Below are 57,671 nucleotides of genomic sequence, written 5' to 3' on the forward strand. Positions count from 1 at the left end.
AGGGTTCAAATCCCTGCTCCTCCGCCATATTCAAAACAAAAGGCTCGCATTATGCGGGCCTTTTGTTTGTCCAGCGTTCGACTTCCCAATCCCCGCGTGCTCGAGACAAATTACATATTCTGCAACGACAATTAAGCGATCTGTTTTTCATCCGATGCAGGGTTTTGCTTCGCTGACATAGTTTGTTATAACCCTGTTACATTAAAAGAAAAATAAAAACAGAGGTTGTAGTGTTTCAGCAGGACGCATGGTCGTTAATGCCTATTTTGGTTACCTTATTGGTATCGCTTTGGACCCGTAAAGTGGTGCTAGGTCTGTTTTCTGGTGTTGTTGTTGGCGTATTGATGCTGCAGCAATCAATTAATCCGTTATCCGTTTTCGGTCAAATGGTGCAGCACTATTTGGTGCCACAAGTTACCGATAGCTATAACGCTGGCGTACTCGTGTTGTTGGTATTCATCGGCGGTTTTGTGGCGCTGATGGAACAATCAGGTGGCGGCCACGCATTTGCAGAACGCGTTACCTCGTGGGTTAAGTCCAAATGGCAAGTACAAATTGCGGCATGGTTTGGCGGCATCGTCATCTTCTTTTCCGATCTAGGGACACCACTGATCATTGGTCCGGTATTTCGGCCGCTGTTCGACAAGCTCAACGTCTCACGACAAAAGCTCGCGTTTATTGTTGATTCAACCGCATCTCCCGTGGCGATTTTAGTGCCATTTATCGGTTGGGGCGTTTATATCATGGGGCTTATTCGCAAAGAGCTGGTCGTGGCAGCGCCTGATATCAGTGAGTGGGATGCGTTTGTTGGCGCAATTCCGTTTCAGTTTTACGCAATATTAGCGGTTGTTATTGTGCCAGTGTTGGCAATGCACAAGATGGACTTCGGGCCAATGGCGCGTGCGGAAAGGGCGGTCAACGAAGGGCTGACACACGGTTATACCGATGTCAGCGTAAAAAGTTTCTCTCATCCTAACGCTAAAGCGGCGTTTGTCTGGGCGCCACTATTGGTTATGGTCAGCGTCATCTTGGTGATGTTAGTTCCGCTAGGTTTTCCTTTTAAACAGATTTCCGGTGCGGTATTCAGAGCGGCATTATCTAGTGGCTATTTCTTTGCTGCCACGACCTTGATCCTTCTAATGGCCGCCAGCCGTGTGCGGAAAATCGGTGAGGGCATTAGTCTCTATCTGCAAGGGATGAACAATATGATGCAGATAGCGATTGTGTTGGTCTTAGCTTGGACATTGAGTGCGCTAGGTAAAGAGTTAGGTACTGCCGCTTATATTGCCCGCATTGCTCAGGCCGGCTTTCCGTCTTGGTTGTTGCCTGCGGCAACCTTCGTTATTGCGGCGGTTATTTCGTTCGCCACCGGTTCGTCTTGGGGCACTTTCGCTATCATGATGCCGTTGGTTTTGCCAACGGCAATCGCCATAGATTCGCCGATGCTGGTCTGTATTGGTGCGGTGTTATCTGGCGGACTGTTTGGCGATCACTGTTCACCGATTTCGGAAACTACAGTATTTGCCTCCACTGGCTCCGGCTGTGATCAGTTTGAACACTTTCGAACCCAACTGCCTTATGCGCTAACCAATGGTGCCTTAGCGCTAACTAGTTTTGTGGTTAGTGGACTTTATCCGTCTCACTATGTGGTATTTGCTGCCTTGGCTATACAGATACTCTTGCTTTGGATCCACTCATTGTTAGGCAAATCCGTTAAACAGTCGCTCGCGAGTAATGATGGCTAACGTTGTTCGTGATCCGATAAAAGAAAAGGCGCCGTAAGTATTGCTGGCGCCTTTTTACTAACGAGTGATCATTGGTGGCGTAATACAGGCCTAATGGTAAAGCTGAATTGATAGTGTTTCGGCGGCAACAGATATTGAGGATGCGCTTTGGCGCCCCAGCTATCATCGCCACCCACACCACTTTGGCGGTAATCAATATTTACCTGCGTTAGATGACGTTCGGGAATATCGATGCTGTGTCGTTGCGCTTTGCTCATACCGGCATCGAAGTCACTATTGAGTTGATGACGTGCGCTAAAATCGAACGTTGCAACGTCGCCATAACCTTTTACGGCCGTAACGCGCACGCCGAGCCCCTCAGCATTATAAAATTCACTCCAACGCACATCACTGCGATTACCATTTTCCTGCGGACGGATATAGGCAAAACCTAGGTCTTTAACTGTGCTGTTATAGATTCCGATAAAGGCGGCAGATTTGCGATCTTGGTAGTTTTCAAAGGGGCCACGGCCATAATAATTAACCCGATTGAGTGAATAGGGCAGTTGCAGTTGCATACCAATGCGCGGTAACTCGCTAAGCGAATCATCACTGTTGAAAGGCAAATCAACTTTGACCAATACCTCGGCAGCACTGTTGATCTGATAGGTTACTGTCGCGATGGCGTTAACCGATTCAAGCGCTATTTGCTGTTGCAGTGTGATGAAATTCGCTTGCTGCTCAATCAGTTTTATCCCGAGGCCTTGTTGTCGCTCGGTTGCCAGTTTCCAAGCTTGTGCGCGTTGTTGAAAACGGCTGCCAAAGTCGTTGTCAGTGGGCGCGCGCCAAAAGTTAAGTTTAAGCGGTTGCAATAGTAGTTGGCTATCAGCTAGTTGTAACTCGGCTAAATAGCCTTCTGCATTAAAACGCAGTGTGGCGCTATCCGTACTTAATTTTGAACCTTCAGGTGTTTGCTTAAAGGTCAGTGGCGCCGCCTTTTCGACAACATGCTCGGCATTAACAGCGTGTTCTAGCGGAATTTGTGCTGTTGCCAGCACGGTTCCTTTCGGTACAAGTTCATCGCCGAATTTTGCTTTAGCATAAAACTCGATAAAACGTTCATGGCCGTTAGCAGGCATTGACGCCAATGCTGGTACATTAAATTCCACGGTTTGCTGCGGTGCAGCGTGTAACTGCAAAGTGCCTTTATTGACCTGCTTACCATTGTCGATGACGCGCCATTCAAATTGGTAGCGACTCAGATCGGTAAAAAAGTTTTCGTTAAACAAAGTGAATTGGTTACCAGAGATATGAGCAAAGTGCAGATCCTGATACACCTTTTTCACTTCAAAGAGTGCCGGATGCGGCGTACGGTCTGGATTTACTAAACCATTGAGACAGAAGTTATCGTCGTTACGTACGCCTTTGGGTTCAAAGTCACCACCATAGCCCCAAAATGTTTTGCCATTTTGCTGCTTGACTAACCCTTGGTCGACCCAATCCCAAATAAAACCTCCTTGAAACTGCGGCTCTCGGCGCACCATTTGCCAATCCTCAACGAGATTGCCGCTACTGTTGCCCATGGCGTGCGCGTATTCAATCCAAATGAAAGGTCTCGGTGGTTTGCTGTCCAGATAAGTTTGTATGGACGGCAAACTGGCGTACATCCAACTGTAGATATCGGTATGCCATTGATGAAAGTCTGTGGCATGACGTTCTGCGCGTTCATATTGTACTAAGCGTGAATCATCGCGCTGCTTAGCCCATTGATAACCTTTGATAAATGCGGGGCCGTCGCCAGCTTCATTGCCGAGAGACCAAAAGATAATTGAGGGATGGTTCTTATCGCGCTCCACCATGCGTTGAATACGATCTAGGTGCATTGCCTCAAATTCAGGTTTATTCGCCAGGGTTTTATCCGAGTCGTAACCAAAGCCATGAGATTCTATGTTGGCCTCATCAATCACGTAGATGCCGTACTTATCGGCCAATTGATATAGATAAGGGTCATTGGGATAATGCGAGGTACGTACAGCATTAATATTGTTTTGTTTAAACATTTTAATGTCGCGCAACATCGACTCATGGCTTACCACATGTGCTTCAAATTGATCATGTTCGTGACGATTTACGCCTTTAAATAATACCGGCTGACCATTGACCAGCACCTGACCGTTTTTAAGCTCTACCTGACGGAAGCCTATCTTACTGCCTACAAATTGCGGGGCGGCATCAGCTTGTTTGATACTCAATACCAAAGAGTAGAGGTGTGGTGTCTCGGCCGACCAGGCCGCGACCTTGTCTATCTTGGTGTTAATTTTTAATTCAGCGGAACTATTAGATGCGACATTAGTGTTTAGTGTCACTTGTTTAACAAGCTGTTGTTTTTCATCAAGCAGTTGTGCCAAAACTGTCACATTCTGTTGCGCTTGATTACTGCTGTTAGCAAGGTTCACATCCAGCGACAGTACGCCATTCTGATAGTTATCGCTTAGCGATGTTTTGGCAAAATAATCACGAATATGTAAGGCATTTTGTTGATACAAATAGACATCGCGCTCGATACCGCTAACGCGCCAAAAGTCCTGATCTTCGAGGTAATTCCCATCGGCAAAGCGTAGTACTTTTAGCGCCAGAGTATTCTGTCCGCGCTTTAGCAGTTTGGTTACATCAAATTCGGCTGGCGTTTTACTGCCTTCGCTATATCCAACAAACTCACCGTTAAGCCAGCAAAAGAAAGCAGATTTAACCGCACCAAAATGCAGTATTTGGCGCATGTTAGGTGGTAATTTCTCAACACTAAATTGATGAACATAGGCACCAGTGGGGTTGTGCGTTGCGGGGACTTTCGGCGGGTCGACTATAAACGCATAACCGTTGTTGACGTAATTTGGATAATCTTCACCATGCATCTGCCAATCAGCAGGTACAGGCATAGTTCGCCACTGGCTAATCTTGTTGTCACTTTGCCAGAAACGTGCTGGTACTGCGGCTGGATTTGGATATAACTTAAACTGCCAATTACCATTAAGTAATTGATAATATGGCGAACTTACGTGGTCATCGACCAACACCTTCGCTAACGAATCATAAGGTATAAACGTCGCCTTAGGTGTTAGGGTGTTGATATGGAAAACGCTGAGATCTTCGTACGGAGGCATTGCAGATTGCTGAGGTTCAGCAAGGCAGGCACAACTGATACTTAGCGCTGCCAATATGGAGAAGAATTTAAACATCTGAAATCATTCCATCTCAAAAAAATGCCTCGGCAATAATGCCGAGACTGGATAACTGATCATTTGGAAAAATCAGGTGTACAGCTTGGGCTGTTCAGTTTTTTCATCAAAGTAGGTGAAGCCCAAGTTTTCCAATCCGGCTTTAACAAACCATAGGTTTCAACTTCGCCTTCTTTGCGGCTATAGCCCATCATTTGCGTAGCGTTCAAAGGCCAGTAAGCCCAACTTGCAGGAGCGTCGCCCGTTAAATTGCATAGATAATCTGCAAATGCGGTGACAAATTGATAGCGGTCTTCGCTGCAGCGTTCACCATTTTTACCTGTTTGAGTGCAACCACCCCATTCACTCAAATAGAGTGGGGCGGTGTAAGGTTTATTTGGCTCTAACACAAACCCCCAGCGCTCAAAGGCATTTTTCGCAAAGGCTTTGGCATCGGTAAGATCACCAGCAGGGTGATTCCATACATAATCGTGGGCTACGTAAACCAGTTTGTTTGGCGTTTTTAAGGTCACTGGACTGGCTTTGATATCGGCTAAATCCGTTTGCCAACGCAATCCGCCAATCATTATCAACAAATTTGGGTTTTGTTGATGGATGCTATTTGCAGCTTTGGTTGCAGCGGCTTTCCAATCAGTCGTTTCATTACCGTCGCCCCAACTCGGTGTTAAATCGAGCTGTTTATCTGGGCGCACTTCATTGCGAAGTTCTGCCGCCACTACAAACGGTCGGCTTTTATAGCGTTTAGCCATAAAGCGCCAATGGTCAAAGTAGCTTGCAGGTGTGTAATCTTTGGAGTACCACAAGCCATCACCGTGCTCAGCATCGCAACACCAGTCGCCTCGACTACGATGATTGTCGAGGATAACCATTAGGCCAGCAGCACCTAGGCTATCAATAATCTCATCGAATATCGTTAATGCCTTCTTACCTTGCAACTGTGGATTGGCCGCCAACAAACGTTGGTCAACCAGCGGATTTTTAGCCACCATTTCATTTGCCCAAGGCAAACGTACTGAATTGAAACCACCTTGTTTAATGCGTGCGATAATGTCGGCCAGCGGTTGCTTATCCAATCCACCAGGGGTTAAAGCGGCAGATTCACCACCGAACCAATTGACACTTTTCAGTATCAACTTACAGCCATTGGCATCCGCAATAAATTGCTGCTGCGTCGATAACGGATAACTGACGGCCTCGCATGAGGCGGCGCTGAAAAAAGGGCACAGTAACGTCGCGAAACCTATCCAAAGTGAATGATATAAACGCCTTAACATCTGATCTCCTTAACTTGTGTTATCAGCAATGATCGCTATCTGCAACGCTGTACTACCGTCGCTTTTTACGCACAACATCGATTAATGACCAATAATTACATAGATTTAACGCTTTGTGGGATCATTTGTATGACTATTTGTTGGAGTTCAAAAAAATACCTTTGCAACATGTGGTGGCGCCAGCAAATATGTGGTGAGGCAAAGCTAAAGTGCTGCAAACGCATGGCAATACTTTTGAATGCTTGACGGGGGCAAAGCTGCTGTTGGTGGACAAAGCTCTAGAAAAAAATTCGGCAATCCTGACGTTTTTTTACGTCCACGTTACTTCAATTGTATGGAGTTTACAGCGCTTAGAGCCCTTAATACTTGGATCCAAATGTCTCTTATATTCTCGTACCAATTAAGAAAGAACAGCCTTCGGGTAAACTACTCGTGTTAAGAGAAACTAATTCCATGTAGTCTATCTCACTTACCTTATCTGCACCTTTAAAGCGTTTTATTTCAAAGTAATAGTCCGCATATGGTGAACCTTTTCTTTGCAATTCCAAATATGGGTATTGCCTGTACTTCCAAATGCCATCTATTGATTCAATTACATTGTCGCCGCTTTTTGATAATGATTCGAGGTTGAATGAACCATTCTTATTAAGCTTCAGCGAAGTCGCTGTACCACAATTTTGTGCTTTATAATCGTTAATTAAATCTTCCTTAAAAAAAGTAATGCCGTTATCTATAATTTTAGGGAACAAAAATAACGCTATTGAGTCCTTTGTATACCAGTGGTTTCCTACAGTAAAAATTTGTTTTTGCTGAATTGAAAATCCAGCAGCGTCAGATAAGCTAGACGCGATATCGATAGATTCAGGCTTCTGTATAAACAATGAGTAGAGGAGAGTGTTTTCTGTTATATCGGTTGGAAAATCAAAATTGTTTACCTCCACGCGATATTTATCCGATTTCGCGAAGGTGTTTATTATAGTCTCTTTTTGGTTGTTATTTAGATACTTTACATAAATATATATAGTGGGCTGACTTGTGCAACCGGATAGCAGTAATGCTATAAAAATCAGTAGGTAGTTTATCTTTCTCATACGTTAGTCATGGCTGCCCGAGTTTCTTTTCGAGTCTAATCAGTGCTCCTTTGTTTAACAACCACAATATTATGTGGATCACAGCCGATAGAGCGGCGGTAGCTAAGTCTGAAATTTCTCCGTCAGCTATGGTAGCGGTCCAAATGATGGCGTAGTGCTTCATGTTGATCACAAGAAAGCCTTGTTCGAAATATCCAAAACTCCAGGAAGACATAAGCAATTTTCAGATTCTTTGTGAAGAACACAACAAGATGAAATCCAATACATCTGAGCTCGATTGGAATTCGTGGTGCTAAGCAAAATCAGTTAGCGCCACAAAATAGTCCAGGGAAAGATATTGTGAAGCACGGGCACGTGTCGATGTGTACCGAGACTTAGCAACTGATGAACAAAGTATCAGGGACTCCTATAAGCCATGTTTATTTGTCATCAACACTCAGACACAAAATTCTCATGCATTTCAGAGTAGAGCATCTAAATCAGAATAGTGAGAACATTCTGATTCTCAGTGAGAATTATCAAACAGAGAATCAATTAGGATGCTACACATACATTTAATTTAACATAATATACATTGTGCGCATTTAGATGTGACGCTGTGTGGCTGCTTGGGGTTTGGGCTGTGTGATGCTAAGTAGTTGATAGTAAAAATCTCTATATAGAGATAATCAGCTTAACGTACACATTATTTTAGCGACTTACTACTACAACAGATATCAGTGAGTTGCTATTCAGTACTTGTGTAGCTACTGCTGATTGAGTTTGTTTGTGTATGGTTGATGATTGCAGCTTCTATCAACCTCAATATTTTTCTGAGCCCAATTTGTTTTGTGTTTAAGCGTCTAGCCGCTTTGTGCCTAGTGAATCACTATAAATGTCAGCTCAAGACACTTGAGTTATGGCGACGTACGACGCTTGGATTCAATCAATGGTCTTCAAGCCATGAATCGTCATAACCTAGAGTCTTGCACATTTGTTTGTATCGATTAGCCAACAACTGTCGCTTCGAGATTAAAATCTGCCGTACCTAGTATTGTCGAATTCAATTTCATGCAATGTAAAGCGCGTGCGTGACCGATGGTTTGTTAGCTTGAGCGCTTTAACGCCCGTTAGTGCTTAATTGAACTAAAAGTGCTATTGCGCAGCAATCTATCAGACGGAATGCCGCGATCTAACTTCGCGAGAACGATATATCAAAATCGGTTCCTAGTTCGAATTAGTCGGTGATTAGCTCAAAGAATTAACTAAATGATGCTGATGCCTCCTGAGCGATCATTCGCTGTAATATTGATCGCCAAGTATGACCATAGGCGACGTTAAACAAGGTTCGCGACAGCTCAAATTGTTCTTGAGAATATCGCAGAAGTTAGTTGGACATTCAGCCTAGTGCTGATATCTAAAAAAAACAATGTGTTAGATGTTTTTGTGACCATCATTTAATGGCGTAAAAACCGACATTTCGCCAACAAAACCCCTTCTACAATCTTTTGCCGATAATCGAGGTTATCAGCAAAAATGTGTTATGCTGTAGCGCACTAATAATGTTTAATATTTCTCTATGACTTTGCTATTGCAACCGCTTTTTGCTGGTGACCACAATACCGATATAGAACTAGCGTTGACGGAATATCATCAGAATGACAATGTGTTTAAGGTGATAGATTCCAGCTTGTTAGAATACCAAGAAGCCTGTCGTTTTTTACGTGGTGTACAAAGTCGCCCCAATACATTTCGCAGCTATCGGCGTGATATTGAGAAGTTGCTGCTATGGTCGTGGATGATAAAACAAGTGTCCGTTACCACGCTTAGGCCAAGTGATCTTCTGGATATGGTGCGCTTTTATAGTCATCCGCCTAAAGATTGGTGCAGCGCCTATCAAGTTAAACGCTTTACTAATGATGAAGCATTCAATCCACAATGGCGCCCCTGTGTAGCTAACCGCCCTGCTCCAACACAAAGCTCGATTAAGGCAATGCTGGCATCCGTCAGTGCGTTTTATCAGTTTTTGGTGGATGACGCTGAAATTGCCATGGGTAATCCGGCCTTATCAGCACGTAAACGCAGTATCGCTAGTGCGGCGCCTACGCAAGAGATCACCACTAAGCTATTTACCGCAACTCAGGTGCAATATCTCACTTTAGCCTCGCGAAAAATGGCGCAGACAAATCCGAGTAAATGGGCCAAGGCGCGTTTTGCCGTCGCCCTACTATTCCATCGCTATTTAAGAATTTCTGAGATATCTCGCCACACGGTACGAGGCTGGCAGACTTACACTCCGACAATGGGTTGTTTTCAACGTGTTGCCGGCGACTGGTTTTTCTATATTCCTGCTGGCACCAGCAAAAACAACAAAAGTGATTTAGTTACCGTGCCACCTGAATTACTTGAAGAACTAAAGCTGTACCGTCGGCAGATAGCAGCCCAAACCGGACTTGAATTACCCGATTTGCCGGCGCCAGAGGAATCTATTCCGCTGCTGCCGAAGATTCTGGTAAGTGGCCAGATCCGTGATGGCTTATCGGTTCGAGCTGTGCGTTATTTAATGCAGGACGTTTTCGAGTTTGCTGCAGAATTACTCCTTAAGGACGCTGAGGAATCACCCGATAAAGAGGAACTGATTGCTGAAGCTCACGGTATGAAAGCTGCGACAGTTCATTGGTTACGCCACAGCGGCATTTCCACTGATTTGGCTGAAGGCCGAAATACGGTACATGTACGCGATGATGCACGCCATGTGGATCTATCGACCACCAATATCTATACCCATACTGATTTACATGACCGTGCCGCATCGGCGAAACAGAAACAGCGAATGGATAAATAAACGTTAGTAAGGGAAAATAGCCAATGAAATTCAATCACTCGTGAAAAATACAAGACAGGAAACGGTACTTAATCATCGTTTCTTAGTTTATTGAAATCTATTAATTTATATGAAATGTCACTCTTGCAAAGGGAATCCCAAGCTTTATACCATATTTTTTTGTCATGCTCATTCATAAACCGCTTTGGTGGTTGTTCCACAGCCGCTAACTTCTTTGCTTCTATATCAGTATGAGTTGTTTCCACTCTGTCTAAAATTCGAATCACGCTTTCTATGGAAGAGGTTTTTATAAGAATTGGTTGAATTTCTTCATTTACAAACGCCGTAAATTCACCAATTTTACCAACAGGATAAACACATATTAAATCATTTTTTGCGCCATATCTTACATTGACGGGGCGATACAGACGCTTTTTGACATTGTTTTTTATGAGGTTATCGGTCAAATTTGTGGTTAAATAACCAACAGAAATGGGTGTTGCTAATATTAATACTAATGGGATAAGTAGTTTACTGTTTTTGAAATTGTTATATTCCTTTATTACTAAGGATTTCATTAGAAAAATAAGTTTTTCGCCTTCCTGTGTTCTTTGCTTAGTTAAGTTTAAAATATCTTCTTTATTGCCTTCAATCTTTGAAATAAAAGTTATAAACATTTTATTTGCACTATAGCCTATCATTAATACTGTTGCGGTAAATATGAAAAATATTAAGGCGGAGTCTAAGTTTTGCAGGAGAAAAAGATATCCCGTTTGAAAATCGGCATATTTAAAGTAATCTATTCCAAATCTTCCATAATATATTGATGCGCATAGATTTCCCAAGCAAAAAGATACAGATGACAATATAACTATCGCTACCGGATAATAGGTTAAATATTTTAAGTATTCTTTACTGTCAGTATTCATCTTTTTTCCATTAATGATGGGTAATCAAACAAAAAAATTGCTAATTTTCCAAATATTGAAATTATCGAAACAGTGTCGCGTGTAACTTGGCAAGCCGTTCCACCGCCTGCTGCAAATTATCTAAGGAATTCGAGGTCGAGAAACGAACAAACCGGTCGGTGTCGGCACTACCAAAATCACGTCCAGGTGTAATTGCTACATGGCTGCGCTGCATAATTTCAAAGGCAAATTCCCAGCTTGAAGGTAACTCCATTGCTTCACTCCAGCTACTGCAATCTGCCCAAGCATAGAAAGCGCCATCTGGCATAACCGGCACCGTTAATCCCAATTCGTTGAATGCAGGAATGACCCAGTCGCGTCGACGTCGATATTCAGCGCGGCGCTGTTCATATTCCGCTAAGCTGTCGGGCGCAAAGCAAGCAATACCTGCATGCTGAGAAATCGTACTCGGACAGATGAAAAAGTTTTGCGCCAGCTTTTCTACTGTCGCGACCAAGCGTTCCGGTACCACCATCCAGCCAAGACGCCAACCTGTCATTGAGAAATACTTCGAAAAACTATTGATGCTGATGATGTCGTCATCCAACGCTAATGCCGATTGTGCGTAGGCTTCATCGTAACTGAGCCCCAAATACAGTTCGTCGACGATGGTAAAGCCTTGCTTGCTTTTCACGTATTGATGAATGGCGTTCAGTTCACTGGCGCTAATGGACGTGCCAGTAGGATTTGATGGAGAAGCAATCAATACGCCTTTGGTGCGAGGCTGCCAATGGTCGGCGACTTTTTGCTTGGACAGTTGAAACCGCTCGGCAGCGGTCGTCGGAATCAACGCCGCCGTCCCGCCCACGCTGGTAACAAAATGGCGATTACACGGGTAACAAGGATCCGGCATCATCACTTCATCGCCGGGTTCAACCAGCGCCATACATATCAGCTGTAACGCGGCAGATGCGCCTGCAGTCACGACGATTCGCTCTACCGGAATTGTTAAGCCAAACCGTGTTTCATACCATTGACTGATCTGTTCTCTTAGCTCAGTTAAGCCAAGCGCAGGCGTATATTGCGTTAAACCCTGTGATATTGCGTTAATTGCCGCCGTTTGCACCAATGGTGGTGCTGTAAAGTCCGGTTCACCTAAGGTGAGATGTATCATCGACGGATCGTTTGGCGTTAATGAACGTTCAATTTCTGCCGCACGTTTAGCGACTTCCATGACATAGAAAGGTTCGATTTGCTGCGTTCGTTGCGCCGGTTTCATTCAACTTCCATCTTCACTGCGTTAGTTGAAGTCATGGTACAACGGACTGTCACTAAGCGTAAGGTTGATACAATGTTATTTATCATACGGTAAAGCATCTGTAATCGTATGCTACAAACTAAGCATTTACTGCAATTGGTTCATCGTATTGTCCGCTTTATATGGATTGCGTTCGCTGACGATTAGTAGCTTTTTGTCACTGGTATTGTGTTCCGGCGCGCAGTAGTATTCGATTGAACTAAAAGTTGGTGTGGTGTAATAAAGGGCGATTTTGCTGATGAGCATGATGTACGTGCTATTGCCGCTGGCAATGTTAGGGATTTTATTAGCGCTTGGCGCCCTATTTTGGCTGTCGCGCGTTAAGGTGGGTAGCAAAAGTAGCACCACGCCGAAGGCAGCAGAATCATTGAAAAAGACGACTGAAGCGACAGCGTCAGACCACCAAGATTAGTCAATTGTTATCCCGGCTTTTTCGCCGTGCAAACAATCTTTCAGCTTCTTCCCTTGCTTATTTAGCAAATTCAACAACAAGTTTCTGACAGAAAATCAAGTGCGATGATACGTTTTGCGGCAACCGACATGTTTTTTTGATCTGGCTCAAGTCTTGGGTAGCGGAGCTGCTGAAACGACGTTAAGATGGCATGAGTAGTTTTAATCAGGAAAAACTATGGCTATCGAAACCAGCAAGCTCCGCCGTCCAGCAACTACAGGTTGTGCAATCCATTGCCACGATTGCAGTATGGGCACCTTATGTATTCCCTTCACGCTAAATAATAACGAGCTAGATCAGCTAGATAATATTATTGAACGAAAAAAACCGATTCAAAAAGGTGAACAACTTTTTAAGTCGGGGGATGCGTTAAAATCGCTGTTTGCCATACGTTCAGGCACGATTAAAAGCTACACCATTACCGAACAAGGCGATGAGCAGATCACTGGTTTTCATTTGGCCGGTGATGTGATTGGCTTTGATGGTATCCATTCATTAAAACACCAGAGTTTTGCGCAAGCGCTCGAAACGTCAATGGTGTGCGAAATCCCCTATAACACGCTCGATGAACTATCAGGTTCAATGCCAAAATTGCGTCAGCAAATCATGCGTATGATGAGCAGCGAAATCATGACCGACCAAGGCATGATCCTGTTGCTGAGTAAAAAGAATGCTGAAGAGCGTCTGGCCGCATTTATTAATAATCTGGCTACCCGCTATGGCGAACGCGGTTTCTCCTCGAAAGAGTTTCGCTTAAGCATGACTCGCGGTGATATCGGCAATTATCTTGGACTTACGGTAGAGACCATTAGTCGTTTACTTGGACGTTTCCAAAAAATGGATCTGATTGAGGTCAAAGGTAAGTACATCACTGTGCTGGATAACGAGGCGCTGCAGACTCTTGCGGGCTCACAGGTTAAAGATTGATTTTTAGCTGAATTTTTTTAGATTTATTTGATCTTTGACGAGACAAATTAGTCCATATGGCACATGATATAAGTACGTCATCCAGCAAACGGAGAACGTCATTATGGACTATAAAAAGATTTTAGTGGTTGTCGATCCTACCTCTGATGTCCAGCCTGCACTGGCACGAGCCGCTGAACTTGCTCACCGCAGTCAGGCATCTATCACCGCCTTCCTGTCTATATTCGATCTCTCCTATGAGATGACATCTATTTTGTCGTCTCAAGAGCGAGAGGCAATGCGTTTAGGTGTTATTAATCAGCGTCAGGCTTGGTTAGCCGATTTGCTTAAGCCCTACCTCGATAAGGGGCTGCCAATCGAACACCAAGTGTTGTGGCATAACCGCCCTTACGAAAGCATTATCAAGTTTACCCAGGAAGGTGGCTTCGACCTTATCGTCAAAAGTACCCATCAGCACGATAAGTTGAAAGCCGTTATTTTTACACCTACAGATTGGCATTTACTGCGTAAATCACCGGTACCGGTACTGTTAGTGAAAGAGAAAGAGTGGCCTGTACAAGGTAATATGCTCTGTGCCGTGAACGTCGCCTGTGAAGATGAGGCGCACCTTACGCTCAATAGCAAGATTATCGAGCATGCGAATGCCCTCGCCCAACGCTTTGACGCCAAAGTGCATCTGGTCAACGGCTATCCAGGTACTCCAGTAAATCTTGCAATTGAACTGCCTGATTTCGATGCGCGTTCCTACAATGAAGCAATTCAGTCGCAACATGTACATCGAGTAAACGAACTGGCGAGTCAGTATCAAATCGAAAGCCAACACTGTCACGTACAGCAAGGCTTGCCTGAAGATGTTATTCCCGAAGTCGCCGAGCAGCTCAACGCCGAATTAGTGGTGTTAGGCACGGTTGGACGCACCGGACTTTCTGCTGCTTTGATTGGTAATACTGCTGAACATGTTATCGATTCGATAAATTGCGATCTGTTGGCGATAAAACCGGACGGTTATAAGTCACCTATCGGCTAACGGTCTTTACCCAAGCTATATTAGCTGGAATAATACGCGCCCTGAACTTATAGGTTATTTCACAGGGCGCTATTTTTATGTCTGACGTTAGTGAACTGGACAGAAAGCAAGTTACCAGACTCAATAAATTGCAAAAGCGGCTGCGCCGCGAAGTTGGCAGTGCAATCGCGGATTACAACATGATTGAAGCTGGCGATCGGGTCATGGTATGTCTGTCTGGTGGTAAAGACAGCTACACTATGCTGGATATATTGGTGAATCTGCAACAACGCGCGCCAGTGGACTTTGAGATCGTTGCGGTCAACCTTGACCAGAAGCAGCCAGGATTTCCTGAAGATATTCTGCCTGCTTATCTCGATAGCCTGAATGTGCCTTATCATATTTTGGAGAAAGACACTTACTCCATCGTGAAGGATAAAATTCCAGAAGGTAAAACGACTTGCTCGCTTTGTTCGCGACTACGTCGCGGTACCTTGTACGGATTTGCTCATCGTATTGGCGCCACCAAAATTGCGCTGGGCCATCATCGTGATGACATCATTGAAACACTGTTCTTAAATATGTTTTACGGTGGCAAGATGAAAGCCATGCCGCCTAAGCTATTGTCTGATGACGGCGCTAACGTGGTCATTCGTCCGCTGGCTTATTGTCGTGAAAAAGATATCGAAGAATACGCAACGTTAAAGGATTTCCCCATTATTCCGTGCAACCTGTGCGGTTCTCAGGAAAACTTAAAACGTGCCGAAGTAAAAGCATTGCTTAAAAGCTGGGATAAGCAGTTCCCAGGTCGTATTGAAACCATCTTTACCGCGATGCAAAATACCGCGCCGTCTCAAGGTGTTGACCGCAATGCATTTGACTTTGTTTCCTTGAAGCAAGATCCGAATGCCACCATGTCGGGTGATGTAGCGGAAGCCGATTTACCCGCGTTTGATTTTATGGATGTGAGTAATAGTGGTCATATCGATCTCGATTCAGCAGCAAAACGCATCGAGGTGGTGGAAGTCTTTCAGCCCTAGTCTGTATCTACCAGCCTGAGGCCGCCACTCAACGAATTAAGATAATAAAAAGCCGCACCATTATGTGCGGCTTTTTAATTGGTTCACTCAGACTTATTTCACTTGGCGATCTTGTGTTACCGCTGAGGAAATCGTGTCATATACAGTTTTCAGCGCTTCTGCATCAATCTTCTGATCTTCAGCATTGTGGAATCGCAGTTCTGTCTTGCTGGTATCGTCAGCTGCGGCTTTAAGGATCAGACGGTAGTTACCATCTTTAATATCCATTTTCTTGCCACCGAAGAATGAATCCCAGAAACCAGTATCATCTTTGAATGACAGATAATACAGGCCTTTAGAAGAATCCATATCGACCACTTCTAAACCTACGTCAGGCAACGCAAGCGCCAAACGATCCCAGGTGCGTTTCAGCGGTGCATCAGCAATCCAATAACCTTCGCCATCTTCGCTGGTTGCTGCGACATAGCTCATTGGAATACCTTTGCTTTCGGCCACTTTGGTCGCTCTGATAATGTTTTCACGCTCAACACTCATAAATGAGATGGTGCGGTTTAACATTTCAGTGGCATAACGGTTTTGTTCGTCAGATTTGAGGAACAAATCTTTCTCTTCGCCGTTATAGTTTTGGTGGCTTTCCAGCACTTTGATTTTTAGGTAACCGGTGCGGCCATGTGGACGAACTTCCACATCAAACTGATAACGCTGGCGGATATCAAAGACTTGGTTTTCAGAGAACCAGTGGCTATCAATCACTTCTGAGCTATCAATCCAATCAGTCTGGATAATGCCTGTATCTTTGTCTTCAGACGCAATCTTGTAGTTGTATTTCGCTAGGAAGCCTTCAACAACAGAAATCATTTCCTGTTTAAGATTGGTTGAGCCTTTAATGCTCTCAACCACAATCTTAATGTCGTCACTGCCTTCTTCTACGTGAGTGCCATCGGCCAGAGGTAAAATCTGCAGCGGTGGACGAATGTCGAGCTGCGGACCATAAATACTCTTATCGACTTTATCGCCAACCTTAGGAATTTCATATTCCTTGCTGTAAGGCGGTGTTTTTAAACCTTCCGGAATGACCAGCTCAGCCTGTTTTTCAGCTTTTACATAGTCAAAGGTGCCGTTAGGCTGTCTTCTTTCAATTGGCGTACTGCAAGCGGTAACAGACAGAACAGCAATAACGACGCTGAGATGTTTTAGTTTTAACATTAAGTTATTGGACCTCTATTCGGGCTTTTTTCATTGCTTGAAGCAACAGACCATGAAACTCACCAGAAAGTTCAGTCAAAGGCAAACGGATTGTGCCATGGTTGATGAGTCCCATTCTGTGAACAGCCCATTTCACAGGGATAGGATTAGACTCACAGAACAAGGTGGTATATAAGTCGCGAATGTCGGCCTCAGCCGCTTGTGCTGCGGCTTTGTCGCCTGCTAACGCTGCAACGCACATCGCTTTAAATTGACGTGGCACTATGTTGTTAGCAACCGAAATAACACCATTACCACCTTGCAATAAAAATTCACAAGATGTGGCGTCATCACCGCTATAAAGTTTGAAATCAGCACCACATAACTCACGCAGTTTCGCAACACGGCTTAAATCACCAGTCGCTTCTTTTACTGCAACGATGTTACTGACGTGACTTAGTTCAGCCACGGTTTCAGGTTTCATATCAACGGCAGTGCGACCTGGCACGTTGTAAAGAATTTGAGGAATATCAGTTGCTGCTGCAATCGCTTTATAGTGAGCGATTAAACCCTTTTGCGTAGGTTTATTGTAATAAGGTGTAACACCGAGCATTCCGACAACATCCAGTCGATTTAATGCTTGCGTGAGCTCAATAGCTTCGTCTGTTGCATTGGCACCATTACCACCGATGACAGGAATGCGGCCAGCTGCAAAGCGCAGTGTTTCAGTGACAACATTGATGTGTTCTTTCATCGGTAGCGTCGCAGACTCGCCAGTAGTACCTACAGATACAATGGCGTCAGTGCCTTCGGTGATATGAAATTCAACCAAACGTTCAAGACTGGCATAGTCAATTGAACCATCTGGATTCATTGGTGTTACTAAGGCAACGATGCTTCCGTCGATCATGAGAGTTCCCCAAAAATAAAGGCTTCGCTATGGTACTTAGGCTGCATTTAGATGACAAGGGCTTGCGAAGCTAACATTTCGAATAAGTTGTGGTAGCATTACCGAAAGCACAAAAATTGTTGCATTACAGCATAGTTATCCCCCTTTGATTGCTTCAAACACATAAGGAATTTTCATGACCAACTATCTGGTCGTCACCGCGATGGGTACAGACCGTCCGGGACTGGTCGCCAGACTTGCCAAGTTGGCAACTGACTGCGACTGCGACATTGTTGATAGCAGAATGGCGGGCTTCGGTAACGAATTCACCATGATTATGATGATGTCAGGCTCTTGGCCCGCAATTACTCAGCTTGAAAGCCAATTACCGCAACTAAGTGTTGAGCTTGAATTGCTTACGGTAATGAAGCGCACTTCAAAACATACGCCACTCAATTACGCGTCTCGATTAGAGGTCACCTTGCACGGACAGGACCAACGCGGTACGTTGCGCAAAATTACCGAGTTCATTGCTGACCGTTCACTCGATTTAGGTGCAGTGCGTTCCTTCGCGACAGACGAAGATGAAAATATTCAGCACTTGTTCCTGGCGATCAATATTCCAGAAAATGTTGATCTAGAAGAACTAGAACAGAGTATTGCTACCGTGGCGGGCAATTTAAATCTCACTTGCAGCATTAAACGTATGCAAGGCGTACAGGTGCCCGACATCGGTTAAGTAACACCACCATAAGGAATTTGATATGACTCCGTTGACTGAGGGACAAGTAGCGCCCGCTTTTGTATTAAAAAATCAGAACGGTGAAGACGTTTCATTAGCTGAGACACTGAAAACCCATCGTGTATTGGTATATTTCTATCCTAAAGCGATGACACCGGGTTGCACGGTACAAGCGTGTGGCTTACGTGATACAGATGCAGAATTAACCGCTCGCGGCGTTAAAGTGTTTGGTATCAGCCCTGATCCTGTTGCCAAACTGAAAAAATTTGAAGAGAAGTATGAGCTTAACTTTGAGTTACTTAGCGACGAAGACCATCAAATCGCAGACGGTTTTGGTGTGTGGGGCGAGAAGAAATTCATGGGAAAAGTGTACGATGGTATTCATCGCTTGAGTTTTCTTATTGGCCAAGATGGCAAGGTGGAGAAATTCTTCGATAAGTTCAAAACCAAAGATCATCACGACGTTGTGCTGGCCTATCTCGACGGCAAGTAAATAGTTATTGAGACATCAACCGGAATAAGAAAAAGCCCGCATTAAGCGGGCTTTTTGCTAGGCCTTGGACGTTACCATTGCTGCTGCCAATCTTTAAACACAGGTTGCATTCCCCGAGCTTTGATCGCTGCAGTTACTTGTGCCACTGTGCGTTCATCATTGATGGCAAACTGATCCAACGCTGTTTGTGGATTTGCATAGCCACCGGGTTCGGTAGAACTCTCTGCACTCATATGCGTAATCCCAAGTCCCATCAAGTTATCGCGCAGTTGAGCAGATTCTCGCGTAGACAGACTCAGTTCGACATTGGGTGAAAATAGTCGAAAAGCACAAAGCATCTGTACCAATTGACTATCGCTCATCATCTCTAGGTCAATGTTGCTTCCCACACAGGGCCGCAATCTCGGCACTGAGATACTAAAGCGACTACGCCAATAGCGCTGTTCCAGATATTGTAGATGATGGCCGAGCAACAAACTTTCAATACGCCAATCCGCGAGTCCGAGTAAGGCGCCGATGCCAATCTTATCTACACCAGCGCTGGCCGCTCTATCTGGACAATCTAAGCGCCAAGCAAAATCACGCTTCTTGCCATGATGATGATGTTGAGCGTAAACAGCAGGTTGATAGCTTTCTTGATAGACCATCACCGCATCTAGGCCGTGAGCAACTAATGTTTGATATTCTTGTATTTCCAGTGGCTGAATTTCTAGCGCCAAATAACTGAATTGTGACGCGCATTGATTGAGTGCTTCGATAAAGTAATCGAGCCCGACTTTGCGCGAATGTTCGCCCGCAACCAGTAAAACTGAATCAAAGCCCCGCCGCTGCAAAATCGCTATTTCAGCCGCCCGCTCCTGCTCAGTTAACACCTTACGCTTTATTTGATTGTGACTACTGAAGCCGCAGTAATCACAATCATTGGCGCAGAGATTTGACACATACAATGGCGCATATAGCTGAATGTTGCCGCCGAAACGCTGACGAGTTAGCTGCGCAGATAACTGCGCCATTGGCTCTATATACGCGGCAGCCGCTGGTGACAATAACGCGGATAACGCTTCAGTATTGCCGATAATCCGCTGTGGATGCTTAAGCCAATCCTCGACGCTGGTTGGTGTATGACTATTGAGCGCCAGTCGGAGTCTATCAACGTTAAGATCCGCGAGTTCCTCTGAAAATCCCGTTGCCATCATGCAGCTCCTTGTGCCCTTAGAAAGCCTGTCAGAGGGCTGGAAGCACTCGCTGAGGTTTGCACTTGCCCTAATCCAGCTTCGAACGCCTGTCGTCCCACGGTTACTGCATCACGGAAACAGGCCGCCATCGCAACGGGGTCTCTTGCTGAGGCAATTGCAGTATTTACCAGTACTGCATCTGCGCCCAACTCTATTGCTTGCATCGCCTGCGCTGGTGAGCCGATGCCCGCATCGATAATCACCGGCACTTGTGCCTGCTCAATAATAATTTTTAGAAAAGGCGCGCTGGCTAAGCCCTGATTAGAGCCGATTGGACTGCCAAGCGGCATTACTGCGGCGCAGCCAATCTCCTGCAATCGGCAACATAGCACCGGGTCAGCGTGTACATATGGCAGCACCTTAAAACCCTGTTTAACTAACTCGGCGCACGCATCGAAGGTTTCCATGGGATCCGGTAGCAGATAACGCGGATCCGGATGGATCTCAACTTTGACCCATTCTGTGGCTAACATTTCCCGTCCCAACTCGGCGGCGAATATCGCCTCTTTGGCCGTACGCGCTCCTGAGGTGTTGGGCAGTAGCTTGCAGCCAGCCTTCACCAGCGGTTTCAAAATGTCATCATTACCCCGGGTAAAATCGATTCGCTTCATGGCGACCGTGACCATTGACGCGTCACTGGCGCTTATGGCATCTAGCATGGTGTCAGCATCGGAAAACTTGCCGGTGCCAGTGAATAACCGGCTGGAAAATTGGGTATCGGCGATGGTAAGCATTATTAACCTCCTGCAACCGCGGAAAATATTTCAATTTCATCATTGGCCTGGCAGATGGTCGTTGACCAACTGCTGCGCGGTGTAATGACGCCGTTCACGACAACAGCCACGCTATTAGCAGCAATATCGCGTTGCTCTAGCAAAGTAGTGATACTGATGTTGAGCAGAACCTCTTCTGCAACGGCATTAATGATGAGTTTCATGAGCACTTCCTTAACGCTGTCGCGCAGTTGTTGCATACCGGGTCGCGGCTACGACGTAGCTTGTTAAATCGCCAATGGGTAAAGTCTATGTGTAGTAGTTGCCCAAAAAGATGATTGGGTTGCCCGCTAAGATGGCGTAGCGCCAACTCCGCCTGCAGCGATGCAACAGTTGCCACAGCAGAGCCCATCACGCCTTGTGATGCACAGCTTTGAGCTGTTTTGGTACCTGTTGGAAATACACAGTGTAAGCAGCCAGCTTCGGCTACATCTTCGGCGACAAACAGCGCCAACCACGCTTGCTCTGCGGAAATCGCGGCACTTAACAGCGCTGTAGTTTGTGCGAATGTCACCCGGCTCAATGCATGACGGCAGGCAAAGTTATCCGAACAATCCAGCACTAAGTCTGCGTCGCGGAGACAGTGGGCCTTGCTCTCATCAAATGCACCAACAATGGTGTTGATAGCAACTTCGTTATAGCGCTGGCGTAATTTGCGGGCAGCAACCAGCACTTTTGCTTGGGCGATGTGGCTATCCCGGTAAAGGGTTTGCCGTGGCAGGTTATCGAGCGCAACTTTATCTGGGTCTATTAGGGTTAACTGACCAACGCCGGCAGCCGCGAGCAACTGGGCGGCTTGCTGTCCCAGTCCGCCTAAACCGACGATAACGACATGGGAGTTGAGCAAATTAAGTTGTCCGCGCTCGCCATAAGCGGGCAACATGATCTGTTTGGAATAGCGTATAAACTGGCGGTCGCTAAGTGCATTTTGCTTAGTTCTCATCACACAATGCCCTCCACATCAGTTTCAGACTGCCATTGTCGCGCCAAGGTTAAATACGCAAGCGCAGGATCGTTGGCATGGATAACAGCGCTCACAATGGCGGCGGCTTGAACTCCACAGTCTTGTATGTCGTTAAGGTTTTGCGCATTGATTCCGCCAATGGCAACGGTGGCAAGTGCGGGAGCAAAGGTGGCACCATAGTGCATTAGCCGCGAAAGTCCTTGTGGCTGCGAAGGCATCACTTTGGTCGTGGTTGGGAAAATATGCCCCAATGCCAAATAATCTGGTTGCTGTTCAAGTGCAATTAACGCTTCGAAATAGCTATGGCTAGAAAGCCCCAGCACGATTCCCGCCGTTTTCAGTGCATCGAGATCGGCACGCAGGAAATCCTCTTGCCCAAGATGCACACCGTACGCCTGATACTTCAAGGCTAGCTGCCAATGGTCATTGATAAATAGCTGTGTCTGATAGCGCTTTGCCAATGCAACGGCCTGCTTGATAGTGGTATCGAGCAATCCTTCATCCGTTGCTTTCATCCGCAGTTGCAAGGTGCGACAACCACATTGAAGGAGCAGCGCGAGTTGCTCCAAGTTGCTAACAATTGGATAGACTTTGCTGGCAAATTGAAATGCAGATAATGAGTTGCGGCAGATAGCTTTCGCTTCTTGCAACGGTAACACGTGCGGAAAATGGGCGACATTTTTAGGAAAGCCTGATTTGGCAATTACACCAGCGCCGTAGCCAATTGGATACCCATTCTGCAGCCCGCTATGTACGTAGGCTTTTGCTATGACGATGGCGTCAGGTATCACCCATTGTTGGGCGATTAACGCCGCGATAGCGCTCGACAGGGTGCAACCGCTGCCATGATTATGCTTGGTCGCAATGCGTAAGCTGCGCAATTTAAAGCCACGATTCAGATGCTGCTCAGCACAAAATGGCGGTTGGCGGAGAAATAGCAGGTCGTCGGCCCATTCAGGCTCGGCAAGATCTCCACCTTTTAACAGCAGGTGCGCTGGTGTCATTTGCTGCAGTGCGGGCAGCGCATCTATAAATTGCGAAAACGTTGAGCAGGCTGTTCCACATAGTTGCCCAACTTCAAAAGCATTTGGGGTAAACACTTGGATAAGTGTTAGTAATGGGCCGAAGTCGAGTTCTGTCCGGTTAAAATCATGCCCTGTGGTGGCGCACAGCACAGGATCTAACACGATCGGCACGCCGGATAGATGTTGCGTCAACCAGCCCGCTAAGCAGTTAAGTTGCGCTTGGTCGGCAATTAATCCAATTTTAATCGCCACGGGCCTCATGTCACTTAACAAGGTGTCAAGTTGAGCAAGGAGTATTGCATTGCTTACCGCTTCAACACTCGTGACCCCTAGCGAATTTTGTGCCGTAACGGCGGTGACAACTGAACATGCGTGGCAGCCTAAATCCTCCACCGTATGAACGTCGGCTTGCATGCCTGCCCCCCCGCCACTGTCACTGGCAGAGATGCACCACACAATTGGGTGTTTTCGCAAATTACATTCTTGTGTCATTGCTCAACCTCCTCAGCGATAAGAGGTTGATATAACTGTGCGCCCTGTTGATTAAAGCTTTGCGCCATTTGTTGCATACCTTGCTGCTGTTGATTAGCGGCATACTCGCGAACTTCTTGGCTAATCTTCATCGAGCAAAACTTAGGACCACACATTGAACAAAAATGCGCCACTTTAGCTGAGGCTTGAGGTAGTGACTCATCGTGGAATTCACGCGCGGTTTCAGGATCGAGGCCTAAATTGAATTGGTCTTGCCAGCGAAAATCGAAGCGTGCTTTAGACATCGCATTATCGCGTAGCTGCGCCGCAGGATGTCCTTTTGCTACGTCAGCGGCATGAGCTGCGATTTTGTAGGCAATCAGCCCCTGCTTAACGTCTTCTTTGTTGGGTAATCCTAAATGTTCTTTGGGCGTGACATAGCACAGCATGGCGCAGCCATACCAAGCGATCATTGCCGCACCTATGCCGGACGTGAAATGATCATAGCCGGGCGCAATATCGGTGATTTGCGGCCCTAAAGTGTAAAACGGTGCGCCATGGCAACAGGCGAGCTGCTTATCCATGTTTTCCTTCACCAACTGCATCGGGACATGTCCGGGGCCTTCGATAATGGTTTGAACATCATATTCCCACGCGATCTTGACCAGTTCACCCAGCGTTTCGAGTTCCGCAAACTGCGCCTCATCATTCGCGTCGCTGATACACCCTGGACGCATCCCATCTCCGAGTGATAGCGATACATCATAAGCCGCGCAAATTTCGCAGATTTCGCGGAAATGTTGATAAAGAAAATTCTCCTGATGATGGCTCAAACACCACTTAGCCATAATCGACCCTCCACGGGAGACAATACCCGTGATGCGATTGGCTGTAAGGGGAACAAAGCGCAGAAGTACGCCAGCATGGATGGTAAAGTAATCTACCCCCTGCTCTGCCTGCTCAATCAAGGTGTCCTTAAACACCTGCCAATTGAGATCTTCTGCGATGCTATTCACTTTCTCTAGCGCTTGATAGATAGGCACAGTCCCAATAGGGACTGGTGAATTACGGATAATCCATTCGCGGATTTCATGGATATTCCGTCCAGTGGACAAATCCATTACAGTGTCAGCGCCCCAACGTGTCGCCCACACCAGCTTTTCAACCTCCTCTTCGACGCCTGACGACACGGAAGAATTGCCGATATTGGCATTCACCTTCACCAAAAAATTACGCCCAATAATCATTGGTTCGGCCTCAGGATGATTGATATTGAGCGGAATAATGGCGCGACCAGCCGCAACCTCCTGTCTGACGAACTCAGGGGTTATGTGAGAAGGAATATTGGCGCCAAATGCCTGTCCAAGCTGGCGTCGATTTAGCTGCTCGTCCCGCATTGAATCGAGCGCCATATTTTCGCGAATCGCGATATATTCCATCTCAGGCGTAATGACACCTTGGCGGGCGTAATGCAGCTGCGTAACTCGTTTACCACTGAGTGCACGACGAATGATCGGCAGTTGGGTGAATAGTCTTTGGGTTAACGGTGGTTGCTCACGACGTTGTTTAGTGTAAGTGGCGGTTACGTCTGCTAGTTGTTCGCTGTCTTGTCGCTCAATAATCCAATGCTCACGGCTTCTCGGCAATCCACGCTGCAAATCTATATGAGCGTTGGCATCACTGTAAGCCCCGGCGGTGTCGTACACCGGAATATCAGGGTTGGGAAGAGTGACAGAATTACCGTCGGTAGTTGCTACAAGGCTTGATGTTTGCTCGATGACACGCATTCCTACCTGCAGGTCATCACGACTACCTTGCAAGTAAATTTTGCGTGAACCAACGGGCTTTTGCGCTGCTAACTCAGCAATAAATGTTTGCGCCTGCTGGCGCTGTTGACGACGTGTTGACATAAGCAATCTCATTTTGTTGAAAGATGAAGTTGCTTGTCAGGAGAGTTGATAAGAAAAGCTCGGTGAAATGAGTAACTCAAGACTCACCAACGTTATTGCTGCTAACACAAAGGTGCCCGCAGCAATAACGTTCAGCTTGTTTCCTTCGCAGGTGCTAACCTGATCAGGTTCAACGGATCCCGAATTAACGGTCTCAGCCCAGTTGGGCACTCCGACAAGTGGTAAAAGTATAATCATATAAATTTTAATCATGCAACAATTTATATGACAATTGCTATTGAATAAAAGACAGATATTTACATCCATTAATATTATGAAAATTATGACTTTTCAATAAGAATTAATTGGAATTTGATTTTTTTGGTGAATTTAATTGATTGGAAAAGTGGTTGATAGATCACGATGATTGGGCAATTGCGAATGCGATTTATCGAGGCGTTAGACGCGGTCAGCCGGATGATGAATGCCATCAACCGTTTTTATCTCACCTAGCTCGTAGGGATTGACGCCTTCAAGGCAACCTACATTGACGCCATATTGATTGGGATTTGAGCGCCGTTGGTGATGGGTGTAGATGCCGCAATTACTGCAAAAGTAGTGCTTAGCGGTGTGAGTATTGAATTGATAACATTTCAGCACGTCAGCACCTTTGACAATTTCAATACCATCAAGCGCTACGGAAGCAACAATCGCCCCTTTACGCTGGCAAATTGAGCAATTACAACGCCGCGGGTTTTCGATGCCGTTAGGTAATGTGAGTCGCAGTTCTACTGCGCCGCAATGGCAGCTTGCCTTATGTTTAGGCTGAATGAGGGTATTACCGACTTGCTTTATGGTCATTTGCCTTCCTAATACGTATAACGCTATTTAACGTGAAAAGCTCAACAAGCGAATGTTGCGGTGAGCTGTTGATACTTGGCAATTTTTACAGTAATAGCTGCTCATCAATTGCCATGAACTTGTCCGCGGCGTTCATCAACGATGCAGCGGTTAATGGCGGCACACCGTACACTTCCACACATTTTTGATGATTCTGCCGTAGGGTTTGTACTAAAGGTTCAAAATCACCATCGCCTGATACCAACACGACAACATCAGCATCAGCCGTTTGCTCGAGCGCGTCAATGGTAATGCCGACATCCCAGTCGCCTTTTGCTGAGCCATCGGCTCGCTGAATAAACGGTTTCAGTTTTACCTCGAATCCAATTGCGCGAAGAATATTTTGAAACTCTCGCTGTTTAATATCACCACGGTCAATTGCATAGGCGAACGCCGCCACAACTCGCCGCCCTTGACTGACGTGTGCCCAGAAGCGGTTATAATCGAAATTACGCCCATATGTCTGCCGGACCGTGTAATAGACATTTTGCACATCAACCAAAATCGCGACATTTTCCATAAATTAGTTATACTCTTGTGCGTAGGACTTCTACGTTAGCAAACTGCCAGTTTGCGCCATAAAAAAGCCGCTAATACAGCGGCTTTTTTATTGTCTGTTAGCAGTAAATGCTTAACCTTTGAGCGCGTTTTTAATCAACGCCTGTGCTTCGGTTAACATCACTTCTAAATGATCTTCACTAATGAAGCTTTCAGCATAAACTTTATATAACGCCTCTGTGCCCGATGGGCGCGCTGCAAACCAACCATTTGCGGTGTTAACCTTAAGGCCGCCAATAGCCGCGCCATTACCTGGTGCATGTGTTAGCACACTTTCAATTGGTTCTCCCGCCAGTTCAGTGGCACCCAATGTTTCTGCATTGAGCTCACCGAACTTAGCTTTCTGTTTAGCACTAATCGGGCTGTCTACACGGCGATAGTAGCTGGTACCATATTCCGAAATCAGCTCTTGATAACGTTGTGCTGGCGTTTTGCCCGTAACCGCGAGAATTTCTGCGGCTAGTAAGCCGAGAATGATGCCATCCTTGTCTGTACACCAAGTAGAACCATCAAAGCGCAGGAAGGCTGCACCCGCGCTTTCTTCACCGCCAAAGGCGAAACTGCCGTCGGCCAAACCATCAACAAACCATTTAAAACCTACCGGTACTTCACATAGGTTGCGCTTGTGGCCAGCAACAATGCGGTCAATTAACGCGCTGGAAACAAGTGTCTTACCGATTTTGAGGTCGTTCGACCACAGTGGACGATGGGTCAGCAGATAATCAATCGCAACCGCCAAATAATGGTTTGGATTCATTAAACCAAAGCCTGGGCAGACAATACCATGACGGTCATAATCAGGGTCATTGCCCAAACACAGATCAAATTCGTCCTGATGCTTTAGCAATCCCGCCATTGCGTAAGGCGATGAGCAGTCCATACGGATCTTGCCGTCTTTGTCGAGCGGCATAAAGCCAAAAGTTGGATCGACTCTATCATTGACAAGCGTGACATCAATACCGAATTCTTCGGCAATAACTTCCCAATAATAAATGCCTGAGCCACCCAGAGGGTCTGCGCCAATTTTAACGCCAGCGTTAGCTATCGCTTTAACGTCGACAACGTTTTTCAGGTCTTTAACATAGGGACGGATAAGGTCGCGTTCAGCGACTAGGCCGACATTTTTCGCCAAGCCGTAATTAAGCTTTTTCACCCCTTCCAGACGGTTCTTCAGGTATTCGTTAGCCCGATCTTCAATCCAGGAGGTAACTTGACCTTCGGCAGGACCGCCATGTGGTGGGTTATATTTAATACCACCGTCCTGTGGCGGATTATGTGACGGCGTGATGATCAAACCATCCGCTAAATCATTAGCGTCGGCCGCTTTGCCTTTGTTCGCGCAAACAATAGCGTGCGACACTACTGGGGTTGGCGTGAAACTCTCATGCAGTTGCACGACGACCTTTACGTCATTAGCAACCAGTACTTCTAACGCTGAAATATAGGCAGCTTGGGACAACGCGTGAGTGTCCATTCCCAGAAACAATTCACCTTTGATGCCAGCTTGATTGCGATAATCTACCGTTGCTTGTGCAATCGCCCAGATGTGATTTTGGTTAAAGCTGGTGGACAACGCCGAACCCCGATGCCCAGAAGTACCGAAGCTGACTTTTTCACCCGCATTTTCGACATTAGGCACCAGACGGTAATAGAGACTCATCAGTTTAGGAATATTAATGAGATCTCGCTGTTCGGCAACTTTGCCTGCTCGTTCATGAATGGCCAAAATAAACCCTCTTTCCTTGAATTGAATCCTATTTAGCTAATCTTACTGAGGTAATGCTTGAGCCGCCAATGCCTGCGCTTGTATATCACTACAGCCCAACGCTTTTACTGCTTCAGTGAGAATCGCCTGTTTTTTGCCAGTATTATTGTTGGTGGTCACCCAAAAGCCGCTGTCGCCAATCTCCTTGGGATTACTGGATTTACTCGCTTCCAGCAACGCCTCTTTAGAGCGAGCAAAATACAAACGATCGCGACCTTGCACCTGCAGCACGGCTTCGAACTTAGACGGCGACTGCTGATAAAGCGCATACAAGGCAAACAGAAATCGTCCGACTGCGCCTTTCTGTTCACTCAACTGCGCATCACTCAGCTGGTAATCGCTTGCTGCACTTATGCTGTCTTCTGCTGGCGGTAAATTGTTAGGTTGATAATCGGCATTGGCACTCGCCGCCGTTTCAACCTCAACACTGTTTTCCAATCCAGGATGGCTGAGCGTCACTGCCTCTTGCTGAGTTTCGGCCGATTCAATTACAGGAAGCGCCAATAAGCGGCGTAAAATATCAGAGGCACTCTCACCAATTTTTTCAGTTTTACTGGCAATGTAACCGTATAGTTCTTCGTCTATTTCAATATATTTCATGCTATTCCCTGACATGCTGAGCGATAAAAGTTCGCAGCAAATAGATTTATTAGTTTGCTTGCAGTATGCCACAAAGCGGTTAAATGGACATGGATCGCCACAGGAAAATATCCGCTTTTCATTCGCGAACTGGGTGATCGTAGAAAATAGCAACAGCATGCACCAAGTGACGTCGCTTGTAATGCAGTGATGCTTGTCACACAATATTCGCCCTTCCTACATTCGATTTAGTTATACAGGCAGTAGTAGTCATGGTGAATTTTGTTGATTCAGGTAGCGGTTTTCCTATCGTGCTGATTCATGGCCTTTTTGGCGATTGTGATAATCTCAAGGGATTGGGGCGTGAGCTAGAAGCGCAGTTTCGCGTCATTCGAATCGACTGTCCTAACCATGGTAAAAGTGCGCCAATTCAGCCAATGAGTTATCCGGCAATGGCGCAAGAAATTAAAGCAACGCTTGAATCTATCGGTGTCAGCCGCTTTATGGTGGTGGGACATTCGATGGGCGGCAAAATCGCCATGACCTTAGCGCTCAACTATCCTGACAGTGTTGCTGCCGTTGTTGCTGCTGATATCGCACCTGTTGCTTACCAACCCCATCATCAAAAAGTATTTGCCGGGCTGAGCTCAATGCCAGCCGATATCAAAGACCGTCGCAGCGCATTAGCCCACCTACTGGCGCATGATATCGACGAAGCAACGGCGCAATTTCTGTTGAAAAGTCTGGTACGCGGTGATGACCATATTAGTTGGAAATTTAATCTTCCCGAACTGATCGAGAGCTACCACTACATTGTTGGCTGGTTTAATACTGATGAGACGCAATTGAAACGTTACCAAGGCCCCATTCTGTTTTTACGCGGTGGTGATTCCAATTACGTTATCGCGGACTATCAGCCACAGATTACGGCCCAGTTTCCCCAAGCATCTGCCAAAACCATTGAAGGCACAGGACACTGGCTGCATGCGCAGAAGCCTGCTGTATTTAATCGCATTGTCAGCGAATTTATCACCAAGTGTGCGGTAAATGCGTAACTGCTTATGGCCGATATGAGGAGGCTGTGATATATTCCCGCTTCTTTTTACACATTGGATTTTGCGCCAAGGCGCTTCCAGAGTGAGCCGGCTTCGGTAACGCGCATTTATAATAAGAAACATGGCAAAAGAATCTGCTGACAGAACCACGATCGATCTGTTTTCTTCAGAAAAACGACGTGGTCGACCAAGAAGTAACCCGCTGTCTCGAGAGCAACAGTTGCGTATCAATAAACGTAACCAGATAAAGCGAGATCGAGAGAAGGGATTAAAACGAATAGAGTTAAAGGTGTCACAAGATTTGTTTGACGCCTTGAATGAGAAAGCTGACGCCAGTAACATCAGCCGCAGCCAGCTAATTGAGATCATTCTTCAGGAAAATCTGGCGCGGTAGTATCGAGCGATCTCAGACTTTTTAAGCATTAAACAGTTAACTAAAGGAAAGACGATGGCAACGGTAGGTCTTTTTTTCGGTAGCGACACAGGTAACACTGAAGCAGTCGCCCAAATGATCCAAAAGAAATTGGGCGAGAAGATGGTCGCGGTGAAAGATATTGCCAAGAGCACCAAAGAGGATATCGCCTCATATGATCTGCTGCTCCTAGGTATCCCAACTTGGTACTATGGTGAAGCACAGTGCGATTGGGATGACTTTTTCCCTGAGCTGGAAAAAATCGATTTCAATGACAAGTTAGTCGCCATTTTTGGTTGTGGTGATCAGGAAGATTACGCTGAGTACTTCCTTGATGCGATGGGCACTATTCGTGACATCGTCGAACCACGTGGTGCCATTATTATCGGTCACTGGCCAACTGCGGGTTACGATTTTGAAGCGTCTAAAGCGTTAGTCGATGACAAGCATTTTGTTGGCTTAGGTATCGACGAAGATCGTCAGCCTGAACTGACCGAAGAACGCGTTGATGGCTGGGTTAAGCAGATTTACGAAGAAATGTGCTTAGCTGAACTGGAAGACTAAAATCGAGTTAGTATCAAAAGGCGGCCTATAGCCGCCTTTTTTGTGAATAAATGATGATGACAAACCATTCCGCTAACGCCCATTGGGATATCTTTTGCACCGTCGTCGACAATTATGGCGATATCGGTGTTACTTGGCGGTTGGCAAAACAACTCGCCGATGAATATCAGTTAGCAATCAACTTGTGGGTGGATGATCTCAACAGCTTTCAATTTATCTTACCGCAGTTGGATATCAACCAACTGCAGCAATGTCACCAAGGCGTTAATATCATCAAGTGGGATAAACCTCTTTCGACCCCGTGGGTGCCCGGCGCCGTGCTGATAGAAGCGTTCGCTTGTGAACTGCCTAACGAAATTATGGCCGCGACCGCTAACATCAAGCCATTCCCGCAATGGGTTAACCTTGAATATCTCAGTGCTGAAGCTTGGATTGATGATTGCCACGGATTACAGTCGCCTGTGAAGAATGGGGTCAAAAAGCACTTTTTCTTCCCAGGCTTTAGCAAAAAAAGCGGCGGCTTAATTTGTGAACATTCGCTGTTTGAGCAGCGACAGCAGTGGCAGTCAGAACCTTGCAACCGTCAGGCCTATTTTGACTCACTCGGCATTAACGACATTGGTCGCGACGATGTTGTTGTCAGCTTATTTAGCTATGAGAGCAACGCCATTAAGGCGCTGTGTCAGCAACTAGCTGAAGGAACAACGTTGACCAATCTGCTCGTCCCGAAAGGCCGTGCCCTATCGTCTGTGGCTGCAGGCTTAGGGATAGAACTTCCCCAGTTTGAGCAGACTCAACAGGTTATCCGTGGCAACTTGCAGGTGCATTTACTGCCAATGCAAAATCAGGAACAGTATGACCGCTTACTGTGGTCTTGTGATTTCAATATTGTGCGCGGCGAGGATTCTTTCCTGCGTGCGCAATGGGCGGCCCGGCCTTTCATTTGGCATATCTATCAGCAAGAAGAAGACGCCCATATTGAAAAATTGGGTGCCTTTATGCAGCGATATTGCCAACAGTTATCCCCTGCACTGGCAAACGCCTGGCAAGCGCTAAATTTGGCATTTAATCAAGCGGATGCTGAGGCATTTAGTCAAGCATGGCAGACGCTTATAGTAGATTGGCCGCAACTGACACAACACGCGAAAGTTTGGCCAAAATATGCAATAAACGACGCAGATCTTGCTAATAGGCTAGTGCAAATGCTGAAAAACGGCTAAGATGCTGCGCTGTAGTGAAAAACCGTGAAATATAGGAATCTAGGTAATGAAAACTGCTCAGGAAATCCGCGCAGGTAACGTGATTATGGTTGACGGTCAGCCGATGGTTGTTCTGAAAACCGAATACAACAAATCTGGCCGTAACGCTGCGGTTTGTAAAATGAAACTGAAGAACCTGTTGCTGGGTTCAGGTACTGAAACTGTGTTCAAAGCGGATGACAAATTAGAAGACATCCAACTGGAACGCCTGGAATGTACTTATTCCTACTTTGCTGATCCAATGTACGTATTCATGGATGCTGAATTCAACCAATATGACGTTGAAGCAGAAAACATGGGCGACGCTATCAACTACATCGTTGATGGTATGGAAGAAGTTTGTCAGGTGACTTTCTACGAAGGTAAAGCTATCTCTGTAGAACTGCCTACTACTATCGTTCGTGAAGTTGGTTACACTGAACCAGCTGCACGCGGTGATACCACTGGTAAAGTGATGAAGCCAGCTAAACTGGTTAATTCTGAACTGACCGTGATGGTTGCTGACTTCGTTAAAGAAGGCGACAAAATCGAAATCGATACCCGTACTGGCGAATTCAAGAAACGCGTTTAATCAGTCACTATCGATACAAAAAAGCCAGCATATCTGCTGGCTTTTTTATTAAGGAAAAGGAGCCACTCGGATGACTCCTCTTATTATCAAACTAAGCAATCATAATAAAACCAACAAAGGCCAGCGCCGCTGCTATCAACGCGTAAGGCAACTGCGTAACAGCGTGGCTGACCAAGTTACAACCTGAACCTTGTGCCGCGAGTACGGTTGAGTCTGAGTAGAAACAGGCTTGGCTACCAAATGATGATGCTGACAACAGCGCCCCAATCACCAATGGAATATCTGCACCAACTGATTGCGCCAATGGCATCACGATGGGAATAGTTACCGCAAAAATTCCCCAGCTAGACCCCGTCGCAAACGCTAACAATGCCATCGCCACAAACACCACCGCAGGTAACATAGTGGCTGTCATATAAGGGCTTAGAGAATCAATAACATATTGTGGCAACAATAGCTGATCGCAGACATCTTTGAAGACAAACGCCGCAATGACGGTACCAATTGCAGGCAACATGCTCTTAAAGCCGTCGATCATCTGATCCATCATTTCTGGCAATGACATCAATCGCTGCACGCCATAGTATGGCAAAGTGATGACCAAAGTGGCTAACAGCCCTTTCCAGACATCGATATCGAAGTACACAGTAAAACCAACCAGCAAGAACATCGGCACTAAGAAGTTATGTAATTGGCCTTGTTTATCTGCCGCCTCAAACTCCTCTTCCATTGCTTTAACGGCGTATTCATCTGAAGTGATCACTTCGTCGAGGTCCACTTGTTCTTTGGCTGGTGTACCTGCTTGCGCTGCAAGTTCTGCTTTTTTCATCGGACCAATAGCCGGCACGATTTTCAACGCAACCAACATCACCATAATCACCGCAAGCCAGGCATATAGCATATAGGGAATCGCCTGCATGTAGACGTGAATCCCCTCGCCTTTAGCGGCGACACCGTTATCAACCAGCAGACCGCCAAAGAATACCGCCCAAGTGGATACCGGCACGATGACGCACACTGGCGCGGCTGTTGAGTCCACAATATAGGCCAGCATCTCACGGGAAATCTTAAAACGGTCTGTTACCCGCTTCATGGTTTCACCGACTGTGAGTGCATTGAGATAGTCATCGATAAAAATGACGATGCCAAGAACAAAGGTCATCATCAATGACGAGCGTGGGCCATTGGCGAATCTCATCGCATTACGGCCAAACGCTAATGCGCCGCCAGTTCGCACCAGCAAGGCAATTAACGCACCAAAACAACCGCACACTAAAATTAACCAGCCAATCGTTTCATCCTGCATCACTTTTAATGATGCATCGGCAAAGTTGTCCAACACACTCGCGGGATCTAACAGAAGTAAACCGGTAACGGCACCGATAATTAACGCCAAAATGGGGCGACGTAACCAAATGGCAAACACTAACACCACAATGGGTGGTATAAGACTTAACGCTGTCGGTTCTGACATGCACTTAGGTCCTCTCACAAGGGCCGAGCGGGCCAACATCATTCTCTGGCAGTCACTACATAAGGTGCAGTTCTGCCGTTATCTGTTTTATTGTCGTGAACGGTGGCAAACTGCCTGTGTTTTCGACGTTTTTTCTAAAACATCGGCCCGAAAATAAAACGCTTTTTTCAGTGAGTCAACTAAATATCTATGCTAACCAGTCTGTTAGCGCGGATGCTCAACAATGGATTGAATTTGTTATTTAAATTCATAGCATTAGCTTTATTGGTTGGAATAGTCTTAATCGCTAGCTATTCACGAAAAACGAATGGCTATTTTTTAATGGTTATTCAATTAATTAGAATTATTCGCAATATATTCATCTTTTTGTTAATGCAGAAACAGATGATTACTCTGTTAAATTTTGTAAACCTCCTAATTCTTTAGACTAATACTCTGGATTAAAACGAATTTTTTGAACAATTCCCTTTTTTAATTTGCCGAAATTCGCTATTGTTTCAGCCCTAGTTAATCAAGCCATCAGCTTCGAGGTTATATGAGGCCCATTATTAAATCCCATAAACTGGACAGTGTTTGTTATGACATTCGCGGACCAGTTCATAAGGAAGCCCGTCGCCTAGAAGATGAAGGTCATCGTATCCTCAAGCTCAATATCGGAAATCCGGCGCCGTTCGGATTTGAAGCGCCCGAAGAAATTGTCCGTGATGTGATCCTGAACCTGCCATCTTCTCAAGGTTATTGTGAATCAAAAGGACTCTTTTCGGCGCGTAAAGCGATCGTGCAGCACTATCAAGCTGAAGGTATCCGTGGCATCGATATTGAAGATGTGTATATCGGTAACGGTGTATCTGAGCTGATTATGATGTCGATGCAAGGGTTATTAAACACTGACGATGAAGTGTTGTTGCCCTCGCCAGATTATCCGCTGTGGACCGCTGCAGTAAACTTAGCTGGCGGTAAAGCACGTCACTATATCTGTGATGAAGAAGCCGATTGGTTTCCGGATATCGACGATATCAAAAGTAAAATCACGCCACGCACTCGCGGTATTGTGATTATCAACCCCAACAATCCTACCGGCGCGGTGTACAGTCGCGAGTTGTTGTTAGAGATTGTGGAACTGTGCCGTCAGCACGACCTGATTTTGTTCTCTGACGAAATCTACGACCGCATTCTTTATGATGGTGTTAAACATACCCATGCGGCCAGCTTGTCGTCCGACATTTTGACTGTCACTTTTAACGGCTTGTCTAAAATCTACCGCGCGGCAGGTTTTCGTATCGGTTGGATGGTACTGAGCGGCAATTTAAAAGGCGCTAAAAGCTATATTGAAGGTTTAGATATGCTGTCTTCGATGCGCTTATGTGCCAACGTGCCAAATCAGCATGCAATCCAAACTGCACTTGGTGGCTATCAAAGTATCAACGAGTTAGTTGCCCCAGAAGGTCGTTTGACGGTTCAGCGTGACACCGTATATGAACTGCTGAATCAAATTCCTGGTGTCAGCGTTAAAAAGCCACTTGGTGCACTATATGCGTTTCCAAAGCTTGATGCCAAACGCTTTAGCTTACGAGATGATGAGCGGTTAGTGCTCGATCTGTTGCGTGAAAAGAAAATTTTGTTGGTGCAAGGTACCGCCTTTAACTGGGCGCAACCCGATCACCTGCGCGTCGTATTTTTGCCTTATAAGGAAGATTTGCAAAAAGCATTGTTCGCATTTGGTGATTTCCTTAGCCATTACCAGCAGTAGTCGTCACAGATGATGTTTTAAAGCCGTCTAAAAGACGGCTTTTTTATGCGTCAACGCCTGACAAAAACACCAAAGTTAGCGTAAAGTGAAGCGGTAAGTTCAGTTGTCAGGGAGTTTTATGAGTCACTTTTTTGCCCACCTCGCCCGCATGAAACTTATTCAGCGCTGGCCACTTATGTACAACGTACGTAAAGAGAACGTACAAGAGCACTCACTGCAGGTTGCCAGCGTTGCCCACATCCTCGCTATTATTAGCAACAAAAAATTTGATGGGGATTTTTCACCGGAAAAGGCCGCTACTATGGCGATTTATCACGATGCTAGCGAGGTCTTGACCGGCGATTTACCTACTCCCGTAAAGTATTTCAATAAAGATATTGAACTTGAATACAAAAAAATAGAAGCCATCGCTGAACAACGTTTACTCAGTCTTTTACCGCCAGAGTTTCAGGATGAATTTCGCGAATTATTGATAAGTGAGGAAGCACCGGCTGATTATAAAGCCTTGGTAAAATCAGCTGACACCCTATGTGCATATCTTAAATGTTTGGAAGAATTGCATGCTGGCAACAGTGAGTTTAAATCTGCCAAGACGCGTTTAGAAGAGAGCTTAGATAACAATCCCGATAAAGCCGTAGCGTATTTTCGCGAACACTTCATTCCAAGCTTTAATCTTAACCTCGACCAAATAAATCAATTGCTCTAAGGAGTCGCCATGGAGTTTTGGCAACAGCGTCAATTGCAAGATCAGTCGGCTCGCCGTCAGGACTTGCGTAGTCCCTATCAACGCGACCGAGCGCGCATCATGCACTCGGCCGCATTTCGACGCTTGCAGGCTAAAACTCAGGTACTGGGTGTGGGAATGAATGATTTTTATCGCACCCGCCTCACTCACTCTTTAGAAGTGGCGCAAATAGGAACTGGCATCGCCAATCAACTACAGCAACACACTAATGCCCACATTGATTTACTCGATTCTATGAGTTTGATCGAAGCGCTATGCTTTGCGCATGATATTGGTCATCCACCATTTGGCCATGGCGGTGAAATCGCCCTAAATTATATGATGCGGGAACATGGTGGTTTTGAAGGCAACGGTCAAACACTGCGCATTTTGGCGAAGCTTGAGCCTTATACAGAACATTTTGGCATGAATCTCACACGTCGGACGCTTCTTGGCATAATCAAGTACCCTGCATTGGCGTCTACGCTTGCTAATTATGGTGAACAACCTGAGCTTGAGAGTTTCAGGCAACTAAAACCCGCACACTGGCCCGCAGTTAAAGGTATCTTCGATGCCGATAAGGAGGTATTCGACTGGGTATTAGAGCCTTTTAGTGATAGTGACAGAGAAAGGTTTACACAAACCACAGTTGCCGCAAATGGTGGTCACCATCGTACCCTACATAAATCATTCGATTGCACCGTGATGGAACTTGCCGACGATATCGCTTATGCCGTCCATGATATGGAGGATGCGATTGTCATGGGGATAGTGTCTCGCACTCACTGGCAACAGTTTGTGGTGCCGCGAATGGCTGGTGTTTCTGACTCGTGGATCGGTGATCAGTTAGCCGAGATTGAGGATAAGCTGTTTTCGCACAAACATTATCTTCGTAAAGATGCTATCGGCACCTTAGTTAATGCCTTTGTAACCGCAGTGACTTGGCAAGAGTTTGCCGAATTCCAATCACCGCTATTGAAGTATCGTGCAGTGATGACCCCTGAATATGGGCAGTTATTAGAGATTTTTAAGCAGTTCGTCTTGCGCTACGTGATTCAAAAACCAGAAGTGCAGATGTTGGAATATAAAGGTCAGCAGATTGTGATGGAATTATTTGATGCCCTAGCATCAGATCCCAAACGGCTGCTGCCGACCAATACCAGAGAGCGTTGGCAACTAGCGAATAGCCAACCGCACCAACATCGCGTTATTGCCGATTATATTGCCGGCATGACCGACGAATTTGCTGCGAGACTACATCAACAGTTATTTAGTGCTCGCAGCATCAGCATGTTGGAATTTGGAGGCCAGTAACCGCCAGCGTTAACCTAGCAAGGTTGGAAACAAGCCTTTGAGTCCAGCCGCCATAACTTCGATGCCGATAGACAGCATAAGTAGGCCCATCAAACGGGTGATGACGTTAATCCCCGTCTTGCCCAGTAGCTTGTTAATCGCTGTCGCCATTTTAAACAAGCCATAGCTGAGCATACCAAACAGCAATACTGTCAATGTCATACCACTGATATTGAGCCAACCGCCATGTTCAGCTGCAAACACAATAACAGAGCTAATCGCGCCAGGCCCAGCCATCAATGGCAACGCAAGCGGTACCACTGCAACGGATTCCATCGCGGACGCTTCGCGGTCCTCTTCTTTATTGCGTTTGACTTCGCTGAGCTTACCTTGCAGCATCGACATCGCAATAATGGCGATCAATGAGCCGCCCGCAATTCTGAATGCTGACAATGAAATGCTGAACAGATCAAGAATATACTGACCTGCCACCATGGTGCACAATAAAATCACTACCACGGAAAGATTGGCAACCTTAGCCGTTTGGTTGCGTTCTGCATCTGTTTGATGGCTTGTCAAACTTACAAAAACTGGCAACAGCCCTACTGGGTTTATAATCGCTAATAACCCAAAAAAGAACTTCACATAAAGCGTTAAATCCACTTACGTCACCCACCAATATCCGCGTATATACGTTGCGCACTCCAATTTTCAGGAGGCGTAATTTACTCCTTTTTTTACGCTTCACAAAATGAGTTTTTTTGCTGTTTTGGCATTAATTATTTTATGAATTCCCTGCTGTTTACGATTCACTACTTTAGTGCATTTTGTAATGCTAAATGTAATTTAATTACACAATTTGGTAAATCTTGCGCTTGATAACAGTTTTATTGCGCTTTAAGTAGTAAAAATATTTCACAAGGAGAGAGGTTAACCAAGACTACCTCGGTAGCTTTGATTAAATTTTCTTACAGGACTAACACTATGAAAGTGACCAATACTCAAGAACTGGATAGTTTGCTTGAGCGGGTGGCTGCTGCTCAACTGAAATTCAGCAGCTATACGCAAGCGCAGGTTGACAGAATCTTCCGTGCGGCCGCGCTAGCGGCGGCAGATGCGCGTATTCCTCTGGCTCAGCAAGCGGCTGCAGAAACGGGCATGGGATTGGTTGAAGATAAAGTAATCAAAAACCACTTTGCTTCAGAGTATATCTACAACAAGTACAAAGATACCAAGACCTGTGACATTCTCGAGGAGGATGAAACCTTTGGTACTATCACCATTGCCGAACCTGTCGGCATCATCTGTGGCATCATTCCCACGACTAACCCAACGTCTACCGCTATTTTTAAGTCGTTAATGGCATTGAAGACTCGTAACGCCATTGTATTTTCGCCACATCCTCGCGCAAAAGCGTCGACGGTTGCGGCCGCTAAATTGGTATTGGATGCTGCAATTGCCGCGGGTGCGCCAAAGGACATTATCGGATGGATTGATGAACCAAGCGTTGAACTGTCCAACCAGCTGATGACGCACGCCAACATTAATCTGATTTTGGCGACTGGTGGCCCGGGTATGGTGAAAGCCGCCTACTCATCAGGTAAACCTGCCATCGGTGTTGGCGCGGGTAACACCCCAATCGTGATTGATGAAACAGCAGACATTAAACGCGCAGTTAGCTCTATCCTGATGTCCAAGACCTTTGACTACGGCGTCGTTTGCGCATCAGAGCAAGCGGTTGTTGTCGTTGACGATATTTATGATCGCGTCAAAGAGCGTTTTGCCAGCCATGGCGCTTACCTACTCAACGCCAAAGAAACTGACGCTGTTCGTGGCGTTATTTTGAAAAACGGCAATCTGAACGCCGCTATCGTTGGTCAAAGTGCAGCGAAAATTGCCGAGATGGCCGGCATTAAAGTCGCGAAATACACCAAAGTATTGATTGGTGAAGTTACCGAGATTAATGACGCTGAAGCATTCGCCCACGAAAAACTGTCTCCCTTGCTCGGCATGTACCGCGCCAAAAACTTTGACGATGCGGTAGATAAAGCAGAAGCACTGGTGCAACTTGGTGGCATTGGCCATACGTCAGGCCTGTACACCGACCAAGACCGCAACACTGATCGCGTGCATCTCTTTGGTGCTCGCATGAAAACCGCACGTATTCTTATCAACACACCAGCATCGCAAGGTGGGATCGGCGACCTCTATAACTTCAAGCTCGCACCTTCACTGACCTTAGGTTGTGGCTCTTGGGGCGGCAACTCCATTTCTGAAAACGTTGGGCCTTCACACCTAATCAATAAGAAAACCGTGGCTAAGAGGGCCGAGAACATGTTGTGGCATAAACTTCCCTCCTCTATCTACTTCCGTCGCGGTAGCTTGCCTGTGGCATTAGAGGAGCTTTCTGATAAAAAACGCGCGCTGATCGTGACCGACAAGTTCCTGTTCAACAACGGCTACGTTGACGAAACCGTGGCGATACTCAAACGTTTAGGACTTGAAACCGAAGTCTTTTACGAAGTAGAAGCAGATCCAACCTTAGGTGTTGTGAAAGCCGGTACTAAGGTGGCAGAAAACTTTCAGCCTGACGTTATCATTGCGCTCGGTGGGGGCTCACCGATGGATGCCGCAAAAATCATTTGGGTGATGTACGAGCATCCTAACGTCGACTTTTCGGATTTGGCGATGCGTTTTATGGATATTCGTAAACGTATTTATAAATTCCCGAAATTGGGCCGCAAAGCGACCATGGTCGCCGTTCCGACGACATCAGGTACTGGTTCAGAAGTAACACCGTTCGCGGTCGTTACCGACGAAGTCACCGGCACTAAATACCCGATTGCTGATTATGAACTCACACCAAACATGGCCATTGTTGACCCTAACTTGGTGATGAACATGCCTAAATCACTGACGGCCTTTGGTGGTGTAGACGCCATCACCCACGCGCTGGAAGCCTACGTCAGTGTCATGGCAAACGAGTTTAGTGATGGTCAAGCGCTGCAAGCATTAGAGTTGCTTTTTAGCTACTTACCTGAGTCTTATGAACTTGGCGCTGATGCACCGGTTGCACGTGAGAAGGTACATAACGGTGCAACTATTGCGGGTGTTGCCTTTGCCAACGCCTTCTTAGGGATTTGTCACTCAATGGCACACAAACTAGGCGCCGAGTTCCATATTCCACACGGTTTAGCAAATGCCCTATTGATCTCCAATGTCATTCGCTTTAATGCCACTGATGTGCCAACAAAACAAGCGGCATTCAGCCAATATGATCGCCCTAAAGCCTTGTGCCGTTATGCGGCGATTGCTGATCACCTAAAACTCACGAAGGGCAAAAACATCAGTGATGAAAAGAAAGTAACACTGCTGATTGATGCATTAGAAAGTGTCAAAGAGCGCTTAGGTATTCCTAAATCGATTCAAGATGCGGGCGTTAATGAAGCAGACTTTCTCGCTAAAGTCGACAAGTTGGCAGTGGATGCTTTTGATGACCAATGTACTGGTGCCAACCCACGCTACCCGTTAATCAGCGAATTGAAAGACCTGTTACTGTGTAGCTTCTACGGAAAAGTTTACAAGGAGTAACATCTGCAATATGCAGATATGTTAACGGCCTCTTCGGAGGCCGTATTTTTTACCACATCAAATCGTCAGGAATGACGTAATCAGCGTATGGATCATCCTCTTCCACTTCTGCCGCTTCTTGGCTTGCATCGGCAGTCCAGAGATATCCACACCATGCAGGCACTAACAAATTAACGCGTTCGGCAAGTTTATGGGGCACTAGATAACTTTTTTCTTCAAGCCGTACTATGCCCAAACGGCCATTCAACAACTGTTGTTGAACTTTGTTATCAATGAATAGCGAGTGGATTTTGTTTTCCAAGGTAAAGTTAAACTTTAACTCGCCATCTTTTGGTAAGCCAATCGCGTGTTTACGGATCTCAGTTACTAAAGAACGTACCAGACCTTTTTCAGTCGCTTCAGCAAAACGCTGTTCGTTTAACGCTTTGTCGCGCTCGGCTTGTTTCGCCTTTTGTTGAGCAATCTGATGTTTGAGCTCTTGACTGCCATCATCGATATTCGCTTTGCGATTGCGCTTTTTTTGCGTTTTTGCGTCGCGAACCTTTTGTTTACTGGTTAACCCAGCTTTGAGTAGCTGTTGTTGCAGTGAGTTAGCCATTTTTATTCTCCTACTAGGATAGAATGGTGAATGGCTTCCAGTGCTGCCAGAGGATCGGCGGCCTGAGTAATTGGGCGACCAATCACTAAATAATCAGCGCCTGCTTGCAACGCTTTGCTCGGCGTCATAATGCGTTTTTGATCGCCAACGTCAGCACCTACAGGACGAATGCCAGGCGTAACCAATTTGAAATCTTCACCCAATTCGGCTTTTAACATGCTTGCTTCCTGGGCAGAACAAACAACACCATCCAATCCTGCTCGCTGAGTAAGCTTAGCCAAACGCAGCACTTGTTCTTGTGCCGTGGCGTTGATACCTAACAACTGCAGCTCTTCACTGCTCATTGAGGTCAGCACAGTCACCGCAATCAATAGTGGTGCATTTTCCCCATAAGGTAGTAAAGCCTTTTTTGCCGCTTCCATCATGGCTAAACCACCACTGGCATGGACGTTTACCATCCAAACGCCGAGTTCAGCTGCTGCTGCTACCGCCTTGGCCACAGTATTCGGAATATCGTGAAATTTCAGATCCAAAAATAGATCAAAGCCGCGATTGTGAATTTCTTTGACTAATTCCGGCCCAAATAAGGTAAACATCTCTTTGCCCACTTTTAAGCGGCAAAGTGCTGGGTCTAGCTTATCTATTAATTGTAAGGCCTTAAATTTGTTATCGAAATCAAGAGCGACAACAATCGATTTTTCGGTCATATGTTCTCCAATAAAAGACGGCTATTCGCCGTCCAGTCCTCTGATATGTTTAATACTGCCCCAGCTTTTACACGAAGGACAATGCCAATATAGTGTATGAGATGGAAAACCACATTCACTACATCGATAAATAGGTCTTGAGCGAATTTGTTGCTCAACTAATTTTTCTAGCATCGCCAAGCTGTCTTTGGCTTGGCCCTCTTCCGCTTGCGACAACTGCATCTTCATCAAAAATTGAAAACCTTTCATGGTCGGATGACGGTAAAGGTTGTCTAGAATAAGAGATTCGGCCGCTTTTATATCGCCATCTTCAACCAACATTTTCGCTAAGGCGATAATCACCGAGGCGCCAGCGCCCTTTTCTACAGCGAGTGCCAAACGACGCTTTAACGCTTCGCGGTCTTGTGTCAGTTTAGATAACTCGTTAGCTGCTGTCAGTGCATCCACAACCAAGGTCGGCGCTTTATCAATCAGTTGGTCAAGTGCGTCCGCTGCTTGCTCATAAAGCCCTTGTTCGATATAGCGTTGCAGTAATTTTAGCAAGGCTCGCCCGCAGCTGCCGTCTTGCTTAATGGCTTGTTTTAGCAGTTGAATTTGCGCTGCGATTTCGGAGCTTTCTTCGGCCAACTGGCAATAAAAATGAGCCAGGACGGGCTTAAGCGATTGCTGTCGTTTACGCGGTAGTTTCTTAATAATATCGATGGCTTTTTGCCATTCTTTGGTCATTTCGTAGATGGAGATAAGCTGACTTTCGGCTTCTTCTGAGTGGTCATCTAACTGTATGAGATTAAGAAAAATTTCTTCTGCGCGGTCGTAAAAGCCAGCGGCGAGAAAATCTTTGCCCAGTTCCATCATGGCTAAATCCCGCTGTTCATTGAGCAGAGATGGTCTGGCAATCAGATTTTGGTGGATGCGGATAGCGCGATCCACTTCACCACGTTTACGGAATAGTGAACCAAGTGAGAGGTGGGTATCAATCGTTTCGTCATCAACATCTAACATGCTAATGAACATATCGACCGCTTTGTCCGATTCATTGGACAACAGAAAATTTAGTCCGGCGAAATAATCGCGACTAAGCTGCTTTTGCTGCGACGACTGTTTTTGCCGAAGATTACGTCGCCCCATGTACCAACCATAGGCAACGGCAACTGGCAACAACAGAAAAAACAGCTCTAACATATTAGCTGTCGCTCTCCTGCTGTGCGGCTTCTAGAGTCATCAATCTGCGCCGTGCGCGTTTCAAAGAAAGTTTCAACCTGAGAATGTAGAAAAATGCGACTAACCAGCAACAGACAAAACCAGCGAAAAAAACTACTGCTAAAACTAGCGGTAAACGATACTCACCTTCAACCACAAAATAGTTGATGGTCACCAGTTGCTCGTTTCTAGCGCCAAAAATTAACGCAATAATAAATAGCAGAGCGACGATTACAGTGACAACAAACGATTTCACTTTCTGCTCCTATATCCATGTTCAATTTGCTGATTATCCAGTAATTTGACGATTGCTACCAGTGCTGACGAGTTCCAGATATAAAAAAAGCCCCCAGTAGGAGGCTTTTTATACGCAAGAAGCTTAGCTAATAGTAGCGTCAACTCTTTCTCGTAATTCTTTACCTGGCTTAAAGTGAGGCACGTATTTACCATCCAGTTCTACAGAAGTACCGGTTTTTGGATTACGGCCAACTCGAGGTGCACGATAATGCAGAGAGAAACTACCGAAACCGCGGATCTCAATACGATCACCAGTTTCTAATGTTTTCGCCATTTGCTCCAACATCTCTTTTACGGCACTTTCAACATCTTTTGCTGATAACAATGACTGCGTCTCAGCAAGCTTTTCGATAAGTTCGGATTTTGTCATCCTAATCACCCCTATTTGTTAAGCCAAACAAATTTAGCCTTTGATATGGGAAGGTACATCATGCACCTTCCCTATGGCAAGCTTACTTACGAGCCGCTTTGAACGCTTCTGCCATTGCGTTACCGATAACAGCTTCTTCCTGTTTGTTCAGGTTAGCCATTACTTCTTTCTCTTCTGCTTCGTCTTTTGCACGAATAGACAGAGAAACGTTACGGTTCTTACGGTCAACGCCCATGAACTTAGCTTCAACAGCATCACCAACGTTGAACTCAGTAGAAGCATCTTCTACGTGTTCGCGGCTGATGTCAGCAACACGGATGTAACCTTCAACAGCGTCGGCCAGTTCAACAGTAACACCTTTAGCGTCAACTGCAGTAACAGTACCTGTTACAATAGAACCTTTCTTCTTGTCTGCCAAGTAAGCGTTGAATGGATCGTCTTCAGTTTGCTTAACGCCCAAGCTGATACGCTCACGTTCTGGATCAACTGACAATACAACTGCAGTGATTTCATCACCTTTCTTGTACTCGCCAACAGCTTCTTCGCCAGCAGCATTCCAAGAAATGTCAGACAAGTGAACCAAACCATCGATGCCGCCGTCCAGACCGATGAAGATACCGAAGTCAGTGATTGACTTGATCTTACCAGTAACTTTGTCGCCTTTAGCGTAACGGTTAGCGAAGTCGTCCCATGGGTTAGTCTTACATTGTTTCAGACCCAGTGAGATACGACGACGTTCTTCGTCGATATCCAGTACCAGAACTTCAACTTCATCGCCCAAGCTAACAACTTTAGATGGGTGGATGTTCTTGTTAGTCCAATCCATTTCAGAAACGTGTACCAGACCTTCAACGCCTTCTTCGATTTCTACGAAGCAACCGTAGTCAGTCAGGTTAGTTACGCGACCAGTCAAACGAGTGTTTTCTGGGTAGCGCTTGCTGATTTCCAACCATGGGTCTTCGCCCAGTTGTTTCAGACCCAGTGATACGCGAGTACGTTCACGGTCATATTTCAGCACTTTAACTTCGATTTCATCACCGACGTTAACGATTTCTGATGGATGCTTAACGCGTTTCCATGCCATGTCAGTGATGTGCAGCAGGCCGTCAACACCGCCCAGATCTACGAATGCACCGTAGTCGGTCAGGTTCTTAACGATACCTTTAACAGATTGACCTTCCTGCAGGTTTTCCAGCAGAGCATCGCGCTCAGCACTGCTTTCAGATTCAATAACAGCGCGGCGAGAAACCACTACGTTGTTACGTTTCTGATCCAGTTTGATAACCTTGAATTCCAGCTCTTTGTTTTCCAGGTGAGCAGTGTCGCGAACTGGGCGAACGTCAACCAGAGAACCAGGTAAGAATGCACGGATACCGTTCAACTCAACAGTGAAACCGCCTTTAACTTTGCCGTTGATAACGCCGATAACAGTTTCGTTATCTTCGTAAGCTTTTTCCAGAACGATCCAAGCTTCGTGACGTTTCGCTTTTTCACGAGACAGTTGAGTCTCACCGAAACCGTCTTCAACGCTATCCAGCGCTACATCAACTTCGTCGCCAACAGCGATTTCTAATTCGCCTTGAGCGTTTTTGAATTGATCAGCAGGGATTGGGCTTTCAGATTTCAGGCCGGCGTCAACCAGCACTACACCGTTTTCAATGGCAACTACAGTACCACGAACGATAGAACCTGGGCGGAATTCCAGTTGTTGAAGGGATTGTTCAAACAGATCAGCAAAAGATTCAGTCATGTGTAATTAACTTAATTTAAAAAGCCATGCTACGTCCTGAACATGGGGTTATGTAAATAATTCATCAATTCCATTTGATGAATACCAAAACTGCAGATGTATTAAACACCTGCAGCAGATAACTTGTCTTCGATATATTTTAGCGCTTGCGCAAATACATCTTCAATAGCGAGACCCGTGGTATCGATGAACAAAGCATCTTCAGCAGGCACAAGTGGTGCAACTGCACGATTCATGTCTCTGAAATCACGGTCTTTAATCTCACCTAAAAGGGTGTCGATGTTAACATCATGCCCCTTCTCTCGCAACTGATTATAGCGCCGTTGCGCGCGTTCTTCCGCAGAAGCGGTTAAAAATAGTTTCGCTGGTGCATTGGGGAAAACGATGGTGCCCATATCACGGCCATCGGCAATCAAACCAGGTTCCATTTTAAAAGCACGTTGACGACGTAAAAGTGCTTCGCGCACTCGCGGAAATACCGCTACGCGAGAAGCTGCATCCGAACACTCCTGTGAACGAATACTATGGGTAACGTCTTCACCTTCCAGCACTATTTTTGATGATTCGTTCTCTGAGGCGGCAAAAAACTGTACATCGAGATGCGATGCCAACAAGGTAATCGCTTCTTCGTTGTCGAGTTCGACATTGTGATGAATTGCTGCCAAAGCCAGTACTCGGTATATCGCACCGCTATCCAGAAACTTCCAACCTAAATGGCTGGCAAGTAGCTGACTAATCGTTCCCTTCCCTGCACCGCTAGGACCATCAATGGTGACGACAGGCGCCCGATCAGACATACATTCCTCCAAGTAATAGTTTTTCGAAAGGGCTTATTGCAACGCCCTCGAAAATGAGCGGACGATATTATATATCAATATCGTCCCCAAAGTCGGCGCTTTTTGACAAACATTTGTTTAAATGCCGAAGCGTTCGGCATTTTTACTTAATGGCAGGCAAGCAACTGAAACTGCGCAAAGTAGTCAGGAAAGGTTTTGGAAGTACAATCTGGGTCGTTAATTGTGACCCCTGCATCACTGAAAGCCACTAATGAGAAACACATCGCCATACGGTGGTCATTGTAGGTATCAATTTCTGCGTGTTGCATTGCAACAGGTGGTGTGATTTTGATGAAGTCTTCGCCTTCAACGACCGTAGCACCCACTTTACGTAGTTCAGTCGCCATTGCGCTGAGCCGATCGGTTTCTTTAATGCGCCAGTTATAGATATTGGTGAGTTGCGTATCTCCTTCGGCAAACAAGGCCGCTGTGGCAATGGTCATCGCCGCATCTGGTATATGGTTCATGTCCATATCGATACCGTGCAACTTACTGCCACGCGCAATGATGAAATCATCTCCCCACTCGATATCGGCGCCCATAGCCGCTAGCGCATCAGCAAACTTAACATCACCTTGAATGCTTAGCTTACCCACACCGGTGACCTTAATTTCACCGCCGGCAATAGCCCCCGCCGCCAAGAAATAGGATGCTGAAGACGCATCACCTTCAACAAGCAAATTACCAGGTGCAATATATTGCTGATTGCCTTTTACATGAAAGCGTTGATATTGCTGGTTGTCGACACTTACACCAAATTTGGCCATCAGGGCTAAGGTGATATCAATATAAGGTTTAGAGACTAATTCGCCGACCACTTCAATATTGACATCACCTTTGGCAAGTGGCGCGACCATCAATAGTGCCGTTAAAAATTGACTTGATAGCGCACCCGAAATCTTCACTGTGCCACCGGACAATCCGGAACCAAGGATATTCACCGGCGGGAAACCATCATTTTTCAGGTACTGGATGTTAGCACCTAGCTGCGCGATCGCGTCGACCAGATCTTTGATCGGGCGTTCTTCCATACGCGGTTCACCTGTGAGTTCAAAATCCCCCGTTCCTAAGGTTAACGCTGCGCACAAAGGGCGCATCGCGGTGCCGGCATTACCGAGGAATAGTGATAACGGACGCGAACTATTAAATGGGCCGCCGTTCCCCGTCACAGTACAGGTACGTTTATCCGCTGACAGTTGGTACTTGATGCCTAACTGGCTCAATGCGGTCAGCATATGCCGAATATCATCGGAATCTAGCAGGTTGGTTAAGGTGGTGGTCCCTTTTGCCAATGCTGCTAACAATAAGGCTCTATTAGAGATGCTTTTTGAACCGGGAATATTCACTTCACCGTTAAAACGATAGACTTTGTTCAGGTGTAACTGCTTCATAATATGTTCTATTTCTTGTGGCTATATAAGTTTTGCGGCTAGCGAGTGAGGTGCTCAGCCATGATGTTGTTGATTAAAGTAAGTTAAGGTGTCTTAAAAACTCTACGATACCTGTCACCTGAATTATGTCTTCGTGCCTTTAAAGTAACCCAATGGCAGGGCAATTCAACGATTTTTTGTAATACTTAAGCATTACAGCACAAATAATCACCAATAATGGGTTTTTCGGTGAACCGTCAACAGAAATGTACAAAGATGAATAATTCCGTTCATTTATCTGTACATGTGATAATTTTTCTTTGAAAATAATGCAGATTAACACGAGCGGCTTTAACCGCTATGCTAACAATTCTGTCACACATAACAATAAACGGAAGCCTCGATGTTCAATGCATTAAACCCCATGCCAGCGGACCCGATTCTGGGACTGATGGCGCAATTTCGTGAAGACCCTCGTACTGACAAAGTTGACCTAGGTGTTGGTGTATATAAAGACCCAGAAGGTCATACTCCAATTTTGGCCTGCGTGAAAACCGCCGAGCGCATTCGTACTGAAACTGAAACAACTAAGGTGTACATCAGTCCAGCAGGCAGTCCTGAGTTTAACCGACTGATTTGTGAGTTGGCTTTTGGTGCAGATCACAGCGCCGTGCTCAGTAATCGTATCCGCAGTGTTTCTACCCCTGGTGGTACTGGCTCTTTGCGCGTTGCGGCCGACTTCATTAAACGTTGTAATCCTGATGCTGTTGTGTGGGTAAGCGATCCTACATGGGCTAACCACCTAAGTATCTTTAAAGCGGCTGGTTTGGAAGTTAATCATTATCCTTACTATGACACCGAAAATAATGCACTGCGCTTCGATGCCATGTTGGATAAGCTCAAAACGCTAGGTAAGAACGATGTCGTGCTGTTGCACGCATGCTGCCATAACCCTACCGGTGAAGATCTGACGCCAGCGCAGTGGGACCAAGTAGTCGCGGTTGCACAGGAGCGTGGTTTTACGCCGCTGCTGGATATGGCTTATCAAGGGTTCGGTGAAAGCCTCGAGCAAGATGCCTACGGCGTACGCAAAATGGCCGCAGCGGTTGATGCCATGTTGCTGTGCGATTCATGCTCAAAGAACTTTGGCCTTTATCGTGAACGTATTGGTGCATGTGCAGTCGTCGCTAAAGACAGCAATGCCGCCACTGTAGCTCAATCTGTGATGTTGCATGTTGTTCGCAGCAACTATTCAATGCCACCTGCACACGGTGCGGCGTTGGTTGAAACCATTTTGGCGTCTCAAGAATTAACTGCACAATGGCACGACGAGTTAAAAGTGATGCGTGACCGTATCAACGGTAACCGTGCCATGTTGGTTGAACGTATTAAAGCACAAGGTGTCACACGCGACTTCAGCTTTATCGCGCGCCAAAAAGGCATGTTCTCTTTCTTAGGCATTTCGCCAGAACAAGTGGCACTGCTGAAAAGTGAGCATGGCGTGTACATGGTGGATTCTAGCCGCATGAGTATTGCGGGGATCACCGAAGCGAATGTGGACTACTTGGCCGCAGCTATCGCTAAAGTGCTATAACGCTTTCGTTGCAGAGCGACTTTCAGTAAACACACAAAAAAGCGGATGAATCATTCATCCGCTTTTCTATATCGAGAATACCGAGCTGAATTAACTATGTTTTGCTGCAAATGCTGTCATAAACTCAACCAGCTTTTGTACGCCTTCGATTGGCATAGCGTTATAAATGCTAGCGCGCATTCCGCCGACAATACGGTGACCCTTTAGCGCCACTAAGCCCTGTTCTTCCGCTTCCTTCAGGAACGTTTTATCCAGCGATTCATCTGTCAATTGGAATGTAACGTTCATACGTGAACGGTTGGCAGCAACCACGCCATTTTTGTAGAACGACAGGTTATCAATGCAGTTATACAGTAGTGCAGCTTTGGCGATGTTGGTTTGCTCCATTGCTGCAACGCCACCATTCGATTTCAGCCATTTAAAGACTTCTGCTGCTAAATACCAAGCAAACGTTGGCGGCGTGTTGAACATCGAGTCTTTCGCTGCTGCGATGCGGTAATCCATGATAGAAGATGGATGCACGACCGGCAACGCAAGCAAGTCTTCACGAACAATGACCAGCGTTAACCCTGAAGGACCGATATTTTTCTGCGCGCCTGCGTAAATTAGACCAAATTTACTGACATCAATCTCGCGTGACATAATGGTAGATGACATATCAGCTACGATTGGCCATGGGCTTTCAAGTGTGTCAAAAATTTCGATACCATCAACCGTTTCGTTCGGACAATAATGAACATAACGATATTTGTCAGCATCCCCAGAGAGAACAGGTAATACTGCCTTGTTCAATCCCTGTTCTTGCTCAACGATGTTAAGCGTGTCAATTGCGCTCTCGCCTACTAAACGCACAGCTTCTTCTGCTGCGGACTTAGACCACTGTCCAGTTAACAGATAAAGTGCTCGGCCGTTGTTCCCAAGAAAGTTATTTACAACAGCAGCAAATTGTCCACGGCCACCGCCGTGCATGAACAACACTTTGTAGTTGTCCGGAATATTCATCAGTGAGCGCAGATCTTTTTCTGATTGCGTTGCCAGCTCAATAAAAGGTGCACCACGGTGACTCACTTCCATCACCGACACGCCTAGCCCCTGCCAATCCAATAATTCCTGCTGCGCTTTTGCCAAAACGGGAGCGGGCAACATCGCTGGCCCGGCACAAAAGTTGTACACCGTACTCACTGATTTTCTCCTTGGAAATTTATAAGGCATAAATAAAACGAGCGTCTCATCGGACGCTCGTTACACTGCTAAGAATGGTTACTCTGCGGCATCATCCTGCGGCTCATCTGGCGTAGCAACTGATGTTTCTTCATCAGTCAGCTCCGAATCGATATCATCGCCGTTAGTTTGGATTTCGTCAATGCGCTGCAGTCCGACCACTCGTTCATCATCGGCAGTACGAATAATCGTTACGCCTTGAGTATTACGACCAATCAAAGACACCCCTGACACTGGCGTACGCACCAGCGTACCTTTATCGCTGATCAGCATGATTTCATCGTTTTCAGCGGCTTGCACTGCGCCAATAACCGCGCCGTTACGCTCAGAAACTTTAATAGAAACCACACCTTTCGTGCCACGGCTCTTAGATGGGTATTCATCGATGGCGGTACGTTTACCATAACCGTTTTCAGTCACGGTCAGAATTGGGTCATCAGACTTAGGTACGATCAGCGATACCACACGTTGCTCGTCTTCCAGTTTGATACCACGAACACCGGTGGCGTTACGGCCCATTGGACGCACACCTTTGAAGGTGATTTGAACTTCACCGTTTTCGTCCAGTACTGGGTTACCGTCTTCATCTACGATGGCTGACTCTTCTGCTTCTTTAAAGCGAACAACTTTACCTGCATCAGAGAACAGCATGATTTCATTGCTACCGTCGGTGATATCGACACCGATCAGTTGGTCACCATCTTTCAGGTTAACCGCAATGATACCGTTGCTACGTGGACGGCTATATTCAGTCAGTGCCGTTTTCTTCACAGTACCGTGGGAGGTTGCCATGATGATGTACTTGCCTTCTTCATACTCGCGTACAGGCAGAATCGCAGTAATGTGCTCACCTTCGGACAGTGGCAGTAAGTTCACAATTGGCTTACCACGCGATTGACGGCTGGCTAACGGCAACTCAAACACACGCATCCAATAAAGCTTACCGAAGTCAGAGAAGCACAGAATGGTGTCGTGGGTATTTGCCACTAACAGCCGTTCTACGAAGTCTTCATCTTTCACTTTAGTAGCCGCCTTCCCTTTACCACCACGGCGCTGTGCCTGGTAGTCGGTCAACGGCTGATACTTGGCATAGCCTAAGTGTGACAAGGTAACAACAACATCTTCTTCGGTGATCAAATCTTCTAAGCTGATATCTGCGCTGGATGCGGTAATTTCAGTACGACGTTCATCACCAAAGTCAGCTAAGACCTGTTCTAGTTCTTCTTTGATCACTTCCATCAAGCGAGCTGGGCTGCGCAGGATGTGCAACAAACCGGCAATGATATCGAGCAGGTCGACATACTCTTGCAGAATTTTTTCATGTTCCAGACCGGTCAGTTTGTTCAGACGCAGATCCAGAATTGCTTGCGCTTGTTGTTCTGTCAGGTAGTAGAGACCGTCACGAATACCGTATTCAGGTTCTAACCACTCTGGACGCGCCGCATCATCACCGGCTTTTTCCAGCATGTCACGAACGTTACCAAGCTCCCAACCTTGTGCCATCAAACCAACTTTGGCTTCAGCTGGGCTTGGAGATGCTTTGATCAGTTCAATGATAGGGTCGATGTTAGACAGCGCAACCGCCAGTGCTTCCAGAATATGAGCACGGTCGCGGGCTTTACGCAATTCGTAAACCGTACGACGAGTCACCACTTCACGGCGGTGTAGAATAAAGGCTTCCAGCATCTCTTTCAGGTTAAACAACTTAGGCTGACCGTTAGCCAATGCCACCATGTTGATACCGAAAGAACATTGCATTTGCGTCTGCGCATATAAGTTGTTCAATACAACTTCGGCTACTTCACCACGCTTAATTTCAATCACAATGCGCATACCGTCTTTGTCAGACTCGTCGCGCAAGCCACTGATGCCTTCAATGCGTTTGTCTTTTACTAGCTCTGCGATTTTTTCGATCAAGCGCGCTTTGTTCACCTGATACGGAATTTCGGTGACAATGATACGTTCACGGCTAGAATGATCGTCGGTTTCGAAAGATGCACGCGCGCGCATGATGACTTTGCCGCGACCGGTGCGATAAGCATCTTCAATACCCTTACGGCCATTGATAATCGCCGCCGTTGGGAAATCTGGACCTGGAATATATTCGATCAGTTGTTCGATAGAGAGCTCTGGCTCTTCAATCAGCGCCAAACAACCGTTGATCACTTCGGTGATGTTGTGTGGCGGAATATTGGTCGCCATACCTACCGCAATACCGGACGAACCGTTCACTAACAAGTTAGGTACGCGGGTTGGCAACACTTCTGGGATCATCTCTGTACCATCATAGTTAGGCACATAATCCACAGTTTCTTTATCTAGGTCGGCCAGCAGTTGATGTGCCAGCTTTTGCATACGGATTTCCGTATAACGCATCGCCGCCGCAGCATCACCATCGATAGAACCAAAGTTACCTTGGCCATCAACGAGGGTGTAACGCAACGAAAATGGTTGCGCCATACGTACGATAGTGTCGTACACAGCGCTATCACCATGTGGGTGATATTTACCGATAACGTCGCCGACGACACGGGCAGACTTCTTATATGGTTTATTCCAGTCGTTTTTCAGCTCGTTCATCGCAAACAACACGCGACGGTGAACTGGTTTGAGACCGTCCCTAACATCCGGCAGGGCCCGTCCAACGATTACGCTCATGGCATAATCGAGGTAGGAATTTTTGAGTTCGTCTTCAATATTTATTGGTGAAATTGATGAAGCCTGGTCAGTCATAAACTGCTCGATCCCCTTGTATTAGCTGACAACTATTATTAAATCCTTGTCATTGCCGAGCCTGAAAAACGTAATTTCGTATTCTATCACAGAACTGCGAACTGGTAAGCTCTGTTTCCTCTCGAGCAATCGAAATATGACAGGTTCGACGAATTAATGAACAATTTGTAATTCAAAATCTTACCTAAGTTCAGCAAATAGTCGCTAACCTTTGCTGAACAGCGACAATGTGCTCGATGAAATTGTGGTTTTAGACTGGCAATTGCGCTGAATATTGAGGTTATAATGGCGCCATATTAGTCGAGAGGAATCGAGTGAGTTACATGTCCCAGAATGCCAATGTTGATCCGCAAGAGATTGCAAAGTTTGAAAGTATGGCGGCCGGATGGTGGGATCCGCAAGGAGAGTTCAAACCACTGCACGAGCTGAATCCATTACGCCTTAACTATATCGATCTTAAATCGGGCGGGATTTTTCACAAGCAGGTATTAGACGTCGGTTGCGGTGGCGGTATTTTATCTGAAAGCATGGCGCGCATCGGTGCTAACGTCACCGGTTTAGATATGGGACATGAACCATTAGAAGTCGCTCGGCTGCATGCGTTAGAAAAAGGCGTCAGTATCGATTATCTGCAACAAACTGCTGAAGCGCACGCTGAAACACATCAAGCGGCGTATGATGTCGTCACTTGCATGGAAATGTTGGAGCATGTCCCTGAACCATTATCTGTGATTCGTGCATGCTGCGATATGGTGAAGCCCGAAGGCTGGGTATTTTTCTCAACCATTAATCGCAATGTGATGTCATGGTTGCAAACCATTGTTGCGGCAGAATATGTGATGAAAATGCTGCCAGTAGGCACACATCAGCACGACAAATTTATTCGCCCTTCAGAGCTCATCGATATGGTAGAGCACACTGATTTGCATTGCCGCGATGCCATTGGCATCAAATACAATCCGCTCACTTCTGTGTTTGCTTACACTAAAAATCTCGAAGTGAACTACATGATTGCCTGTCAAAAACTAGGATAGCACCTATGCCGTTGCCGCCAACCAAAGGGATGTTGTTTGATTTAGACGGCACGTTAGTGGATACCGCGCCTGATTTAATTCAGGCGTTGTATCGCGCGCTTGACCAATACAAGCTGCCCTGCCTCGCTGATGAACATTACCTCACCTCTGTTGCCTCCCATGGCTCGCTAGGATTAGCCAAAGCAGCTCAGCCTGGACTTGCTCCAGAAGAAACTGAAAAGTTGCGGCTGGCACTACTTCACCATTATGAAGATGTGAATGGTGATTGCGCCACACTATTTGATGGCATAGCCGAACTGCTTGATGTTGCAGCGAGCAAGCACATCAAGGTTGGCGTTGTGACCAATAAGCCTGCGCGTTTTACTCGGCCACTACTGACCAAGTTGGGTGTCACCGACATAATGCACAGCATCGTCAGCGCCGATACAACCTTGTATCGCAAGCCTGATATTCAGCCGATGCGACTTGCCGCTAGTCAACTCGCGCTTTCACCGCCGCAAATCCTTTATTTAGGGGATGCCGAACGCGATATTATTGCCGCTCGTAATGCCGAGATGCCGAGCATTGTCGCCTTATGGGGATATTTGTCAGACCATGACGCTCCTTCGAGTTGGGGAGCCGATCTACAACTGGCGCAGCCAACAGATGTGGTGGAAATTCTGCTCAGCTAAATGATCATTTTCGGCGTCAGGATCGGCGTACGATCCTGTCACATTTGCTGCTTATTTTGGCGATCAAAAAGTTTTTGTCTAACCGGGCAATTTTCGACCATCAACCGCAATCCCGCGTATTGACGGGGCTTGGTCAATGTGAGAGGAAAGCAGTGCCAAGATATCCACAAGATATGCGCTTTTTTACCCCTTGCAAATCCCCTTCAACCTCATTATCTTGATGTATATCAAACAAAGACACACCATATATAGTGTGTCGCCGATAAGCACACACACAAGTAGTAGACAAGTGTTGCGCTGGTAGCGAATACAGTAAACAGGCAATTTAAAGGCCTGTTGAAGACGTTTTGTTTTACATCGGAAGTTAGATGGATTCCTCCATCATTATAAGAAAATTGACCAGGGCTAGACTCCATGAATAGCAATATGACAGTGACCAAGCGCAGTGGCGCACGTGAAGCAATCGATCTGGATAAGATCCACCGCGTAATCACTTGGGCGGCTGAAGACCTCTCTAACGTATCAGTTTCTGAAGTTGAACTTCGTTCACATCTGCAGTTTTTCGATGGCATTCCAACAGAAGCTATCCACGAAACCATTATCAAAGCTGCAGCCGATCTTATATCGCCAGAGTCTCCTGATTATCAGTTTTTAGCCGCGCGTCTGGCTATCTTTCATCTGCGTAAAAAAGCCTTTGGTCAATTCGAGCCACCCAAGTTACGTGAGCACGTGACCAAACTGGTTGAGCTGGGTAAATACGACAAACACATACTTGAAGACTACTCTGCCGAAGAGTTGGATATTCTTGACAGCTATATCGATCACTGGCGCGATATGACCTTCTCTTATGCTGCGGTTAAGCAACTGGAAGGTAAATATCTAGTGCAAAACCGTGTGACACATGAAGTCTACGAAAGCGCACAGTTCCTATATATCTTAGTAGCGGCGTGTCTATTTGCTCGCTATCCACAAGAAACCCGTTTGCAATACATTCGTGACTTTTACGATGCGGTATCGACGTTCAAGATCTCACTGCCAACACCGATCATGGCGGGCGTACGCACCCCTACTCGTCAATTCAGCTCTTGCGTATTGATTGAAACGGGTGACAGCTTAGATTCTATCAACGCCACCTCATCTGCAATTGTAAAATATGTAAGCCAACGCGCTGGTATCGGTATCAACGCTGGTCGTATCCGTGCGCTGGGCAGCCCAATCCGCGGCGGTGAAGCATTCCACACCGGTTGTATCCCGTTTTATAAACATTTCCAAACCGCGGTAAAATCATGCTCCCAAGGTGGCGTACGTGGTGGTGCAGCGACCCTGTTCTACCCAATGTGGCACTTGGAAG

At 46.2% G+C, this 57,671-nt stretch carries 50 protein-coding genes and 1 riboswitch (1 of these 51 running past the window's edge); of the genes, 21 read left to right on the plus strand and 29 right to left on the minus strand.

Annotated features, from left to right (window positions below):
* Positions 1-230: 230 nt before the first annotated feature.
* Positions 231-1,745, plus strand: a complete 1,515-nt coding sequence (locus HR45_RS02520; RefSeq protein WP_037439481.1) for a Na+/H+ antiporter NhaC family protein — start codon at positions 231-233, stop codon at positions 1,743-1,745.
* Positions 1,746-1,813: 68 nt separating this feature from the next.
* Here HR45_RS02520 and lacZ read toward each other — a convergent pair whose 3' ends face one another.
* From lacZ to HR45_RS02535, 3 genes are all read right to left on the minus strand, one after another.
* On the minus strand, positions 1,814-4,960 hold the full coding sequence (gene lacZ / locus HR45_RS02525) for a beta-galactosidase, LacZ type (protein ID WP_052074437.1): 3,147 nt from the start codon (positions 4,958-4,960) through the stop codon (positions 1,814-1,816).
* Positions 4,961-5,019: 59 nt separating this feature from the next.
* On the minus strand, positions 5,020-6,234 hold the full coding sequence (locus tag HR45_RS18965) for a glycoside hydrolase family 5 protein (protein ID WP_052074438.1): 1,215 nt from the start codon (positions 6,232-6,234) through the stop codon (positions 5,020-5,022).
* A 383-nt stretch (positions 6,235-6,617) separates the two neighbouring features.
* Positions 6,618-7,175, minus strand: a complete 558-nt coding sequence (locus tag HR45_RS02535; protein WP_156103991.1) for a hypothetical protein — start codon at positions 7,173-7,175, stop codon at positions 6,618-6,620.
* Positions 7,176-8,883: 1,708 nt separating this feature from the next.
* On the opposite strand from HR45_RS02535, the gene HR45_RS02545 reads away from it, so the two are divergent.
* Entirely contained in the window at positions 8,884-10,149 is a 1,266-nt protein-coding gene (locus tag HR45_RS02545; RefSeq protein WP_037439484.1) for a tyrosine-type recombinase/integrase, read from the plus strand.
* Between the two features lie 68 nt (positions 10,150-10,217).
* On the opposite strand, the gene HR45_RS02550 is transcribed toward HR45_RS02545, so the two are convergent.
* Both HR45_RS02550 and HR45_RS02555 read right to left on the minus strand, forming a co-directional pair.
* The gene (locus tag HR45_RS02550) at positions 10,218-11,057 is read right to left on the minus strand and encodes a hypothetical protein (protein WP_037439486.1); all 840 of its coding nucleotides are present in this window, start codon (positions 11,055-11,057) and stop codon (positions 10,218-10,220) included.
* Positions 11,058-11,118: 61 nt separating this feature from the next.
* A complete protein-coding gene (locus HR45_RS02555; RefSeq protein WP_037439488.1) occupies positions 11,119-12,315 on the minus strand; it encodes a pyridoxal phosphate-dependent aminotransferase in 1,197 nt (398 codons plus the stop codon).
* 277 nt (positions 12,316-12,592) lie between these two features.
* Here HR45_RS02555 and HR45_RS19355 point away from each other — a divergent pair, with 277 nt between their 5' ends.
* From HR45_RS19355 to ttcA, 4 genes are all read left to right on the plus strand, one after another.
* The gene (locus tag HR45_RS19355) at positions 12,593-12,766 is read left to right on the plus strand and encodes a hypothetical protein (protein ID WP_156103992.1); all 174 of its coding nucleotides are present in this window, start codon (positions 12,593-12,595) and stop codon (positions 12,764-12,766) included.
* A 216-nt stretch (positions 12,767-12,982) separates the two neighbouring features.
* Complete coding sequence (etrA, locus tag HR45_RS02560; RefSeq protein WP_037439491.1) at positions 12,983-13,732, plus strand: electron transport transcriptional regulator EtrA; 750 nt, start codon at positions 12,983-12,985, stop codon at positions 13,730-13,732.
* Between the two features lie 100 nt (positions 13,733-13,832).
* Positions 13,833-14,759, plus strand: coding sequence for a universal stress protein UspE (gene uspE, locus HR45_RS02565; RefSeq protein ID WP_037439492.1), 927 nt, complete (start codon positions 13,833-13,835; stop codon positions 14,757-14,759).
* A 77-nt stretch (positions 14,760-14,836) separates the two neighbouring features.
* The gene (gene ttcA / locus HR45_RS02570; RefSeq protein WP_037439494.1) at positions 14,837-15,778 is read left to right on the plus strand and encodes a tRNA 2-thiocytidine(32) synthetase TtcA; all 942 of its coding nucleotides are present in this window, start codon (positions 14,837-14,839) and stop codon (positions 15,776-15,778) included.
* Between the two features lie 93 nt (positions 15,779-15,871).
* Here the strand turns inward: ttcA and bamC are convergent, their stop codons facing one another.
* Positions 15,872-16,984, minus strand: coding sequence for an NlpB/DapX family lipoprotein (gene bamC, locus HR45_RS02575; protein WP_037439497.1), 1,113 nt, complete (start codon positions 16,982-16,984; stop codon positions 15,872-15,874).
* 4 nt (positions 16,985-16,988) lie between these two features.
* Positions 16,989-17,873 carry a 4-hydroxy-tetrahydrodipicolinate synthase gene (gene dapA, locus HR45_RS02580; RefSeq protein ID WP_037439499.1) on the minus strand — a complete coding sequence of 295 codons (885 nt, stop codon included), beginning with the start codon at positions 17,871-17,873 and terminating at the stop codon, positions 16,989-16,991.
* A 175-nt stretch (positions 17,874-18,048) separates the two neighbouring features.
* Here dapA and HR45_RS02585 point away from each other — a divergent pair, with 175 nt between their 5' ends.
* Together HR45_RS02585 and bcp are read left to right on the plus strand one after the other, a co-directional pair.
* A complete protein-coding gene (locus HR45_RS02585; protein ID WP_037439501.1) occupies positions 18,049-18,591 on the plus strand; it encodes a glycine cleavage system transcriptional repressor in 543 nt (180 codons plus the stop codon).
* A 25-nt stretch (positions 18,592-18,616) separates the two neighbouring features.
* Positions 18,617-19,087: a thioredoxin-dependent thiol peroxidase gene (gene bcp, locus HR45_RS02590; protein WP_037439503.1), complete on the plus strand. Its 471-nt coding sequence runs from the start codon at positions 18,617-18,619 to the stop codon at positions 19,085-19,087.
* A gap of 71 nt (positions 19,088-19,158) precedes the next feature.
* Here bcp and thiH read toward each other — a convergent pair whose 3' ends face one another.
* From thiH to seqA, 10 genes are all read right to left on the minus strand, one after another.
* Complete coding sequence (gene thiH, locus HR45_RS02595) at positions 19,159-20,280, minus strand: 2-iminoacetate synthase ThiH (protein ID WP_037439505.1); 1,122 nt, start codon at positions 20,278-20,280, stop codon at positions 19,159-19,161.
* On the minus strand, positions 20,280-21,056 hold the full coding sequence (locus tag HR45_RS02600) for a thiazole synthase (protein ID WP_037439507.1): 777 nt from the start codon (positions 21,054-21,056) through the stop codon (positions 20,280-20,282). Before HR45_RS02600 ends, thiH begins: the two co-directional genes overlap by 1 nt.
* Positions 21,057-21,058: 2 nt before the next feature.
* Positions 21,059-21,259 carry a sulfur carrier protein ThiS gene (thiS, locus tag HR45_RS02605; RefSeq protein ID WP_052074439.1) on the minus strand — a complete coding sequence of 67 codons (201 nt, stop codon included), beginning with the start codon at positions 21,257-21,259 and terminating at the stop codon, positions 21,059-21,061.
* Positions 21,256-22,038 carry a HesA/MoeB/ThiF family protein gene (locus HR45_RS02610; RefSeq protein ID WP_037439511.1) on the minus strand — a complete coding sequence of 261 codons (783 nt, stop codon included), beginning with the start codon at positions 22,036-22,038 and terminating at the stop codon, positions 21,256-21,258. The genes thiS and HR45_RS02610 overlap by 4 nt, the downstream gene beginning before the upstream one ends.
* Positions 22,038-23,576: a bifunctional hydroxymethylpyrimidine kinase/phosphomethylpyrimidine kinase gene (locus HR45_RS02615; protein WP_037439513.1), complete on the minus strand. Its 1,539-nt coding sequence runs from the start codon at positions 23,574-23,576 to the stop codon at positions 22,038-22,040. Before HR45_RS02615 ends, HR45_RS02610 begins: the two co-directional genes overlap by 1 nt.
* On the minus strand, positions 23,573-25,465 hold the full coding sequence (gene thiC, locus HR45_RS02620; protein ID WP_037439515.1) for a phosphomethylpyrimidine synthase ThiC: 1,893 nt from the start codon (positions 25,463-25,465) through the stop codon (positions 23,573-23,575). The genes HR45_RS02615 and thiC overlap by 4 nt, the downstream gene beginning before the upstream one ends.
* 123 nt (positions 25,466-25,588) lie before the next feature.
* Positions 25,589-25,689: riboswitch (TPP riboswitch) on the minus strand.
* Positions 25,690-25,903: 214 nt separating this feature from the next.
* Complete coding sequence (locus HR45_RS02625) at positions 25,904-26,305, minus strand: GFA family protein (protein WP_037439517.1); 402 nt, start codon at positions 26,303-26,305, stop codon at positions 25,904-25,906.
* Between the two features lie 85 nt (positions 26,306-26,390).
* Positions 26,391-26,864 (minus strand): NYN domain-containing protein, encoded by a 474-nt coding sequence (locus tag HR45_RS02630; RefSeq protein ID WP_037439519.1) that lies wholly within the window; start codon positions 26,862-26,864, stop codon positions 26,391-26,393.
* 111 nt (positions 26,865-26,975) lie between these two features.
* Entirely contained in the window at positions 26,976-28,628 is a 1,653-nt protein-coding gene (gene pgm, locus HR45_RS02635; RefSeq protein WP_037439521.1) for a phosphoglucomutase (alpha-D-glucose-1,6-bisphosphate-dependent), read from the minus strand.
* Positions 28,629-28,670: 42 nt separating this feature from the next.
* Positions 28,671-29,267 carry a replication initiation negative regulator SeqA gene (seqA, locus tag HR45_RS02640; RefSeq protein ID WP_037439522.1) on the minus strand — a complete coding sequence of 199 codons (597 nt, stop codon included), beginning with the start codon at positions 29,265-29,267 and terminating at the stop codon, positions 28,671-28,673.
* A gap of 254 nt (positions 29,268-29,521) precedes the next feature.
* Between seqA and HR45_RS02645 the strand changes: the two genes are divergently transcribed.
* The 5 genes from HR45_RS02645 to efp all read left to right on the plus strand — a co-directional run bounded on the left by HR45_RS02645 (position 29,522) and on the right by efp (position 33,107).
* A complete protein-coding gene (locus HR45_RS02645) occupies positions 29,522-30,301 on the plus strand; it encodes an alpha/beta fold hydrolase (RefSeq protein WP_037440276.1) in 780 nt (259 codons plus the stop codon).
* Positions 30,302-30,422: 121 nt separating this feature from the next.
* Positions 30,423-30,695 carry a LexA regulated protein gene (ybfE, locus tag HR45_RS02650; protein ID WP_037439524.1) on the plus strand — a complete coding sequence of 91 codons (273 nt, stop codon included), beginning with the start codon at positions 30,423-30,425 and terminating at the stop codon, positions 30,693-30,695.
* Positions 30,696-30,749: 54 nt separating this feature from the next.
* Positions 30,750-31,277, plus strand: a complete 528-nt coding sequence (gene fldA / locus HR45_RS02655) for a flavodoxin FldA (RefSeq protein ID WP_037439526.1) — start codon at positions 30,750-30,752, stop codon at positions 31,275-31,277.
* A gap of 56 nt (positions 31,278-31,333) precedes the next feature.
* Positions 31,334-32,497, plus strand: coding sequence for an elongation factor P maturation arginine rhamnosyltransferase EarP (earP, locus tag HR45_RS02660; protein ID WP_037440278.1), 1,164 nt, complete (start codon positions 31,334-31,336; stop codon positions 32,495-32,497).
* A 46-nt stretch (positions 32,498-32,543) separates the two neighbouring features.
* Entirely contained in the window at positions 32,544-33,107 is a 564-nt protein-coding gene (efp, locus tag HR45_RS02665) for an elongation factor P (RefSeq protein WP_037439528.1), read from the plus strand.
* A gap of 91 nt (positions 33,108-33,198) precedes the next feature.
* On the opposite strand, the gene HR45_RS02670 is transcribed toward efp, so the two are convergent.
* Positions 33,199-34,581, minus strand: a complete 1,383-nt coding sequence (locus HR45_RS02670; RefSeq protein WP_037439530.1) for a Na+/H+ antiporter NhaC family protein — start codon at positions 34,579-34,581, stop codon at positions 33,199-33,201.
* A 535-nt stretch (positions 34,582-35,116) separates the two neighbouring features.
* Here HR45_RS02670 and HR45_RS02680 point away from each other — a divergent pair.
* The 3 genes from HR45_RS02680 (at position 35,117) to HR45_RS02690 (ending at position 38,369) form a co-directional block, all read left to right on the plus strand.
* Positions 35,117-36,331, plus strand: coding sequence for a pyridoxal phosphate-dependent aminotransferase (locus HR45_RS02680; RefSeq protein WP_037439534.1), 1,215 nt, complete (start codon positions 35,117-35,119; stop codon positions 36,329-36,331).
* A gap of 118 nt (positions 36,332-36,449) precedes the next feature.
* Positions 36,450-37,037: a 5'-deoxynucleotidase gene (yfbR, locus tag HR45_RS02685; RefSeq protein ID WP_037439536.1), complete on the plus strand. Its 588-nt coding sequence runs from the start codon at positions 36,450-36,452 to the stop codon at positions 37,035-37,037.
* Between the two features lie 9 nt (positions 37,038-37,046).
* Complete coding sequence (locus tag HR45_RS02690) at positions 37,047-38,369, plus strand: anti-phage deoxyguanosine triphosphatase (RefSeq protein WP_037439538.1); 1,323 nt, start codon at positions 37,047-37,049, stop codon at positions 38,367-38,369.
* Between the two features lie 9 nt (positions 38,370-38,378).
* On the opposite strand, the gene HR45_RS02695 is transcribed toward HR45_RS02690, so the two are convergent.
* A complete protein-coding gene (locus HR45_RS02695) occupies positions 38,379-39,011 on the minus strand; it encodes a YchE family NAAT transporter (RefSeq protein ID WP_037439540.1) in 633 nt (210 codons plus the stop codon).
* 321 nt (positions 39,012-39,332) lie between these two features.
* Between HR45_RS02695 and adhE the strand changes: the two genes are divergently transcribed.
* Positions 39,333-41,939: a bifunctional acetaldehyde-CoA/alcohol dehydrogenase gene (adhE, locus tag HR45_RS02700; RefSeq protein WP_037439542.1), complete on the plus strand. Its 2,607-nt coding sequence runs from the start codon at positions 39,333-39,335 to the stop codon at positions 41,937-41,939.
* 49 nt (positions 41,940-41,988) lie between these two features.
* Here the strand turns inward: adhE and HR45_RS02705 are convergent, their stop codons facing one another.
* The 8 genes from HR45_RS02705 to aroA form a co-directional block, all read right to left on the minus strand.
* The gene (locus HR45_RS02705; protein WP_037439544.1) at positions 41,989-42,537 is read right to left on the minus strand and encodes a DUF2058 domain-containing protein; all 549 of its coding nucleotides are present in this window, start codon (positions 42,535-42,537) and stop codon (positions 41,989-41,991) included.
* A gap of 2 nt (positions 42,538-42,539) precedes the next feature.
* Positions 42,540-43,244 (minus strand): orotidine-5'-phosphate decarboxylase, encoded by a 705-nt coding sequence (pyrF, locus tag HR45_RS02710; RefSeq protein ID WP_037439546.1) that lies wholly within the window; start codon positions 43,242-43,244, stop codon positions 42,540-42,542.
* Between the two features lie 21 nt (positions 43,245-43,265).
* Positions 43,266-44,426 (minus strand): lipopolysaccharide assembly protein LapB, encoded by a 1,161-nt coding sequence (gene lapB, locus HR45_RS02715; RefSeq protein ID WP_037439549.1) that lies wholly within the window; start codon positions 44,424-44,426, stop codon positions 43,266-43,268.
* A 1-nt stretch (position 44,427) separates the two neighbouring features.
* A complete protein-coding gene (locus HR45_RS02720; protein WP_037439551.1) occupies positions 44,428-44,700 on the minus strand; it encodes a LapA family protein in 273 nt (90 codons plus the stop codon).
* Positions 44,701-44,823: 123 nt separating this feature from the next.
* On the minus strand, positions 44,824-45,111 hold the full coding sequence (gene ihfB, locus HR45_RS02725) for an integration host factor subunit beta (RefSeq protein ID WP_037439552.1): 288 nt from the start codon (positions 45,109-45,111) through the stop codon (positions 44,824-44,826).
* An 82-nt stretch (positions 45,112-45,193) separates the two neighbouring features.
* Positions 45,194-46,861, minus strand: a complete 1,668-nt coding sequence (gene rpsA / locus HR45_RS02730; RefSeq protein WP_037439554.1) for a 30S ribosomal protein S1 — start codon at positions 46,859-46,861, stop codon at positions 45,194-45,196.
* A gap of 101 nt (positions 46,862-46,962) precedes the next feature.
* Positions 46,963-47,658, minus strand: a complete 696-nt coding sequence (gene cmk, locus HR45_RS02735; RefSeq protein ID WP_037439556.1) for a (d)CMP kinase — start codon at positions 47,656-47,658, stop codon at positions 46,963-46,965.
* Between the two features lie 146 nt (positions 47,659-47,804).
* Positions 47,805-49,088, minus strand: a complete 1,284-nt coding sequence (gene aroA, locus HR45_RS02740; RefSeq protein ID WP_037439558.1) for a 3-phosphoshikimate 1-carboxyvinyltransferase — start codon at positions 49,086-49,088, stop codon at positions 47,805-47,807.
* A gap of 382 nt (positions 49,089-49,470) precedes the next feature.
* On the opposite strand from aroA, the gene HR45_RS02745 reads away from it, so the two are divergent.
* Entirely contained in the window at positions 49,471-50,661 is a 1,191-nt protein-coding gene (locus tag HR45_RS02745) for an amino acid aminotransferase (RefSeq protein ID WP_037439561.1), read from the plus strand.
* 90 nt (positions 50,662-50,751) lie between these two features.
* Here HR45_RS02745 and serC read toward each other — a convergent pair whose 3' ends face one another.
* Positions 50,752-51,843, minus strand: coding sequence for a 3-phosphoserine/phosphohydroxythreonine transaminase (gene serC / locus HR45_RS02750; RefSeq protein WP_037439563.1), 1,092 nt, complete (start codon positions 51,841-51,843; stop codon positions 50,752-50,754).
* Between the two features lie 78 nt (positions 51,844-51,921).
* Positions 51,922-54,615, minus strand: coding sequence for a DNA topoisomerase (ATP-hydrolyzing) subunit A (gene gyrA, locus HR45_RS02755; protein ID WP_037439565.1), 2,694 nt, complete (start codon positions 54,613-54,615; stop codon positions 51,922-51,924).
* A 323-nt stretch (positions 54,616-54,938) separates the two neighbouring features.
* On the opposite strand from gyrA, the gene ubiG reads away from it, so the two are divergent.
* The 3 genes from ubiG to nrdA form a co-directional block, all read left to right on the plus strand.
* A complete protein-coding gene (gene ubiG, locus HR45_RS02760; RefSeq protein ID WP_037439566.1) occupies positions 54,939-55,649 on the plus strand; it encodes a bifunctional 2-polyprenyl-6-hydroxyphenol methylase/3-demethylubiquinol 3-O-methyltransferase UbiG in 711 nt (236 codons plus the stop codon).
* 5 nt (positions 55,650-55,654) lie between these two features.
* Positions 55,655-56,320: an HAD family hydrolase gene (locus HR45_RS02765; protein ID WP_037439568.1), complete on the plus strand. Its 666-nt coding sequence runs from the start codon at positions 55,655-55,657 to the stop codon at positions 56,318-56,320.
* Between the two features lie 414 nt (positions 56,321-56,734).
* Positions 56,735-57,671, plus strand: the 5' portion of a protein-coding gene (gene nrdA, locus HR45_RS02770) for a class 1a ribonucleoside-diphosphate reductase subunit alpha (protein WP_037439569.1). It continues 1,352 nt past the right edge of the window; the window shows 937 of its 2,289 coding nt (coding positions 1-937); the start codon lies at positions 56,735-56,737; its stop codon lies beyond the right edge, outside the window.

The organism is Shewanella mangrovi, assembly GCF_000753795.1.
Lineage (GTDB): Bacteria > Pseudomonadota > Gammaproteobacteria > Enterobacterales > Shewanellaceae > Shewanella > Shewanella mangrovi.

Bases quoted from the DNA above. Each gene is read 5' to 3' on its own strand.
- lacZ (WP_052074437.1), bottom strand. From the start codon at position 4,960: ATGTTTAAATTCTTCTCCATATTGGCAGCGCTAAGTATCAGTTGTGCC.
- HR45_RS18965 (WP_052074438.1), bottom strand. From the start codon at position 6,234: ATGTTAAGGCGTTTATATCATTCACTTTGGATAGGTTTCGCGACGTTA.
- HR45_RS02545 (WP_037439484.1), top strand. From the start codon at position 8,884: ATGACTTTGCTATTGCAACCGCTTTTTGCTGGTGACCACAATACCGAT.
- HR45_RS02550 (WP_037439486.1), bottom strand. From the start codon at position 11,057: ATGAATACTGACAGTAAAGAATACTTAAAATATTTAACCTATTATCCG.
- HR45_RS02555 (WP_037439488.1), bottom strand. From the start codon at position 12,315: ATGAAACCGGCGCAACGAACGCAGCAAATCGAACCTTTCTATGTCATG.
- HR45_RS19355 (WP_156103992.1), top strand. From the start codon at position 12,593: ATGAGCATGATGTACGTGCTATTGCCGCTGGCAATGTTAGGGATTTTA.
- etrA (WP_037439491.1), top strand. From the start codon at position 12,983: ATGGCTATCGAAACCAGCAAGCTCCGCCGTCCAGCAACTACAGGTTGT.
- ttcA (WP_037439494.1), top strand. From the start codon at position 14,837: ATGTCTGACGTTAGTGAACTGGACAGAAAGCAAGTTACCAGACTCAAT.
- bamC (WP_037439497.1), bottom strand. From the start codon at position 16,984: ATGTTAAAACTAAAACATCTCAGCGTCGTTATTGCTGTTCTGTCTGTT.
- dapA (WP_037439499.1), bottom strand. From the start codon at position 17,873: ATGATCGACGGAAGCATCGTTGCCTTAGTAACACCAATGAATCCAGAT.
- HR45_RS02585 (WP_037439501.1), top strand. From the start codon at position 18,049: ATGACCAACTATCTGGTCGTCACCGCGATGGGTACAGACCGTCCGGGA.
- bcp (WP_037439503.1), top strand. From the start codon at position 18,617: ATGACTCCGTTGACTGAGGGACAAGTAGCGCCCGCTTTTGTATTAAAA.
- thiH (WP_037439505.1), bottom strand. From the start codon at position 20,280: ATGGCAACGGGATTTTCAGAGGAACTCGCGGATCTTAACGTTGATAGA.
- HR45_RS02600 (WP_037439507.1), bottom strand. From the start codon at position 21,056: ATGCTTACCATCGCCGATACCCAATTTTCCAGCCGGTTATTCACTGGC.
- thiS (WP_052074439.1), bottom strand. From the start codon at position 21,259: ATGAAACTCATCATTAATGCCGTTGCAGAAGAGGTTCTGCTCAACATC.
- HR45_RS02610 (WP_037439511.1), bottom strand. From the start codon at position 22,038: ATGAGAACTAAGCAAAATGCACTTAGCGACCGCCAGTTTATACGCTAT.
- HR45_RS02615 (WP_037439513.1), bottom strand. From the start codon at position 23,576: ATGACACAAGAATGTAATTTGCGAAAACACCCAATTGTGTGGTGCATC.
- thiC (WP_037439515.1), bottom strand. From the start codon at position 25,465: ATGTCAACACGTCGTCAACAGCGCCAGCAGGCGCAAACATTTATTGCT.
- HR45_RS02625 (WP_037439517.1), bottom strand. From the start codon at position 26,305: ATGACCATAAAGCAAGTCGGTAATACCCTCATTCAGCCTAAACATAAG.
- HR45_RS02630 (WP_037439519.1), bottom strand. From the start codon at position 26,864: ATGGAAAATGTCGCGATTTTGGTTGATGTGCAAAATGTCTATTACACG.
- seqA (WP_037439522.1), bottom strand. From the start codon at position 29,267: ATGAAATATATTGAAATAGACGAAGAACTATACGGTTACATTGCCAGT.
- ybfE (WP_037439524.1), top strand. From the start codon at position 30,423: ATGGCAAAAGAATCTGCTGACAGAACCACGATCGATCTGTTTTCTTCA.
- fldA (WP_037439526.1), top strand. From the start codon at position 30,750: ATGGCAACGGTAGGTCTTTTTTTCGGTAGCGACACAGGTAACACTGAA.
- earP (WP_037440278.1), top strand. From the start codon at position 31,334: ATGACAAACCATTCCGCTAACGCCCATTGGGATATCTTTTGCACCGTC.
- efp (WP_037439528.1), top strand. From the start codon at position 32,544: ATGAAAACTGCTCAGGAAATCCGCGCAGGTAACGTGATTATGGTTGAC.
- HR45_RS02670 (WP_037439530.1), bottom strand. From the start codon at position 34,581: ATGTCAGAACCGACAGCGTTAAGTCTTATACCACCCATTGTGGTGTTA.
- HR45_RS02680 (WP_037439534.1), top strand. From the start codon at position 35,117: ATGAGGCCCATTATTAAATCCCATAAACTGGACAGTGTTTGTTATGAC.
- yfbR (WP_037439536.1), top strand. From the start codon at position 36,450: ATGAGTCACTTTTTTGCCCACCTCGCCCGCATGAAACTTATTCAGCGC.
- HR45_RS02690 (WP_037439538.1), top strand. From the start codon at position 37,047: ATGGAGTTTTGGCAACAGCGTCAATTGCAAGATCAGTCGGCTCGCCGT.
- adhE (WP_037439542.1), top strand. From the start codon at position 39,333: ATGAAAGTGACCAATACTCAAGAACTGGATAGTTTGCTTGAGCGGGTG.
- HR45_RS02705 (WP_037439544.1), bottom strand. From the start codon at position 42,537: ATGGCTAACTCACTGCAACAACAGCTACTCAAAGCTGGGTTAACCAGT.
- pyrF (WP_037439546.1), bottom strand. From the start codon at position 43,244: ATGACCGAAAAATCGATTGTTGTCGCTCTTGATTTCGATAACAAATTT.
- lapB (WP_037439549.1), bottom strand. From the start codon at position 44,426: ATGTTAGAGCTGTTTTTTCTGTTGTTGCCAGTTGCCGTTGCCTATGGT.
- ihfB (WP_037439552.1), bottom strand. From the start codon at position 45,111: ATGACAAAATCCGAACTTATCGAAAAGCTTGCTGAGACGCAGTCATTG.
- rpsA (WP_037439554.1), bottom strand. From the start codon at position 46,861: ATGACTGAATCTTTTGCTGATCTGTTTGAACAATCCCTTCAACAACTG.
- cmk (WP_037439556.1), bottom strand. From the start codon at position 47,658: ATGTCTGATCGGGCGCCTGTCGTCACCATTGATGGTCCTAGCGGTGCA.
- aroA (WP_037439558.1), bottom strand. From the start codon at position 49,088: ATGAAGCAGTTACACCTGAACAAAGTCTATCGTTTTAACGGTGAAGTG.
- HR45_RS02745 (WP_037439561.1), top strand. From the start codon at position 49,471: ATGTTCAATGCATTAAACCCCATGCCAGCGGACCCGATTCTGGGACTG.
- gyrA (WP_037439565.1), bottom strand. From the start codon at position 54,615: ATGACTGACCAGGCTTCATCAATTTCACCAATAAATATTGAAGACGAA.
- ubiG (WP_037439566.1), top strand. From the start codon at position 54,939: ATGTCCCAGAATGCCAATGTTGATCCGCAAGAGATTGCAAAGTTTGAA.
- HR45_RS02765 (WP_037439568.1), top strand. From the start codon at position 55,655: ATGCCGTTGCCGCCAACCAAAGGGATGTTGTTTGATTTAGACGGCACG.